Annotated in this window: 54 protein-coding genes (2 of these 54 running past the window's edge); 19 read left to right on the forward strand and 35 right to left on the reverse strand. The window is 63.8% G+C overall.

Features of this window, described 5'->3' with window-relative positions; translation table 11 throughout:
* The 6 genes from J0O65_RS20310 to J0O65_RS20335 all read right to left on the reverse strand — a co-directional run.
* Positions 1–3,542 carry the 5' portion of a hybrid sensor histidine kinase/response regulator gene (locus J0O65_RS20310; RefSeq protein ID WP_215409031.1) on the reverse strand. It extends 1,726 nt beyond the left edge of the window, so the window shows 3,542 of its 5,268 coding nt (coding positions 1–3,542); its start codon is at positions 3,540–3,542; the stop codon falls past the left edge of the window.
* Positions 3,543–3,582: 40 nt separating this feature from the next.
* A complete protein-coding gene (locus tag J0O65_RS20315) occupies positions 3,583–5,820 on the reverse strand; it encodes a methyl-accepting chemotaxis protein (protein ID WP_215409032.1) in 2,238 nt (745 codons plus the stop codon).
* The gene (locus J0O65_RS20320; RefSeq protein WP_251373867.1) at positions 5,820–6,449 is read right to left on the reverse strand and encodes a chemotaxis protein CheW; all 630 of its coding nucleotides are present in this window, start codon (positions 6,447–6,449) and stop codon (positions 5,820–5,822) included. Before J0O65_RS20320 ends, J0O65_RS20315 begins: the two co-directional genes overlap by 1 nt.
* 2 nt (positions 6,450–6,451) lie before the next feature.
* A complete protein-coding gene (locus J0O65_RS20325) occupies positions 6,452–6,817 on the reverse strand; it encodes a response regulator (protein ID WP_034780235.1) in 366 nt (121 codons plus the stop codon).
* A 36-nt stretch (positions 6,818–6,853) separates the two neighbouring features.
* Positions 6,854–7,276, reverse strand: coding sequence for a response regulator (locus J0O65_RS20330; RefSeq protein WP_215409033.1), 423 nt, complete (start codon positions 7,274–7,276; stop codon positions 6,854–6,856).
* A gap of 82 nt (positions 7,277–7,358) precedes the next feature.
* A complete protein-coding gene (locus tag J0O65_RS20335; protein WP_038488910.1) occupies positions 7,359–7,511 on the reverse strand; it encodes a rubredoxin in 153 nt (50 codons plus the stop codon).
* A 96-nt stretch (positions 7,512–7,607) separates the two neighbouring features.
* On the opposite strand from J0O65_RS20335, the gene thiD reads away from it, so the two are divergent.
* Together thiD and hemL are read left to right on the forward strand one after the other, a co-directional pair.
* On the forward strand, positions 7,608–8,465 hold the full coding sequence (gene thiD / locus J0O65_RS20340) for a bifunctional hydroxymethylpyrimidine kinase/phosphomethylpyrimidine kinase (RefSeq protein WP_215409034.1): 858 nt from the start codon (positions 7,608–7,610) through the stop codon (positions 8,463–8,465).
* 50 nt (positions 8,466–8,515) lie between these two features.
* The gene (gene hemL, locus J0O65_RS20345; protein ID WP_215409035.1) at positions 8,516–9,805 is read left to right on the forward strand and encodes a glutamate-1-semialdehyde 2,1-aminomutase; all 1,290 of its coding nucleotides are present in this window, start codon (positions 8,516–8,518) and stop codon (positions 9,803–9,805) included.
* 2 nt (positions 9,806–9,807) lie between these two features.
* On the opposite strand, the gene J0O65_RS20350 is transcribed toward hemL, so the two are convergent.
* The 9 genes from J0O65_RS20350 to mpl form a co-directional block, all read right to left on the reverse strand.
* Positions 9,808–10,524, reverse strand: coding sequence for an HAD-IA family hydrolase (locus J0O65_RS20350; RefSeq protein ID WP_215409036.1), 717 nt, complete (start codon positions 10,522–10,524; stop codon positions 9,808–9,810).
* A 292-nt stretch (positions 10,525–10,816) separates the two neighbouring features.
* Entirely contained in the window at positions 10,817–11,782 is a 966-nt protein-coding gene (corA, locus tag J0O65_RS20355) for a magnesium/cobalt transporter CorA (protein ID WP_077408488.1), read from the reverse strand.
* 221 nt (positions 11,783–12,003) lie between these two features.
* Positions 12,004–12,750 carry a monofunctional biosynthetic peptidoglycan transglycosylase gene (gene mtgA, locus J0O65_RS20360; protein ID WP_502793581.1) on the reverse strand — a complete coding sequence of 249 codons (747 nt, stop codon included), beginning with the start codon at positions 12,748–12,750 and terminating at the stop codon, positions 12,004–12,006.
* The gene (aroE, locus tag J0O65_RS20365) at positions 12,732–13,559 is read right to left on the reverse strand and encodes a shikimate dehydrogenase (RefSeq protein ID WP_215409037.1); all 828 of its coding nucleotides are present in this window, start codon (positions 13,557–13,559) and stop codon (positions 12,732–12,734) included. Before aroE ends, mtgA begins: the two co-directional genes overlap by 19 nt.
* 11 nt (positions 13,560–13,570) lie before the next feature.
* Positions 13,571–14,428 (reverse strand): energy transducer TonB family protein, encoded by an 858-nt coding sequence (locus J0O65_RS20370; RefSeq protein ID WP_215409087.1) that lies wholly within the window; start codon positions 14,426–14,428, stop codon positions 13,571–13,573.
* Between the two features lie 137 nt (positions 14,429–14,565).
* The gene (locus J0O65_RS20375) at positions 14,566–16,638 is read right to left on the reverse strand and encodes a ribonuclease catalytic domain-containing protein (protein ID WP_215409038.1); all 2,073 of its coding nucleotides are present in this window, start codon (positions 16,636–16,638) and stop codon (positions 14,566–14,568) included.
* Between the two features lie 2 nt (positions 16,639–16,640).
* Positions 16,641–17,255, reverse strand: a complete 615-nt coding sequence (locus tag J0O65_RS20380) for a chorismate--pyruvate lyase family protein (RefSeq protein ID WP_215409039.1) — start codon at positions 17,253–17,255, stop codon at positions 16,641–16,643.
* Complete coding sequence (locus J0O65_RS20385) at positions 17,252–17,836, reverse strand: YqiA/YcfP family alpha/beta fold hydrolase (RefSeq protein ID WP_215409040.1); 585 nt, start codon at positions 17,834–17,836, stop codon at positions 17,252–17,254. The genes J0O65_RS20380 and J0O65_RS20385 overlap by 4 nt, the downstream gene beginning before the upstream one ends.
* Positions 17,833–19,209: a UDP-N-acetylmuramate:L-alanyl-gamma-D-glutamyl-meso-diaminopimelate ligase gene (gene mpl / locus J0O65_RS20390; protein ID WP_215409041.1), complete on the reverse strand. Its 1,377-nt coding sequence runs from the start codon at positions 19,207–19,209 to the stop codon at positions 17,833–17,835. The genes J0O65_RS20385 and mpl overlap by 4 nt, the downstream gene beginning before the upstream one ends.
* Positions 19,210–19,323: 114 nt before the next feature.
* Between mpl and J0O65_RS20395 the strand changes: the two genes are divergently transcribed.
* The 8 genes from J0O65_RS20395 (at position 19,324) to J0O65_RS20430 (ending at position 26,281) form a co-directional block, all read left to right on the forward strand.
* Positions 19,324–19,962, forward strand: a complete 639-nt coding sequence (locus J0O65_RS20395) for a hypothetical protein (RefSeq protein ID WP_215409042.1) — start codon at positions 19,324–19,326, stop codon at positions 19,960–19,962.
* A gap of 19 nt (positions 19,963–19,981) precedes the next feature.
* Complete coding sequence (locus tag J0O65_RS20400; protein ID WP_215409043.1) at positions 19,982–20,536, forward strand: TlpA family protein disulfide reductase; 555 nt, start codon at positions 19,982–19,984, stop codon at positions 20,534–20,536.
* Positions 20,537–20,618: 82 nt separating this feature from the next.
* On the forward strand, positions 20,619–21,056 hold the full coding sequence (gene aroQ / locus J0O65_RS20405) for a type II 3-dehydroquinate dehydratase (protein WP_034746628.1): 438 nt from the start codon (positions 20,619–20,621) through the stop codon (positions 21,054–21,056).
* Positions 21,057–21,146: 90 nt separating this feature from the next.
* Positions 21,147–21,614, forward strand: a complete 468-nt coding sequence (accB, locus tag J0O65_RS20410) for an acetyl-CoA carboxylase biotin carboxyl carrier protein (RefSeq protein WP_215409044.1) — start codon at positions 21,147–21,149, stop codon at positions 21,612–21,614.
* A 101-nt stretch (positions 21,615–21,715) separates the two neighbouring features.
* Positions 21,716–23,131, forward strand: coding sequence for an acetyl-CoA carboxylase biotin carboxylase subunit (gene accC / locus J0O65_RS20415; RefSeq protein ID WP_086137069.1), 1,416 nt, complete (start codon positions 21,716–21,718; stop codon positions 23,129–23,131).
* Entirely contained in the window at positions 23,128–24,072 is a 945-nt protein-coding gene (prmA, locus tag J0O65_RS20420) for a 50S ribosomal protein L11 methyltransferase (RefSeq protein WP_215409045.1), read from the forward strand. The genes accC and prmA overlap by 4 nt, the downstream gene beginning before the upstream one ends.
* Positions 24,073–24,080: 8 nt before the next feature.
* On the forward strand, positions 24,081–25,331 hold the full coding sequence (locus J0O65_RS20425; protein WP_215409046.1) for a DUF3426 domain-containing protein: 1,251 nt from the start codon (positions 24,081–24,083) through the stop codon (positions 25,329–25,331).
* 11 nt (positions 25,332–25,342) lie between these two features.
* Complete coding sequence (locus J0O65_RS20430) at positions 25,343–26,281, forward strand: carbohydrate kinase family protein (RefSeq protein WP_034780255.1); 939 nt, start codon at positions 25,343–25,345, stop codon at positions 26,279–26,281.
* A gap of 49 nt (positions 26,282–26,330) precedes the next feature.
* On the opposite strand, the gene J0O65_RS20435 is transcribed toward J0O65_RS20430, so the two are convergent.
* On the reverse strand, positions 26,331–26,864 hold the full coding sequence (locus J0O65_RS20435; protein WP_034780256.1) for a YggT family protein: 534 nt from the start codon (positions 26,862–26,864) through the stop codon (positions 26,331–26,333).
* A 253-nt stretch (positions 26,865–27,117) separates the two neighbouring features.
* Between J0O65_RS20435 and J0O65_RS20440 the strand changes: the two genes are divergently transcribed.
* Positions 27,118–27,960: a hypothetical protein gene (locus J0O65_RS20440; protein WP_215409047.1), complete on the forward strand. Its 843-nt coding sequence runs from the start codon at positions 27,118–27,120 to the stop codon at positions 27,958–27,960.
* Complete coding sequence (locus tag J0O65_RS20445) at positions 27,957–28,196, forward strand: hypothetical protein (protein WP_215409048.1); 240 nt, start codon at positions 27,957–27,959, stop codon at positions 28,194–28,196. The genes J0O65_RS20440 and J0O65_RS20445 overlap by 4 nt, the downstream gene beginning before the upstream one ends.
* Positions 28,197–28,924: 728 nt before the next feature.
* Here J0O65_RS20445 and J0O65_RS20450 read toward each other — a convergent pair.
* Positions 28,925–29,845 carry a LysR family transcriptional regulator gene (locus tag J0O65_RS20450; RefSeq protein ID WP_215409049.1) on the reverse strand — a complete coding sequence of 307 codons (921 nt, stop codon included), beginning with the start codon at positions 29,843–29,845 and terminating at the stop codon, positions 28,925–28,927.
* Positions 29,846–29,965: 120 nt separating this feature from the next.
* Between J0O65_RS20450 and J0O65_RS20455 the strand changes: the two genes are divergently transcribed.
* Both J0O65_RS20455 and J0O65_RS20460 read left to right on the forward strand, forming a co-directional pair.
* Positions 29,966–30,295 (forward strand): nuclear transport factor 2 family protein, encoded by a 330-nt coding sequence (locus J0O65_RS20455; protein ID WP_215409050.1) that lies wholly within the window; start codon positions 29,966–29,968, stop codon positions 30,293–30,295.
* On the forward strand, positions 30,292–31,068 hold the full coding sequence (locus J0O65_RS20460) for an SDR family oxidoreductase (RefSeq protein ID WP_215409051.1): 777 nt from the start codon (positions 30,292–30,294) through the stop codon (positions 31,066–31,068). The genes J0O65_RS20455 and J0O65_RS20460 overlap by 4 nt, the downstream gene beginning before the upstream one ends.
* 88 nt (positions 31,069–31,156) lie before the next feature.
* On the opposite strand, the gene J0O65_RS20465 is transcribed toward J0O65_RS20460, so the two are convergent.
* From J0O65_RS20465 to J0O65_RS20490, 6 genes are all read right to left on the reverse strand, one after another.
* A complete protein-coding gene (locus tag J0O65_RS20465) occupies positions 31,157–32,308 on the reverse strand; it encodes a ribonucleotide-diphosphate reductase subunit beta (protein ID WP_070218582.1) in 1,152 nt (383 codons plus the stop codon).
* 147 nt (positions 32,309–32,455) lie between these two features.
* Positions 32,456–35,407 (reverse strand): ribonucleoside-diphosphate reductase subunit alpha, encoded by a 2,952-nt coding sequence (locus tag J0O65_RS20470; RefSeq protein WP_215409052.1) that lies wholly within the window; start codon positions 35,405–35,407, stop codon positions 32,456–32,458.
* A 392-nt stretch (positions 35,408–35,799) separates the two neighbouring features.
* A complete protein-coding gene (ampD, locus tag J0O65_RS20475) occupies positions 35,800–36,411 on the reverse strand; it encodes a 1,6-anhydro-N-acetylmuramyl-L-alanine amidase AmpD (RefSeq protein ID WP_215409053.1) in 612 nt (203 codons plus the stop codon).
* Positions 36,389–37,468, reverse strand: a complete 1,080-nt coding sequence (locus J0O65_RS20480; RefSeq protein WP_215409054.1) for a sigma 54-interacting transcriptional regulator — start codon at positions 37,466–37,468, stop codon at positions 36,389–36,391. The genes ampD and J0O65_RS20480 overlap by 23 nt, the downstream gene beginning before the upstream one ends.
* A gap of 111 nt (positions 37,469–37,579) precedes the next feature.
* Positions 37,580–37,834 carry a PP0621 family protein gene (locus J0O65_RS20485; protein WP_152253137.1) on the reverse strand — a complete coding sequence of 85 codons (255 nt, stop codon included), beginning with the start codon at positions 37,832–37,834 and terminating at the stop codon, positions 37,580–37,582.
* Positions 37,831–38,634, reverse strand: coding sequence for a cytochrome C assembly family protein (locus J0O65_RS20490; protein ID WP_215409055.1), 804 nt, complete (start codon positions 38,632–38,634; stop codon positions 37,831–37,833). The genes J0O65_RS20485 and J0O65_RS20490 overlap by 4 nt, the downstream gene beginning before the upstream one ends.
* 326 nt (positions 38,635–38,960) lie before the next feature.
* On the opposite strand from J0O65_RS20490, the gene J0O65_RS20495 reads away from it, so the two are divergent.
* A complete protein-coding gene (locus tag J0O65_RS20495) occupies positions 38,961–39,500 on the forward strand; it encodes a hypothetical protein (protein WP_215409056.1) in 540 nt (179 codons plus the stop codon).
* 63 nt (positions 39,501–39,563) lie between these two features.
* On the opposite strand, the gene J0O65_RS20500 is transcribed toward J0O65_RS20495, so the two are convergent.
* The 8 genes from J0O65_RS20500 to J0O65_RS20535 form a co-directional block, all read right to left on the reverse strand.
* Positions 39,564–40,493, reverse strand: coding sequence for an ABC transporter substrate-binding protein (locus tag J0O65_RS20500; protein ID WP_502793582.1), 930 nt, complete (start codon positions 40,491–40,493; stop codon positions 39,564–39,566).
* A 252-nt stretch (positions 40,494–40,745) separates the two neighbouring features.
* The gene (locus J0O65_RS20505; RefSeq protein ID WP_215409058.1) at positions 40,746–42,740 is read right to left on the reverse strand and encodes a MacB family efflux pump subunit; all 1,995 of its coding nucleotides are present in this window, start codon (positions 42,738–42,740) and stop codon (positions 40,746–40,748) included.
* A gap of 5 nt (positions 42,741–42,745) precedes the next feature.
* Positions 42,746–43,933, reverse strand: coding sequence for an efflux RND transporter periplasmic adaptor subunit (locus J0O65_RS20510; protein ID WP_215409059.1), 1,188 nt, complete (start codon positions 43,931–43,933; stop codon positions 42,746–42,748).
* A gap of 91 nt (positions 43,934–44,024) precedes the next feature.
* A complete protein-coding gene (locus tag J0O65_RS20515; protein ID WP_215409060.1) occupies positions 44,025–44,366 on the reverse strand; it encodes a DUF3325 domain-containing protein in 342 nt (113 codons plus the stop codon).
* Complete coding sequence (locus tag J0O65_RS20520; RefSeq protein ID WP_215409061.1) at positions 44,363–46,066, reverse strand: PepSY-associated TM helix domain-containing protein; 1,704 nt, start codon at positions 46,064–46,066, stop codon at positions 44,363–44,365. The genes J0O65_RS20515 and J0O65_RS20520 overlap by 4 nt, the downstream gene beginning before the upstream one ends.
* On the reverse strand, positions 46,063–46,344 hold the full coding sequence (locus tag J0O65_RS20525; RefSeq protein ID WP_215409062.1) for a hypothetical protein: 282 nt from the start codon (positions 46,342–46,344) through the stop codon (positions 46,063–46,065). Before J0O65_RS20525 ends, J0O65_RS20520 begins: the two co-directional genes overlap by 4 nt.
* Before the next feature lie 222 nt (positions 46,345–46,566).
* Entirely contained in the window at positions 46,567–47,559 is a 993-nt protein-coding gene (locus tag J0O65_RS20530) for a FecR domain-containing protein (RefSeq protein ID WP_215409063.1), read from the reverse strand.
* Positions 47,556–48,065, reverse strand: a complete 510-nt coding sequence (locus J0O65_RS20535) for a sigma-70 family RNA polymerase sigma factor (protein WP_215409064.1) — start codon at positions 48,063–48,065, stop codon at positions 47,556–47,558. The genes J0O65_RS20530 and J0O65_RS20535 overlap by 4 nt, the downstream gene beginning before the upstream one ends.
* Before the next feature lie 238 nt (positions 48,066–48,303).
* Between J0O65_RS20535 and ffh the strand changes: the two genes are divergently transcribed.
* Both ffh and J0O65_RS20545 read left to right on the forward strand, forming a co-directional pair.
* Positions 48,304–49,671 carry a signal recognition particle protein gene (gene ffh / locus J0O65_RS20540; RefSeq protein WP_215409065.1) on the forward strand — a complete coding sequence of 456 codons (1,368 nt, stop codon included), beginning with the start codon at positions 48,304–48,306 and terminating at the stop codon, positions 49,669–49,671.
* 436 nt (positions 49,672–50,107) lie between these two features.
* Positions 50,108–50,503 carry an SWIB/MDM2 domain-containing protein gene (locus J0O65_RS20545; protein ID WP_071653383.1) on the forward strand — a complete coding sequence of 132 codons (396 nt, stop codon included), beginning with the start codon at positions 50,108–50,110 and terminating at the stop codon, positions 50,501–50,503.
* Positions 50,504–50,662: 159 nt separating this feature from the next.
* On the opposite strand, the gene J0O65_RS20550 is transcribed toward J0O65_RS20545, so the two are convergent.
* Positions 50,663–51,289: a lytic transglycosylase domain-containing protein gene (locus J0O65_RS20550; protein ID WP_215409066.1), complete on the reverse strand. Its 627-nt coding sequence runs from the start codon at positions 51,287–51,289 to the stop codon at positions 50,663–50,665.
* The gene (locus J0O65_RS20555) at positions 51,286–53,025 is read right to left on the reverse strand and encodes a proline--tRNA ligase (RefSeq protein WP_215409067.1); all 1,740 of its coding nucleotides are present in this window, start codon (positions 53,023–53,025) and stop codon (positions 51,286–51,288) included. The genes J0O65_RS20550 and J0O65_RS20555 overlap by 4 nt, the downstream gene beginning before the upstream one ends.
* 204 nt (positions 53,026–53,229) lie before the next feature.
* On the opposite strand from J0O65_RS20555, the gene J0O65_RS20560 reads away from it, so the two are divergent.
* Positions 53,230–53,862 (forward strand): RNA pyrophosphohydrolase, encoded by a 633-nt coding sequence (locus tag J0O65_RS20560; protein ID WP_076566319.1) that lies wholly within the window; start codon positions 53,230–53,232, stop codon positions 53,860–53,862.
* A 100-nt stretch (positions 53,863–53,962) separates the two neighbouring features.
* Here the strand turns inward: J0O65_RS20560 and mqo are convergent, their stop codons facing one another.
* Positions 53,963–55,561: a malate dehydrogenase (quinone) gene (gene mqo / locus J0O65_RS20565; RefSeq protein ID WP_215409068.1), complete on the reverse strand. Its 1,599-nt coding sequence runs from the start codon at positions 55,559–55,561 to the stop codon at positions 53,963–53,965.
* Complete coding sequence (locus J0O65_RS20570) at positions 55,554–55,700, reverse strand: hypothetical protein (RefSeq protein ID WP_215409069.1); 147 nt, start codon at positions 55,698–55,700, stop codon at positions 55,554–55,556. The genes mqo and J0O65_RS20570 overlap by 8 nt, the downstream gene beginning before the upstream one ends.
* A gap of 304 nt (positions 55,701–56,004) precedes the next feature.
* Here J0O65_RS20570 and J0O65_RS20575 point away from each other — a divergent pair, with 304 nt between their 5' ends.
* On the forward strand, positions 56,005–56,355 hold the 5' portion of the coding sequence (locus tag J0O65_RS20575; protein ID WP_071321999.1) for a DUF1841 family protein. Its footprint extends 72 nt past the window's final position; only the first 351 of its 423 coding nucleotides appear in the window; it begins with the start codon at positions 56,005–56,007; its stop codon lies off the right edge, out of view.

Below are 56,355 nucleotides of genomic sequence, written 5' to 3' on the forward strand. Positions count from 1 at the left end.
CCCAGCACACCGACTTCATTTTCCATCTTGGAGCGCGTGATCGACACTTCACCGGCCTGGTTCACCAGGCGGTCGAGGATATCGGCGCGCACGCGCACCAGCGCCGCCTTCGGTTCGGCGACCGGCGTGTCTTCCATCCCAGGCAAGGGCAGCAAGGGCTGCTGCAACTGCTCGAACAGGTGCAGCGCATGGTCGTAATGGGCCAGCAATTCCTCGAAGGCCTGCGGCGTGGCGGTACCGGCGTGCAGCATGTTTTCGATATGCGTCTCGATTTCATGCGCATGCTGGCCCAGGCGCATGGCGCCGGCCATGCGCGCGCTGCCCTTGACCGTATGCAGGGTGCGCAGCAGCATCTGCGCCTGGCCGCTGTCGTGCGGCTGCTGCTGCCAGCTGCGCAGCGCCTCGCCGATCTGCGGCAGCAGGTCGGCGCCCTCCTCCAGGAAGACGGACAACAGATCGAGGTCGAGTTCATCGCTGATGCCGGCGCTGGCCGCCAGCAGCGCGGCCGCGTCGGCCGGCATGATGGCGGGCGCGGGTGCTTCCGGCGCCGCATGCTCCAGCGGCGGCGCGTGCTCGAAGCCCGCGTCGAACAGATCGTCGCTGGCGCCGCCGTCGTACACCGGCGCCGGTACGGGTGCTTCGGCAGGCTCCGGCTGCAGCGCATCGGCGACGATGCTCGCATACGTCGCCTCGAACAGGGCCTCGAGCTGCGGCGCAGGAACCTGGGCCAGCGGCTCGGCGGGCTGCGCCGGCGCGCCGACGATGCTGGCGTAAGCTGCCGCGAACAGGGCGTCGAGCCGCTCTTCCTGGCTTTCGCCGGGCGGCGCCGTCAGGGCGCGCCACAGGGTATTGAGCGCTTCGATCATGTCCGGCTGCGCTGGCGCCAGGTCGCCCAGCGCGAACGCCTGCAGCATGTGCCCGATGCGCTGCGTGGCCTGTTCCAGCACGTCGTGCTGTCCGGCGCGCAGGCCGGCCAGCGGCGGCACCACCGTCTCGATCACCGTCTCGAGCGCGTGCGCCAGGTCGCGCAGCGACTGGAAGCCGACCGTGCCCGACGTACCCGCCAGGGTATGCACGGCTTGCAGCGCCTCCGCGCTGACGGCGCGCTGTTCATGGCGCCACTCGCCGAAGTCGCGCGTGAGCACGCGCAGCAATTCATCCGTCTCGGCCAGGTAGATGTTGTACAAGGGAAGGCTGATGCGCAGCTCGCCCACGTGCTTCAGGTGATCGTCGGGCGCCTCGTGCGCGACGGGCGCCGTGGCCAAAGGAAGTCCGATCACATTGCCATTGCTGGCCACCGGCACGGCCGATGCCGGGCGAGGCTTGCGCAGTTCGAACGGTCCGCCATCGCGCACGCGCTCGGCCGCCATCAGCAGCATGCCGGCCTCGCGCTCGCGCCCCGCCCCGCCTTCCAGTTCGGCCACCCATTCGCTGAGCTGGTACCAGCCGTAATTCAGCAAGGTAAACAGATCGTCGCTGACGGGGCGCGCTTCGGCCAGCCAGGTATTCATGACGCGCTCGATGGCGCCGGCCGCTTCGGCAAACTGCGCCAGGCCGATCATGCGGCTACTGCCTTTCAGGGTATGGAACGAACGGCGCAGCATGGCCAGGTGATCGCCGCTGGCGGCTTGTTCGCGCGGCAGAGCCAGCGTGGTGTCGACAAAGGCCAGCACTTCGCGCGCTTCGGCGATGAAGATGTCGAGCATCTCGGCATCGACATCGCTCACTGCCGGCGCGGCCTCCATGCCGGCAGGCGCGGCGGGCGCCAGCGCCTGGTCGAGCAAGGGCACGGGCACGGCGCCGGCGGCCGCGACTTTTTCAAAGGGCAGGGCGCGGAAGGCGCCGGCGGCCGCATCGAAATGGAAACGCCCGCTGGCCGCCTGCGCGTTACGGCCCAGCATATCAATAAAAAAGCCCAGCGCGCTGACGTTTTGCGCGATCTCGTCGAGCGCCTCGGCCTTGGCCTCCGCCTTGGCGTCGCCACCGGCCAGCTGCCGCACGGCCGCATCGACCTGCAGCACGGCGGCGCGCGCGTCTTCCTGTCCCAGCCCGGCCAGTTGCCGCTGCAACTGCGCCAGCACGGGCGCGACGCCATCGAGTGCCCCCGTCCCCGCTGTATCCGCGTAGTAAGAATTGAGCACCTTTTCCACCTGGCGCAGCCCCGTCTTCATGTCCTCGGCCAGCGCCGCCACGGTCTGGCCCTGCTCGATCTGGCGCGACAGCTCGCCCGCCGTGATGGGCGGCGGCGCTTCGCCGGCCAGCAGCGCCTGCAGGCGCGCGACGATGGTTTCCGCATTGCCGGCGAAATCGTCGGGCAGGCGGCGCAGCTGTTCCAGGCCCGTGTCGGCAAACAGCAGCGCCATGCCGATTTCATTCTCCAGGGCCGCACTGCGTCCGCTGGCCACGGCTTGCCGCGCCACGGCCGCGCATTCGCGCAGCAGGCTGGCCAGGGCCGGCTGCTTGAGGGACTCCACATGCGCCGCCACCTGTTGCAGCGACTCGTCGAAATCCGTGCCCAGGGCTGGATCGAGGTCGGCCTGCGCCAGGCGGTTCCAGCTGGCGCGCGCCTGCGCCAGGGCCACGCGGGCGCCTTGCAAGGCATCCTGATCGACCTGGCCATAGCGCCGCGCTTCCACGTCGGCGGGCAGCATGTCTTCCAGCGCGAAGGCGGCGCGCAGCTGGCGCGCCTGCGGCGTCGGCTCGCGCGCCGCGGCGACGAAGAACAGGGCGTCGCGCAGCATCGCTTCGGGCAGGCTGGCCGTGCCCTGCGCCAGGCGGCGCAATTGCAGGTTGATCAGGCCAAACAGCTGTTTGACGTTGCGCGTGCCCATGCCCTCGCCGCTGGCCGCCAGCCCCGCAAACACCTGCATGGCGAACCAGAAGGTGCGCGCCGGCGCCTCCTGCTGCGCGTCGGCCACCAGGGTCAAGGTGGCGTGCAGCTCGCCCGCGTGCTGGCGCCGCGCCGCGTCATCCTGCGCCTTCAGGAAAGGCAGCAGGGATTTTTCAAAGCGCCCGCGCCAGGCCGGATAATCGGCCGCCGGCGGCGCCTCCGCCAGCGCGATGGCATGCCCTTCCAGCATCGACGCTGGCGGAAAAAACAGGTCGGCCGGGTGGATGCGCTCGGCGCCCAGCATGGTTTGCAGGTCGCGGTAATAGGGGAACAAACGCGTCGGCTGCGGCGGCGTGCCGGCCACCAGATCTTCCAGGTATTCGGTCAGTGCCTGATACAGGTCGGCGACGACTTGCGCATGGTCGAGCGTATATTCCAGGCTGCCGTCGCGCAAGCGCGCCAGCGCCTGTTCCGCGCCGTCCGTCAGCAGGCTGGCGCCAGCCACGTCCACCATTACCAGCGCGCCATGCGCCTGGTGCAGGTGCGAGCGCGCATGCTGCAGGGCCGTGGCGCGTTCCTCGCGCTCGCGGCCACCCGCCTCGAACAGGGCCGTTTTCGAGCGCCCCAGCGCCTCACGGATCTCCACCATCACCCACGACAGAGGTTCGCTGTCGAACGGCTTGGACTGCTGTGGACTATCAGGTGTGCTCATGCATGCCTCGGTAAGGAAATCGCCTGGACTGGCGCGGCGTTCAGGCGGCGACGCGGAAGCGCGACACCGAATTTTTCAGTTCCTGCGCCAGCATCGACAGTTTATGGATCGATTGCGCCGTTTGCTGCGTGCCATCCTGGGTCTGTTCCGTGACGCTCAGGATATGCTGGATATTCAAGGCCACGCCGCTGGCCGAACCGGCCTGCGTGCCGGTGGCGAACGAGATGCCCTGGATCAGTTCGGCCAGGTGTTTCGACACCTGGCTGATGTCGCTCAAGGCGGCGCCGGCCGCGTCCGACAGGCGCGCGCCTTCGACCACGCCCTGCGTGGAGGTTTCCATCGCCCGCGTCGCATCCTGGGTATCGGCCTGGATGGTGCGCACCAGCGCGCCGATCTGCTTGGCGGCGGCGGCCGAACGTTCGGCCAGGCGCTGCACTTCCTCGGCGACGACCGAGAAGCCGCGCCCCGCCTCGCCGGCCGAAGCGGCCTGGATGGCGGCGTTCAGCGCCAGCACATTGGTCTGCTCGGTGATGTCGGAAATGAGCTCGGTGATTTCGCCGATTTCCTGCGACGATTCGCCCAGGCGCTTGATGCGCTTGGAGGTATCCTGGATCTGCTCGCGGATTTCATGCATGCCCTTGATGGCGTTTTCCACCGCCGTCGAACCCTGCTGCGCCGCCGCCACCGACTGGCGCGCCACGTCGGCCGAGACGCTGGCCGACTTCGACACGTCGGTAATCGCATTGGCCATCTTGACCACGGTGGCGCTGACGCCCTGGATTTCGCGCGACTGCTGCTGCGATGCGATCAGCAGCTTGCTCGAGATGCTTTGCGCCTGCGTCGAGGCGCGGTTGACCTGTTCGGCCGTCGCCGTCACCCTGCCCACCAGGCCGCGCAATTCCTCGACCGTGTAGTTGACGGAATCGGCGATGGCGCCCGTGATGTCCTCGGACACGGTGGCCTGTACCGTCAGGTCGCCGTCGGCGACCTTCTGCAATTCGTTCATCAGGCGCAGGATGGCCGCCTGGTTCTGTTCATTCTTGGCCTTGGCCTGCTCCTCCTGTTCCTGCGACAGCAGGCGCAGGATTTCCGCTTCCTGGCGCCGCCGCTCGGCGTCGCGCGTGCGGTTGACGGAGTCCTGCAGCAGCACCCTGCCGATGCCGGCCGCCGCGATCAGGGTCAGCAGCACGCCGCCGACCATCATCCAGAAGGCGACGCCCAGGCTTTCCTGGTTCACGTGGTACATCTGCTGCAGCAGGGTCAAACGCTGGCGCAGGTCTTCATTTTCGTTGAAGATCAGCTGTTCGGCGCTTTTCGCCGAACTGAATTTGTCGAGCCGGTCGAGTATCGACGAGACCAGCTTCTGGTACGTGTCGAAACTGGCCTTCAGCGCGACGAGCCGGTCGCGCAGTTCGGCGTCGCGCGTGGGCGCCAATTGCAGCGACACGCTGCCATTGAGCAAGCCTTCGACGGCCGTGCGGAAATACGTCGTGTCGCGCCCCAGCGAAAACGCCGTTTCCGAGCTGATGCTGCCCGACGAGAGGAACTCGCTGGCGCTGCGGCTCATGCGCTGGCTCAGCATCATCAGGCGGCCGATGACGGCCAGGTCGCGCGCAGTGCCGCCGCGCTGCACCTTCAGGGCCGCGACTTCCTCGGCCTGCGCCAGCAGCGCCGGCGACAGCGCATTCAATTGCTGCAAGGTCTTGTCGAATTCGCCCAGCTCCGGTTTCAGGCGCAGGATGGTGCTGGCCGCGCGGTCGCTGCTGGCCCACTTCTTGCGCGCGTCAGCCACCGCCGCCAGCAAGGCGGAGCGCGACTCGCCGATATCGCGCCCGTGATACGTCCCGCCGCGCAGCATCAGGCGGAAATCCTGGTTCAGTTCATTGCGGCTTTCCTCGAGCTGGCGGAAGGCTTCCGGATTGCCTTGCACGGCGTTCGGCGCGGCCTTGCCGATGCGCTGCGAATGCATCAGCGCGTCGCTGGCCAGTTGCGTCTGCGCCGAGGCGATATTGCCGCTGCGCGTATTGAGGCCGACGAACAGCAGGCTGGCGGCCAGGCTCAGGGCCATCACCGTCGACAGGATGCTCAATTGTTTTTGCAGCGGCAAATGGCCGATCAGCGGCAGCTTCCAGTCCCCGGCCGGCGCGCTGGCCAGCGACTTGCGCCGTCCCAGCGCGTCGCGCAGGCGCAGCGGCAGGTCGGCCGCCGATGCCGGCGCGTCTGGAGCGTGCTGCGCTTCGGGCATGCCGGCCGCCAGGATCGGAGAATTGGCGCCCATCAGCAAATATCCTTGTGGTCAGGCAGGCCGCCAAAGCCGGCGTCGAGGAAGCGCTCCGCTTGCGCCAGCTGCGCCAGGTCCAGGCGCAGCCACTGCTGCCCTTCACCGTCGCGCAGCGCCTGCGCCGCCCACGCTGGGAACCCGCCCTGCGCCGCATCCCGCACGGGCTGCATCGCGCGCAACTGGCGCAAGCCCAGCACGCGTTCGACCAGCAAGGCGCAATTGAGGCCGAGGCGCGGAGAAAAGGTGATGATGCGGCTGTGATGGCCCGGTACGCAAGCCGCTTCGCCCATGTAGCGGGCCAGGTCGACGACCGCCGTCAGGCGTCCGCGCATGGCCGCCAGGCCCAGGTACCAGTCCTGCGCCAGCGGCACGCCCTGGATCTGCACGCCGGCGGCAATGACGATTTCGCCGAGCTGCGTCAGGTCGAGCAGGCACGGCCGGCCACCGAGCATCACGCCCAGCTCCTTGCGCGCCGCCAGCGCGCCGCTGCGCGCGGCCTGTATCCGCTCGATCAATTGCAGCTGATACTGGCGCAAGCGCCCCTGCCGCGCGCCCGTCTCGAAGGATGGCATGGCGGCGGACGGGTAAGCCGCGGTGGGCACGCCGGGACCTGGCATCGTCGGCATGTTCAGGAAATCGCGGCGATCTTGGCCAGCAGCTCGGCTTCCACCACCGGCTTGACCAGGTAATCGCGCGCCCCCTGGCGCAAGCCCCAGATGCGATCCGTTTCCTGGCTCTTGCTGGAGCAGATAATCACCGGCACGTCCTGCAGCTCGGGATCGCGCGCGATGGCGCGCGTGATCTGGAAGCCATTCGCACCGGGCATCACCACGTCCATCAGGATCAGGTCGGGCCTGGCCTGCTTGAGTTGCGCCAGCGCGTCGGCGCCGTCCTGCGCCGTGAGGACGGCATAACCGGCACGCACCAGCATCTCGCTCAGGTAGTAGCGTTCTGTCGGCGAGTCATCGACGATCAGAATTGTGTGTATGGCCATCTGCTTCCTTGCTGCGTTGTCAATCAATAAAACTACTTATTCAAAATGCCCGGCCAGGTGCAAGCGCACGGCCGCCAGCAGCGCCTCGCGCGCCAGCGGCTTGGCCAGGCAGGCGCTGGCGCCAGCCATGGCGCCGCGCGCGCGGTCGAACAAGCCTTCCTTCGACGACAGCATCAGCACCGGCGTGGTGTGATACGCCGCGCTGGCCTTGATCAGCGCACAGGTGCGGTAGCCGTCCAGGCGCGGCATCACGATATCGCACACGATCAGCGCCGGCTGGCAGTCGGCGATCTTGGCCAGGGCCTCGAAGCCGTTTTCCGCCACCACCACGCGATAACCGGCCTCGCCCAGGATCTTCGCGGCCGCGCTGCGTATCGTCGCGCTGTCGTCGATGACGAGTATGGTGGCGCTGGCGCGCTCGGCATCGGACGGTGCCTCGGGCAAAAAGGGACGCGTCATGTAATTATTCGACAATCTTTCATACCATAGCACAGGCAGCCGCGATACCTGCGTGCGGCGCCATCCCATGCACCTTGATTGATTAAATCGCCACCATCTCGAAATCATCCTTGCGCGCACCGCATTCAGGACAGGTCCAGTTCATCGGAACATCGGCCCAACGCGTGCCCGGAGCGATGTCTTCGTCGGGCAGACCGGCCGCTTCATCATAAACCCAGCCGCAAATAAGACACATCCACGTTTGGAATTGCTGCGTTGTTTCGTTGCTACTCACGTTCTGCCACCCTTCAATCAAGTAAAATGCTGAATTAGGTATCTTAATCTACCCGCCGTGCAAAACCAAACTTCTCCCCTCATATTAAGCTTCGGCGTGTCCGATCCGGTCGGCGCGATCGGCATCCAGGCCGACCTGGCCACCTTTTCAGCCTTCGGCTGCCATGGCCTGTCCGTCACCACGGGCCTCTTGATCAGCGATACGGCGCGCGTGGAAGACCTGCAGGCGGTCGACCCGGACTGGGTTTCCGACCAGGCGCGCGTGCTGCTGGAAGACATGTCCGTCGCCGCCATCAAGATCGGCGCGCTGGGCAGCGTGGAAAACGTCACGGCCATCGCCGAAATCGTCTCCGACTATCCCGAGGTGCCGCTGATCCTCGATCCCTTCATTTCGGCGCTGCCGGAACAGGGCATGGACGACGAAGACATCCTCACGGCCGTGCGCCAGCTCTTGATCCCGCAAACGACCCTGCTGGTGCTCTCGCCGGTGGAACTGGAGCGCCTGGCCGAAACCTGGCGCGACGCCGATCCGGACGACACGCTGCAGAACGACGTCGATTACCTGGTGGCGCTGGGCTGCGAGTACGTGCTCGTCACCGGCATGCCGGCCGACGCCAGCAAGTCCGGCACGGCCGAAGGCAAGCTGCGCGCCAATACCCTGTTCGGCGAGGACGGCGTGGTGCGCCACGACGAATGGCAGCACCTGCCCGGCATCTTCAACGGCGCCGGCAGCACCCTGTCGGCGGCGGCCACCGCCCTGCTGGCCCTGGCTGAAAAGGAAGACGATGTGCCGCAGGTGGTGGTGGCGGCGCAGGAATTCACGGCCGGCGCGCTGTCCCACGCGCAGCGCCACGGCATGGGCAAGCTGGTGCCGAACCGGCTGTTCCGGCAACAGCGCCAGCGCGGCGCCCAATAGACACCGACCAGACGACACAGACAACGATCCACTTTCAAGGCACGATTATCATGACGACGACTTCACAGAACGACATCCTGTTTGCCCGCGCACAAAAAACCACGCCAGGCGGCGTCAATTCACCCGTGCGCGCCTTCCGCTCCGTGGGCGGCACGCCGCGTTTCATCACGCGCGCCGAAGGCCCCTACTTCTGGGACGCGGACGGCAAGCGCTATATCGACTACATCGGCTCGTGGGGCCCGGCCATCGTCGGCCACGCGCACCCGGAAGTGGTCAAGGCGGTACAGGATGCGGCCGCGCTGGGCCTGTCGTTCGGCGCGCCGACCGAAGGCGAAGTGCTGATGGCCGAGGAAATCACGCGCCTGGTGCCGTCGATCGAGCAGGTGCGCCTGGTCTCGTCGGGCACGGAAGCGACCATGAGCGCCCTGCGCCTGGCGCGCGGCGCCACGGGACGCGACAAGATCGTCAAGTTCGAGGGCTGCTACCACGGCCACGCCGATTCGCTGCTGGTGAAAGCGGGCAGCGGCCTGCTCACCTTCGGCAACCCGACGTCGGCCGGCGTGCCGGAAGATTTCGTCAAGCACACCCTGGTGCTCGACTATAACAACGTGGAACAGCTGAAGGACGCCTTCGACAGCTTCGGCGCGGAAATCGCCTGCGTCATCGTCGAACCCGTGGCCGGCAACATGAACCTGGTGAAAGCCACGCCGGCATTCCTGCAGGCGATGCGCGAACTGTGCACGCAGCACGGCGCCCTGCTCATTTTCGATGAAGTCATGTGCGGCTTGCGCGTGGCCCTGGGCGGCGCGCAGGCGCTGTACGGCATCCAGCCCGACCTCACGGCGCTGGGCAAGGTGATCGGCGGCGGCATGCCGGTGGCGGCCTTCGGCGGCAGCGCGGCGCTGATGCACCACATGGCGCCGCTGGGCGCCGTCTACCAGGCCGGTACGTTGTCGGGCAACCCGGTCGCCGTGGCGGCAGGCATGGCCACCTTGAAACTGATCCAGCAGCCCGGCTTCTACGCGCAGCTGGGCGCCACGGCCAAGCGCCTGGCCGAAGGCCTGAGCGCCGCCGCACAGGAGGCCGGCGTGGTCTTCTGCGCCGATTCCATCGGCGGCATGTTCGGCATCTATTTCAGCGCAACGCCACCGACCAGCTATGCGGAAATGATGGCGGGCGACCGCAGCAAGTTCAACGCCTTCTTCCACGCCATGCTGGACGAAGGCGTGTATTTCGCGCCCGCCGCCTTCGAGGCGGGCTTCGTCTCGGCGCAGCACGGCGATGCCGTCATCGACGCCACCATCGCCGCCGCGCGCAAGGTGTTTGCCAAGCTCGCGTAAAGTTACACCGCCGCGGTGTCCATCACCGCGGCCACCAGCGCCGGCAGGCTGGCCATGTCGCTGAACACGACGTGCGCGCCGGCCGCTTTCAACCTGTCTTCCTGGCCGGCGGCGATATGCCCGCCGCCGATGAATCCCAATACCGTCATGCCCGCCGCCACGGCGGCCGTCACGCCCGTGACGCTGTCTTCCAGCACCAGGCACTGGCCCGGCGGCACGTCAAACGCGGCCGCCGCCGCCAGGTAGACGCCCGGATGCGGCTTGGCATGGCCGACCAGGTCCGGCGTGAAGACGCGGCTGTCGAACAGCGGCGCCATGCTAGTCCGCTCGAGCGCCGACAGCACGCGCGCGCTGACGCTGTTCGAGGCCACGGCCTTGGGCAGGGGAATGGCGGCCAGCGCCTGCGCCACGCCGGGCACGGCGCGCAATTGCGCGTCGCAGGCCGCATCGACGGCGTTGCCGATGGACATGATCTCGTCGGCCGGCAATTGCGGCAAGCCCAGTTCCTTGTAGATATCCTGCATCAGCGGCACCAGGCGCTGGCCCAGGCGCGGCTCGATCAAACCTTGCAGGGTGACGCCTTCGGGCAGGTTCGGCAGGCGCGGCGCCAGCAGTTCCAGCAGCGCTTGCAGGGCCACGGCTTCGCTGTCGATCAGCACGCCATCGCAATCGCTGATCAAATGGGTAAAGCGCAGTGGGGGGGCGACGGTATCAGGCATGGACTCTCCAGAAGGCAACGGTGACGGGAAATGCGGCGGCCAGCCGGCCAAGGCTGGCATCGCAACGAGCATAGATGGAACAGGCGGACGCTACCACGCAGAAAACGTCCGAATGACGATACTTTTCTGCAAACAGCAGACTGCGGGGGAAGAATCGGGCGCCAGGCTAGCGTTGACGCGTAAATACCAATTCAATACCACGCAATACCAGTGATTATCGCCGATTTTTGAAATTGCTGCGCTCGCCTGGAAAGCGGGACGCGGAAGCGTCCCGGCGATGCGGCGAGATGGTTTATTTCAGCCAGCCGCGGTGGCGGAAGTACAGGAAGGGCGCGATGGCGCTGGTGACCATCAGGCCCCAGGCCCACGGATAGCCGAACGACCATTCCAGTTCCGGCATCAGCTTGAAGTTCATGCCGTACACGCTGGCGATCAGGGTGGGCGGCAGGAAGGCCACGCTGGCCACCGAGAAGATCTTGATGATCTTGTTCTGGTTGATGTTGATGAAGCCGACGGTGGCATCCATCAGGAAGTTGATCTTATCGAACAGGAAAGACGTGTGGCCATCGAGCGATTCGATGTCGCGCAAAATCTGCCGCGCTTCCTCGAACTGCTCGGAATTGAGCAGCCGGCCGCGCATCAGAAAGCTGACGGCGCGGCGCGTATCCATCATGTTGCGGCGGATACGGCCATTCAAATCTTCCTCGTGGGCAATCGCGTTCAGCGCTTCGGCCGCGTGCGCATCGGTAAATTCCTTTTGCAGCACGCGCGTGCTGACTTCTTCCAGGTTCTGGTAGATACCTTCGAGCACGTCGGCCGAATATTCGGCATCGGTGGCGTACAGGTCGAGCAGCACGTCCATGTAGTCGGCGATCGAGCCGGGCCGCGAACGGGCGCGCATGCGCACCAGGCGGAACACGGGCAAGTCGTCCGTATGCATGGAAAACAAAATCTTGCGGGCCAGGATGAAGGCCACGGTGATGACGCGCGAGGGGCCGTCGTCCTCTTCGCGCAAGAAGTCCGTGCGCAAGTGCAAGTCGCCGTTTTCCGCTTCGTAATAGCGAGCCGATGCTTCAATATCCTTGACTTCGTCTTCGCCCGGCAGGGTGACGTTGTAGATGGCCTTGACCCAGGCCCGTTCATCATCGGTGGGGTCGGTCAGGTCGACCCACACCGGTTCGGCATTTTCGAGGTCTGCGCGGCTGTCGATCGGCACCTGGTTGAGCCGGCCATTCTGTAATACAAAGACATTGATCATGCGCGCTCTCAGCCGGATGTTGGGTTATCGTGATGTGCTGGCGCTGGCGCCAAAAATGAAAACAGCGCAAGTGTACCCGCAAAGGCCTTTTCACGACCACCCCCGGCACCGCTTTTTCACGGAAAAAGTGCGGCGTTGCACCAACGGAGCCGATTAAGATGCTGCGCCGCAATAGTGCCAATCAGGCAGCTTTTATTTTATGCCAAGAAAGCCGGCCGCCATCAAGGCAATTCCGCCGCCCCCATGCGGCGCAGGATGACACTGGTGCGCCGGTTCAGGTAGCCCGTATCGCGGTGACGGTCGTAAAAGCGGGGATTCGGCAGCATCACGGCCAGTTTCGCCGCCTGCGCCGCGCTCAGGGACGCCGCGCTGACATGATAATAGTGGCGCGCGGCCGCCTCGGCGCCGAAGATGCCCGTGCCAAATTCCACCACGTTCAGGTAAATCTCGAAAATACGCTGCTTTTCCATCAGGCTTTCCAGCATGTACGTGATGATCAGCTCCTGGCCCTTGCGCACGTAACTGCGCGAACCGGACAGGAACAGATTCTTCGCCAGCTGCTGCGTGATGGTGGAGCCGCCCGCCACGACCTTTTGCTTCTTGCTGTTTTTTTCATATGCCTTTTGCAAGGCTTCCCAGTCCACGCCTTCATGTTCGGAGAAATTCGCGTCTTCCGAAGCGATGATGGCCCGTTTCAGATTGTTCGAGATGCGGTTGTACGGCACCCACGTCTGCTGGATCGTGGCGTTGGGATTCTTGTCCTGCAAGACGGACAATTGTTCGCGCATGAACGCCGTGCTGGACGGATTATGGTCGACCCACCACCAGATTTGCAGGAAGAAATACAATTGCACGACGATAAAGGCCAGCACGGGCACGATGAACAGCCACTTGATCCAGCCGTAGCGGCCGCCGCTGCCGCCCTTGCGCGCGCCCTTCTTGCCGGCGCTCACAGGGCACCGCGCAATTGCGCCAGCAAGTCCTGCGTTTGCGGCCGCACGCCGCGCCACACCTCAAATGCTTCGGCCGCCTGCTCCACCAGCATGCCCAGGCCGTCGCGCACCTGCGCGCCATGTTGCGCGGCAAAGTCCATGAAGACGGTGGGCCGGGCGCCGTACATCATGTCCAGCGCCAGCGTGTGGCTGCCGAAGATACCCGGCGGCACGGGCGGCAAGTCGCCCGCCAGGCTGGCCGAGGTGGCATTGATGACGATATCGAAGACGCCGCCGGGCTGCGTGTAGCCGCCGGCGCGCAGCTGACCGGGGTGCGCCAGCGCGTCGGCAAACTGCGCCACCAGCGCCTCGGCCGTGGCCACGGTGCGGTTGGCAATGAAGATTTCCTGCGGCCCCTGTTCCAGCAAGGGCAGCACGACGCCGCGCGCCGCGCCGCCCGCGCCCAGCAGCAGGATGCGCTTGCCGGCGATGGCCACGCCCGCGTTGCGCACGATGTCGGCCACCAGGCCCGCGCCATCGGTATTGTCGCCAAGAATAGTGTCGCCATCGAAACGCAGGGTATTGACGGCGCCGGCGGCCCTGGCCCGCGGCGTCAGGACGGTGGCCAGCGCGCACGCATCCAGTTTGAAGGGCACCGTCACGTTCGCGCCCTTGCCGCCCTCGGCGGCAAACGTGCGGGCCGCCAGGGCAAAGCCGTCCAGCGGCGCCAGCCGGCGCTCATACACGATGGGCTCGCCCGTCTGCAAGGCAAACGCGGCGTGGATCAGGGGGGACTTGCTGTGGGCGATGGGATTGCCGAAGACGCAATATTGATCTGGATTCATTTCACTCTTGTTCAATTGCTGCCGCCAGTCAGGTTAGCTTCCATTTTTTCTTCGCGCGTAAATTTGAAGCGGGTGATGACGACCCACAGGTCATCCTTGTCACTCGATAACATGTTCGGTGGGAAACGGCCGAAGGGCGCCGCGCGGCGCACGATGGCCAGGGCCGCCGCGTCCAGCGCGGGGTTGCCCGAGCTTTTCTCGACGCGCACGCCGCCTTCCTTCTGGTAAATCGTGCCGTCCTGGAAGATGGGGATGTAGACAACCAGTTCGCCATACATCTTGCGGCCATTCTTTTGCGGGAAATTCAGGGTGCCGATTTCCTCGATGCGCTTTTGCAGGGTCTTGTAATACATGGCATAGCCGACCTCCTGCGTGCTGGGCGTAATGAAAGTCTTGCGCGGACGTTTATTCTGGTCTTCCACGGTCTGGCTGATCTCGGCCGCCATGCGCGCGATGGCCTTGCTGCTTTCCATCAAGTCCGAACCGGACGCGAGCGGATTGGGCTTGTCCTTTTCCGTGACGGGCGCGGCGCTGTAGGGCGTCGGCCTGGCCGCCTGGGTCAGCAATTCCTGCTGCTTCTGCTCCAGCTCGGCAATGCGCCGGGCGCTGGCCTTGACGCTGTCGCCCTCCTCCACCTTGCGCATGTCCGGCAAGGGCGACTTGGCGCGGCCCTTGTCGGCCTGTCCACCGCCGTCGAGGTTGGCTTGCGCCAGGGCATCGGCCTTCAGCGGCTTGTTCGCATGCTTGGCGTTGACCAGGATCACTTCCAGGCCGGGATCGGTGGCGATGGCCCGCTGCGGTGCCGGGGCGACAAAATGCGTCGCCAGCAAGGCGCCGTGCGCCAGCAGCGATACCGCCACGGCTATCATCAGGAAACGATTCTCTCGGAAAGACTTCACGCGCAACCCAGTTCGCTACAAGCACACCATACAAGATGGCTGAATTCTACGTCAAAGGGCGGCGCCGGCAACAGTTTTCGGCGCCGCCCTGCGGCCTTGCTGGCGCCTTACTTGACTTCGGGTTCGCTGACCACGTCTTCGCTGGCCAGTTCCGCCACTTCCGCCTCGGCGTCGCCGACCTGGTTGGCCGCTTCCGGCGATGCTTCCGCCGCGCCTACTTCGCCCGCGTCTTCTTCGTAGTCCAGCTCGGCATCGTCGGCCGCTGCCTCCGGCACGGCGGCGATTTCCAGCAGGCGCGCTTCGATGCTCAGGTCGACCTCATCCCAGCGCAAGAGATCCAGCTTGACCTGCGCACCGCGCGCCACGGACGGCATGCCCGGCAGCTTGATGACCAGCGGAATGTCGACCAGGCGCAGGATTTCATCTTTCAGCACGACGGCATCGACCTGGCGCGCGTTTTCCTGGTGCAGCCAGCGCAAGCACCAGTAGCGTTCCATGTTCGACTGGAAATCGCCATACGCGGCATACGCGGCGTCGAAGGCCGAGACGATGGCGAACAGGTTCGCGTCGCGCGGCTTGAACGGCGCCACCAGCGGCGCCGTCACGCCATGCTCGGCGCAAGCGATGATTTGCCACTGGTTCACCAGATCCGTGTAGCGGCGCAGGGGCGACGTGCTCCACGCGTATTGATCCACGCCCAGGCCCTGGTGCGGCGCCGCATGGGTGACCATGCGCACCTGCATCTTTGCCGCCCAGCTATTGCCGCTGCCGCCGCCCTGGCTGCGGTAGATGCCCGGCACGCCATGGTCGTGCAGCATCTTGCCCCACGTGCTGTTGGCAAAAATCATCAGTTCGGCGACGATCTTGTCCAGCGGCGCGCCACGCTTGCGGCGCGCCACGGTGACGATGTCATTTTCCACATAGAAATTGAAATCGACGCGGTTATTCTGTTCCGGCTTCAGGCCGAACGCTTCGCGCTTCTTCATGCGACCCTGTTCCAGCTGCTGCGCCCATTGCCACAGCACGGCAAAGTCCGCCTTGTGCGGATACTCGCCTTCGCCGCTGGCCAGGGTTTCCTCGTTGACCACGTCGTCGAGCTGGTTATGCCGCAAGTTGCTGGCGATCGGCACCAGTTCGGCGCGCGTCTGCGTGCTGACCACGGCCCAGTCGGCTTTCGGGTCCAGGGTCGCGTACAGCGACAGGGCCGGGCACGTCGTGCCTTCCGCGAGCGTGAAAGCATTCACGATTTCGTCCGGCAGCATGGTGATCTTGTCGCCCGGCATGTAGACGGTCGACATGCGCTGGCGCGCCATCTTGTCGATCACGTCTTCCGGGCGGATGCCCAGGCCCGGCGCGGCAATGTGAATACCTACTTTCACGGTGCCGTCCGGCAGCGGCTGCACGGAGAAGGCGTCGTCGATCTCGGTGGTGGTCACGTCGTCGATCGAGAAGGCGGCCACGTCGGCCAGCGGCAGCTTGGCCGTCACGGATGGCACCGGCACGTTGGGGAAGCCGGCGCCTTTCGGGAAGTTTTCAAAGAGGAATTTCGACAGGTGCAGGTCTTTCGGCGAAGCAATACCGCCGACGGCCAGCATCAAACGCGGCGGCGTCGTGTGCAATTCCGTGCACGCCGCTTCCAGCGCCTTGTATTCGATGGTGTTCTTGTCCGGCTTGAACAGCAGTTGCAGCACCATGGGCTGCATCGGGGCGGGCAAGCGGTTCTGTTTCAGCTCTTCCACGTAAGCGGCCTGCACCAGCGCCTGCTGCTTTTTCTTTTCGATGCCGGCCAGGGCCGCCTTCAGCGACGCTTCCGGCGCCGCCTTGTAGCGGCCACGGCCTTTCTTGTAGAAATACACGGGCGCCGAATGCAGAGCCAGGATCAGGCCGGCCGCTTCCGGCGGCAACGGTGCGTGGCCGAAATACTCGGCGCCCAGCTCGGCAAAGCCGAACTCGTCTTCGCCCGCCACTTCCCACAGGAAATCGAGATCGATCTCGGCAGCAACAACCTTGGCATGCTCGAGCAGCTCGGCCGGGGCCGGCTTTTCATACTGCAGCAGCACGTCCTTGATCTTGACCTTGGTGCGCTTGCCGCTGGCCATTTCGACCTGATACGCTTCACCCGCTTGCGACAGGACCGTGCCGACCTTGAAATCGCCGGATTCTTCAAAAAATAGATTCATTGTTATGCTTTGTTTATTAATGTGTCGGTTGCAACGGTGCGAGTGACGGACGTCAACTCCAGCACCGCCGGCAAAAATACTTCTGTTACCAGCAGCAATCCCTGGTGACGCTGATACAGGCAGCGGCGGGCAAAAAACAAGGCCTTGTCGCTGGCGCGCGCCCCTTCCAGGGCCAGCGCCGCCTGCGCCCGCTGCACCAGCGGGTGCCCGGCGCGCAGACGGGCAAATTCAAGGGTGCCACGCCGCACCATGCGGTCGCCAAACAGGGTCGTGCCCAGCGAACGCTCGCCCAGCGCGGAAAACAGGGGCCAGTCCGTGGCCGTCGCCTGCATGGGCACGGCGGTATGGCCAAACACGGCCGGTTTGTTATCACAACGCAACAGCACTTCGCGTTCCCACACCCGGCCCGCGCGGTGCAAACCGATGATGGCCGCCTCGTCCGTCAAACAGCGCGCCGTTTCCTGATGCAAACATTGCACGCGAAATGCGCTGCTATGCGCTTTCAGCTTGGCCGTCAGCGAACCGCCGCCCGTCAGCCAGTGGCGCAAGGCCGGCGGCGCATTGACGGCGTTCACGTGCGCATGCCATCGCGCCTGGCGCAGCGAACCCGGCCTCACCGGGCAGCGTCCGCATCGATGCCGCAAAAGGCCAGCACGTGCGCCACGTAATCGGCAAATTCGCTGATGCCATGGTCGCTGCCATCGATGACCAGTTGCCGCGCCCCCTGATAATGCGCCACCATGTCGCGGTAGTCGAGCACTTCATCGCCGGTGGCGGCAATCAGGAAATAACGTTGCGGCTGCGTAATTTTCTCTACGGCAAACGTGCGCAGCTCGGCTATGTATTCGCGCTTGAACTCGAATGGCTTGTCCGAATGGAACTCGGTCGTCACGCCCACATGCTGTTCCAGGTCGATCAAGGGCACGATCGCGGGATTGAGCAGCACGGCGCGGCAACCGAGCCGTTCGGCCAGCCAGGTGGCGTAATAGCCGCCCAAGGACGAGCCGATGATGGTCAGGCCGGCCGGCGCCACGTCGTTCACCAGCGACAGCGCCAGTGCGATGGCCAGCTTGGGCGAGGCCGGCAATTGCGGGCACAGCCACTCCGCCTCGCGGCCCAGCGCCTGCATCTGCGCGGCCAGCAGGCGCGACTTCATCGACAGGGGCGACGAGCGGAATCCATGCAGGTACAGAATCATCGGCCCAGCGCCTCCAGCAATTTCTGGTGCACGCCGCCAAAGCCGCCATTGCTCATGACCACGATCTGGTCGCCGGGACGGGCGCTTGCCGCCACGGCCGCCACCAGCGCGTCGATGTCTTCGTAGGCGCTGGCAATCTTGCCCAGCGGCGCCAGCGCGTCGCCCAGGCTCCAGCCCAGCGCTTGCTGGCTGCCGAAACCGAAGACCAGGTCGGCATCCTTGAGGCTGCCAGGCAGCGCATCTTTCATGGCGCCCAGCTTCATGGTGTTCGAACGCGGTTCCAGCACGGCCAGGATGCGGGCGCTGGCACCGATTTTTTGCCGCAAGCCGCCCACGGTGGTGGCAATGGCCGTCGGGTGATGCGCGAAATCGTCGTACACGGTAATGTGGTTGACCACGCCGCGCACTTCCATGCGGCGCTTGACGCTCTCGAAGGTGGCCAGCGCGGCGCACGCCTGGGCAATGGGCACGCCCACGTGGCGCGCGGCGGCGATGGCCGCCAGCGCATTGCTGCGGTTGTGCTTGCCAGTCAGGTTCCACGCCACATGGCCTTCCTGCTGGCCATTGAAATATACGTCGAAGCTGCCATCGGCCTGCTCTTGCAGTTGCCAGTTGGCATCCTGACCAAAACTTTCCTTTTCACTCCAGCAACCGCGCGCCAGCACGCGCTGCAGCGATGCTTCATCGCCGTTGAAAACGAGGCGGCCGATGCCGGGCACCGTGCGTACCAGATGGTGGAATTGCGTCTCGATCGCGTGCAGATCGGGGAAGATGTCGGCGTGATCATATTCCAGGTTATTCATGATCGCCGTCTTCGCGTGGTAATGCACGAACTTGCTGCGCTTGTCGAAGAAAGCCGTGTCGTATTCATCGGCTTCGATGACGAAGAAGTCCGACTCGGCGCTCTTGCCGTCGATCTTGCCGGACAGGCGCGCGGAAATGCCAAAGTTCATCGGCACGCCGCCGATCAGGAAGCCCGGCGCGTAGCCCGCGTCTTCGAGTATCCAGGCCAGCATGGCCGAGGTGGTCGTCTTGCCATGCGTGCCGGCCACGGCCAGCACCCACCGATTACGCAAGATGTGTTCGCCGATCCACTGCGGGCCGGACACGTAGGGCAGGCTGCGGTTGAGGATTTCTTCCACCAGCGGGTTGCCGCGCGAGACCACATTGCCAATCACATACAAATCCGGGTTCAGCTTGGTTTGTTCCGGATCAAAGCCCTGGATCAGTTCGATTCCCTGCGATTCCAGCTGGGTGCTCATCGGCGGATACACGTTGGCATCGCAACCAGTGACTTTATGGCCGGCTTCCTTGGCCAGGACAGCCAGGCCGCCCATGAAGGTACCGCAAATGCCGAGAATATGAATATGCATGTGATCAGTGCGAAAGGTGCTCGGTTAGTAAGTAAGACGGTGAGATAAAAAAGTGCAAGTGCAGGATTTTACCTGACGCCATGACTTTTTCCGCTTCGGAGTATCATCTCGCTCATGACGAACGATGCATTTGACGATAGCGCGCAGTTGCGCCTGGAAATCGCCGCCGCTGCCGCGCGCCTCGTGGCGCAGGATGGCGCCGACTATGGCAGCGCCAAGCGCAAGGCGGCGCGGCAAGTCCTGGGCGACGCGCCGAACCGGCCGAATATACTGCCCGACAACGACATGATCGAGGAGCAGGTGCGGCAATACAATGCCCTGTTCCTGGCCGACAGCCAGCCGGCGCGGCTGTTCCAGCTGCGCACGATCGCGCTGCAGGTGATGGAAGCGTTGCAACAATTTCATCCTCTGCTCAGCGGCCCCGTACTCAATGGCACGGCCGGTCCCCATGACGAGATCTATTTGCAGCTGTTTGCCGAGAGCGCCAAGGATATCCACCTCTTCCTGCTGAATAAAAATGTCGTGCTCGACATGTCGGAAAGCCCGCATTTCAAGGGAGCGCGTTATGATGCGGTCGAGACGGCCAGTTTTTTGTGGAAAAACGAAGGCGTGCACGCGGCCATGTATGAGCTCGACGATATGCGCGGCGCGCTGAAAACCAAGGCGGACGGCAAGGTGCTGCGCACCGACATCGCCGGGCTGCGCAGCCTGCTCGCCGCCAGCCTCGCCGATGGCGTGCCGGCTGCCGACTAACATTGATATAGATAAAGTTATGACAAAAAAGAATTGGATCGCCTGCGCCATCGTGGCGCTGATGTTTGGCGGCATGGGCGCCTACGTCGGTTTGAGCAAGGAAAAAGCGAAAGCAGCGGGACCGCTGACGACGACCATCGCGCCGGGCGCGACGGGGCCCGTCAACGAGCTGTATGCGCTGTCCTTGCCGGACGCGGCGGGCACCACGCAAGCCTTGTCGCAATGGAAAGGCAAGAATGTGCTGGTGAATTTCTGGGCGCCGTGGTGCCCGCCTTGCGTGGAAGAAATGCCGGAGTTATCCGAAGTACAAGGCCATTATGCGGCGAAAAACCTGCAGGTGATCGGCATCGGCATCGATTCGGCCAGCAATATTGCCACCTTTGCCAGCAAGTTCAAGATCGCCTATCCCGTGTATGTGTCCGGCATGAGCGGCACCGACCTGTCGCGTCATTTTGGCAATGCCACGGGCGGTTTGCCCTTTACGGTGCTGATCGGCGCCGATGGCGAAGTCAAAAAGACCTATCTGGGCCGCTTGAAATTTGATCAGTTGCGCGCCGATCTGGATAAATTGTAAATTCGGAGCGTGCTTTTTTCTCTTGCCAATGCGTATCTTTGGCGGCAAAATGCGGAACTTTCGCTAAAACGGTCTTCCATACATGGCAAAAAACCTCCTTCTGCTCAACGGTCCCAACCTGAATTTGCTGGGAACGCGCGAGCCTGAGGTCTACGGCGCCAGCACCTTGGCCGATATCGAGCAGGCAGCAATGGCGCAAGCCATGGCGGCCGGCGCCGACCTGGTTTGCTTTCAAAGCAACCACGAAGGCGCGCTGATCGACCGCATCCATGCCGCGCGAGCGGAAGGGATCGATGCCATCGTCATCAATCCGGGCGGCCTGACCCATACCAGCGTCGCCTTGCGCGATGCGCTGGCCGGGGTCGCCATCCCGTTCGTGGAAGTCCATATCTCGAATATTTATCAACGCGAAACGTTTCGACATCACTCATTTCTCAGCGCGATCGCGCAGGGGACGATCTGCGGGCTGGGTATCGATGGATATCGGTTTGCCATCGACTTTGCGCTTAAAAAACGTTAATCTACGCGATCTGCACGCATTTAGCGCGGCGATAGGTTCTGGACATCACCGCATCACTCATAAAACAAACTACATTCCTAGGGGTTTTACATGGATCTACGAAAACTCAAGACCTTGATCGACCTGGTCGCCGAATCGGATATCGCAGAGCTGGAAGTTACCGAAGGCGAAAGCAAGGTTCGCATCGTCAAATCGTCGGCCATGCCGCAAAACCAGATGGTCATGATGCAGCCGCAAGGCATGCCAGCCCAATACCAGCCAGCCGCGCCAGCCGCCGCACCGACACCAGCTGCCGCCGCCGTCGTGGTCGCCGCCGAGCCAACGGGCTATGTGGTCAAGTCGCCGATGGTCGGCACCTTCTACCGCTCCTCCGCTCCTGGCAGCGCCGCCTATGTTGAAGTGGGCTCGACCGTCAAGGAAGGTGATACCCTGTGCATCATCGAAGCGATGAAGCTCCTGAATGAAATCGACTCCGACAAAGCCGGTGTCGTGACCCAGATCCTGGTCGAAAACGGCCAACCGGTCGAATTCGGTCAACCCTTGTTTGTGATCGGCTAAAACCCAGTCCACACGGCCGGCAACGGCCGTTTGCAGTTTTAGCCCCTCACACTTGTTGTTTCGCCGGCTCGCCGGCTCTCACAGACATACGCGAACCTACCATGTTTGAAAAAATCCTGATTGCCAACCGTGGTGAAATTGCCCTCCGTATTCAGCGCGCCTGCCGCGAAATGGGCATTAAAACGGTTGTAGTCCACTCCGAAGCCGACAAGGACGCGAAATACGTCAAGCTGGCCGACGAATCCGTTTGTATCGGCCCGGCACAGTCCGCACTGAGCTACCTGAACATGCCCGCCATCATCAGCGCCGCGGAAGTGACGGATGCGCAAGCGATTCACCCAGGCTATGGCTTCCTGTCGGAAAATGCCGACTTTGCCGAACGCGTCGAGAAATCCGGCTTCGTCTTCATCGGCCCCCGTTCCGAATCGATCCGCTTGATGGGCGACAAAGTGTCGGCCAAGCAAACCATGATCAAGGCTGGCGTACCGTGCGTGCCCGGCTCGGAAGGCGCCTTGCCGGACGATCCGAAAGCGATCGTGCAAATTGCCCGCAAGATCGGCTACCCGGTCATCATCAAGGCCGCCGGTGGCGGTGGCGGACGCGGCATGCGCGTGGTGCACACGGAAGCGGCCCTGATCAACGCCGTGGCGATGACCAAGACGGAAGCCGGCACGGCCTTCGGCAACCCTGAAGTGTATATGGAGAAGTACCTGGAAAATCCGCGCCACGTGGAAATCCAGATCCTCGCCGACGAACACAAGAACGCCGTCTGGCTGGGCGAGCGCGACTGCTCCATGCAGCGCCGCCACCAGAAGGTGATCGAAGAAGCACCGGCGCCGGGCATCCCGCGCAAGCTCATCGAGAAAATTGGCGACCGTTGCGCCGAAGCGTGCCGCAAGATCGGCTACCGCGGCGCCGGCACGTTTGAATTCCTGTACGAAAACGGCGAGTTCTATTTCATTGAAATGAATACCCGCGTGCAAGTGGAACATCCGGTCACCGAGATGATCACCGGCATCGACATCGTGCAAGAACAGATCCGCATCGCCGCCGGCGAGAAACTGCGCTACCGCCAGCGCGACGTCATGCTGTCGGGCCACGCCGTCGAGTGCCGCATCAACGCGGAAGATCCGTTCAAGTTCACGCCGTCGCCCGGCAAGATCGTGTCGTGGCATGCGCCGGGCGGTCCAGGCATCCGCGTCGACTCGCACGCCTACGCCGGCTACTACGTGCCGCCCCACTACGACTCGATGATCGGCAAAGTGATCGCTTACGGCGCCACGCGCGAGCAAGCGATCCGCCGCATGCAGATCGCCCTGTCCGAAATGGTGGTCGAAGGCATCAACACGAATATCGCCCTGCACCGCGAACTGATGATCGACGCGCGCTTCATCGAAGGCGGCACCAACATTCACTATCTGGAACAGAAGCTGGCCGACATGCCGGACCTGGGCAAGAACCTGAATGGCGGCAGCCCCAGCATCGCCAAGAAATCCGAAATCAAGGCGGGCGCATGAGCTGGACGGAAATCGTCATCGAAATCGCCCGTGACAACGCCGAGGCCATGTCCGACGCGTTGATGGAAGCGGGCGCCCTGTCGGTCTCGGTGGAAGACGCCGATGAAGGCACGGATGCCGAGCAACCGCTGTTTGGCGAACCCGGCATGGAACCGAAGGAAGCGGCGTGGGAACGCAGCCGCGTGGTGGCGCTGACCGACGTCGACGCCGACCAGGCCGCCATCGTGGCCGCCGCCGCCCAGGCCGTCGGCATGACGGAAGTACCCGCCTTTGCCATGCGCCCCGTGGAAGAGCAGGACTGGGTGCGTTTGACGCAGTCGCAATTCGCGCCGATTCACATCGGCAAGAATATCTGGGTCGTACCCAGCTGGCACGAGGCACCGGACCCGGACGGCCTGATCCTGGAACTGGACCCGGGCCTGGCCTTCGGCACGGGCAGCCATCCGACCACGCGCCTGTGCATGGAATGGCTGGAAGCGAACCCTGCTCCCGGCAAGACCGTGCTCGACTACGGTTGCGGTTCCGGCATCCTGGCCATGGTGGCCAAGAAACTCGGTGCGCACGCCGTGGCCGGCGTCGACATCGACCCGCAGGCGATCGAATCGGCGCGCGACAATGCCGAACGCAACCAATGCGAGATCGAATATTTCTTGCCAGACACGTTTGCCACCTCGGCACACGCCACGGCCAAGTTTGACATCGTCGTCGCCAACATCCTGTCGAGCCCATTGAAGCTGATGGCGCCGATGCTCTCTAGCCGCGTTGCCGACGGCGGCGCCCTGATCCTGTCCGGCGTGCTGGCGCGCCAGGCGGAAGAAGTGGCCGCCGCCTATGCGCCGTTCATCCAGTTGGGTGTGTGGGCCGAGCAAGACGGCTGGGTGGCCCTGCATGGCCGCCTGGGCAGCACGCAAGCGCCTGCGCCCCGCGCGGAAGGTGCATAAGCACAGCAATGGCCCTCGCCACCAAATGCCCCCATTGCAACACGATATTTCGGGTCGCTGCTGACCAGTTGAAGTTACGTGGGGGCATCGTGCGCTGTGGCACGTGCAGGGAAGTGTTTGACGGCAATGCCGCGCTGGTCGATCCGGCCGCGGCATCGCCGTTTTTAAGCTCCGCTCCCGGCGCCGCCACGCCGCTGTCGAGCAGTTACCCGGCCGACAACATCCTGCCGTCCGCCACGGACGACGAACCCATCTATTCCCTCGATTTCGACACCTCGTTCGACCCGTTCGGCATCTTGCCGGAAACGGCGCAGCTCAAGGACGATGCAGACGATGGCGAACACATCGAACTGGACCTCGACGTCAGCCTGCCGGCCGAGGCGCCGGCCGACACACCGATCGAAGCGCCTGCGGCCATTGCGCCAGAGGCGCCCGAACCACCGTTGCCCCAGCCGATGGCGCCCTTCAAGCGCCGCCAGGTCGATGACGCGCCCGCCTTCGCCACGTATCTGCGCGACAGCCGCCGCGAACCGAACCTGGAAACCGGCGCCGCGCCGGCATCGCCTGCCTCCGAAAAAGTCAGCCTGGACAAGCTCTTGCCGGCTGCACCTGCCGCAGCCAGCTTTGCGCGCCGGGAACCGACCCTGGCCGACCATTCCTTCACGCCACTGCCCGCCGCCATCATCGCAGCGGATCTGGCCGAGGAGCAGGAGGAGCCCGTCCTGCCGCCGGCCGACGACGAGCCGGCCTTTGTGACCTTGGGCCGGCGCCGCGAACAGAGCGGCAAGGCCTTGCGCGTGGCCATGGCCGCCGGTTCGGTGGTGCTGCTGTTTTTGTTATTCCTGCAAGTGATGACCACCTTCCGCAATCCGCTGGCGGCGCAATTTCCGCAGTGGAAGCCTACCCTGGTCGCGCTGTGCAAGCTCAGCGGCTGCAAGGTCGACTTGCCGGCGCAGATCGAGGCGCTGGCCATCGAGCAAGGCGAGTTGCAGACCTTGAAGGAGCAAACTTTCTCCTACGTCTCGCTGCTGCGCAACCAGAGCCGCAGCGTGCAAGCCTGGCCCAGCATCGAACTGACCCTCAACGACGCCAACGACAAGCCGGTGCTGCGCCGCGTGATCGCGCCGCGCGACTACCTGCCGGCCACGATCGACGTGAGCCAGGGCTTTGCGCCGCGCTCGGAACAAACCATCAAACTGTACTTCGCATTAGACCAGCTCACGGCGTCTGGCTACCATATCGCCATCTTTTACCCCTAACAGACACTATCATGACAAAAACATCGCTGATCTGCGGCTCGCTTGCCACCGACACCATCATGCAATTCCCCGGCCGCTTCGGCGAATCCCTGCTTGCCGACCAGTTGCACAAGGTGAATGTCTCCTTCCTCGTGCCCACCATGCGCACGGAGTTCGGCGGCTGCTCGGGCAACATCGCCTACAGCCTGAAAATGCTGGGCGGCGATCCGCGCATCGTCGGCGTCATGGGGCAAGATAGCGCCGCCTACCTGGAGCGCCTGCAAAAGCTGGGCATTTCCACCGCCAACATCCTGATCAAGGCCGACAGCTACAACGCGCAGTGCTTCGTCACGGCCGATGCGGACAATAACCAGATCAATGCCTTCCACCCGGGCGCCATGTCGTTTGCGCATGAAAACCCGATCGCCAATGCGGGCCCGGCCAAGGTCGCCATCATTTCGCCGGACGGCGACCAGGGCATGCTCAAGCACGCCGCCGACCTGGCCGAGCTGGGCATCCCCTTCATGTTCGACCCGGGCCAGCAGTTGCCACGTTTTAATGGCGAACAGTTGATCGACTTCATCAACAAGGCCACGTATGTGTCGGCCAACGACTATGAAATGGAAATGTTGATGGAGCGCACGGGCTTGACCCTGCCGGACATCGCCAGCCGCCTGGAAGCGCTGATCGTCACGCGTGGCGAAAAGGGTTCGGAAATCTATACGGACGGCAAGCGCATCGACATTCCAGTCGTGACCGCCAAGGAAGTGCTGGACCCGACCGGTTGTGGCGACGCCTACCGTGCCGGCTTGTTGTTCGGCATCACCAACGACCTGGGCTGGGAAACCAGCGGCCGCCTGGCCAGCCTGCTGGGCGCCATCAAGATCGCCACCCAGGGCGCGCAAAACCACGTGTTTACGCCGGAGAGCATCGCCGAGCAGTTCGAAGCGGCGTTCGGCTACCGCTATTAATAGGTAGTCCGGTCGGCTTGCGCCCAGGCGCCAAGCCGACCTTCTCGTTTTACCTCACCACAATAATCATCCCCACCAGCACCTGCGCGATCTGCAGCAGGATCAGCGCCACCAGCAGCGACAAGTCCAGGCTGCCGACCAGCGGCACCACCTTGCGGATCGGACGCAGCAGCGGCTCGTTCAGGGCCCGTACGAACGGCGCCAGCGGCGCATGCGGGTTGACCCAGCTGAAGATGGCTTCGATGATCAGCAAGGCCATGAAACCGTAGAGTATCCATTGCAGGAAGCGTTGCAGCGACTTGAGCAGCACCACCTCGACGGGATAACCGGAAATAAACAGCACCGAGCTGGCCAGCAGCACGATCAGGAAGGCGCCGATCAGGCTGGCCCAGTCATACCCGCCCACGCCCGGCACCACGCGGCGCAGGGGGCGCACCAGCCAGTCGGACAATTGAAACGTGAATTGCGCCACCGACGAGGGCGGCCGCACGCGCACCGCCTGCATCCAGAAGCGCAGCAGCAACACGCCGCCCAGCAAGGTGGCGATGGTATCAACGATCAATGTAAGGATAACGATCAGCACGACTAATTCTCCAAAAAAAAACCGCTGTGTGATTGAGTCACACAGCGGCGTGTTGCCTCATCCAGGCACCCGTATCGTAGAAATTACGATGGGCGGGTGCTGGTTGGGAATGGCCAGGCTGCAGCCGGCGCCAACACGGTTTTTGCTACAGGTGCGATAGGTGCCGATGGCTTGGCGACAGGAGCTGCCTTCTTCGGCGCGGCCTTTTTAGGCGCGGCCTTCTTGGCGGCTGGCTTGGCGGCCACGGCGGCTGGTGCCGCTGGAGCTGCTGCCGGCGCTGCTGCTGGTGCGGCTGCCACGACTGGCGCCGCGGCTGGCTTGGCGGCAGGTTTCGCTGCCGCTTTGGCTGCCGGCTTCGCTGCTACCTTGGCCGCTGGCTTCGCTGCTGGCTTGGCTGCAGGTTTCGCTGCTGCTTTCGCCGCCGGCTTGGCTGCTGGTTTCGCTGCGACTTTGGCCGCTGGCTTGGCTGCTGGCTTGGCTGCCGCTTTGGCTGCCGGCTTCGCTGCTACCTTGGCTGCTGGCTTGGCTGCCGCTTTGGCTGCTGGCTTCGCTGCTGCCTTGGCTGCAGGTTTCGCTGCGGCTTTTTTCACTGCTGGCTTGGCTGCTGCTTTGGCCGCTGGCTTGGCTGCCGCTTTGGCTGCTGGCTTCGCTGCTGCCTTGGCGACGACTTTTTTCGCTGCTGGCTTGGCTGCCGCTTTGGCGGCCGGTTTCGCTGCTGCCTTGGCTGCAGGTTTCGCTGCGGCTTTTTTCACTGCTGGCTTGGCTGCTGCCTTGGCGGCAGGTTTTGCTGCCGCTTTTGCTGCTGGCTTCGCTGCTGCCTTGGCGACGACTTTTTTCGCTGCTGGCTTGGCTGCCGCTTTGGCGGCTGGTTTCGCTGCCGCCTTGGCTGCAGGTTTCGCTGCGGCTTTTTTCACTGCTGGCTTGGCTGCTGCCTTGGCGGCCGGTTTGGCTGCGGCTTTTGCTGCTGGCTTGGCTGCCGCCTTGGCAGCCGGTTTGGCTGCGGCTTTTTTCGCGACAGGCTTGGCTGCAGGTTTCGCTGCGGCTTTCGCTGCCGGCTTGGCTGCCGCCTTGGCGGCCGGTTTGGCTGCTGCCTTGACCGCAGGTTTCGCTGCGGCTTTCGCTACTGGCTTGGCAGCCGCTTTTGCCGCAGGCTTGGCTGCGGCTTTGGCGGCTGGTTTGGCGGCTGGTTTCGCTGCGGCTTTGGCAGCGGGTTTAGCGGCAACCGTCTTGGCTGCGGCTGCCGGCTTCTTCGCGGCAGGAGCAGCCTTGGCGGCTGGTTTCTTTACTTCTGATTTCTTAGCGGCTGTTGCCATTTGTCTCTCCTTCATCTGAGATGAGAAATTTAAGCTACAAGATTTAAACCCGTCCGACCCACCACAGGGATAGGCCAGGCGAATTATTCATCGGCACAAACGGTCGTTTGCGCTAATGAATTCGGCACCAGCTGAACTGCTGCAACTCCTCACGTTTGCAGCACTTCAGCCATCGTCGGTGCCACCCTGCTTTATCTCGCAGCTGGTGGCAAAGTCTGAATTCGGTCATTCGTTTTCGATGCCGTGCGTTTTTTCGCTCCTCGCATCGCGCTCGCCACAACACCCATGCGTCAAATAAAAAACCGCCATGCCTGAAAAAATTCGGGCACGGCGGCAGACGAAAACGGTGTGGTTTTGTGCATATCCGTGTAAATCTGTATCCCTGTTTTGCGAGGTTTTTTCGCTACCGCGCTGGTTAAAAAACCCCGCATTCTAACGCTCGCATTTGCAATCTCATAAAGTACACGAAAACCTTGTCAATGCGCAACCGGCACGACACGTTTTCGCCCGCTTTTTTGCACGTTACGCGTGCTATCGCACAATCGCATGCCAAATGCCGCCGCCAGCGTGTCCGGAAACGATATTTACTCCCCGCCTCGCACGCATTCGCGCCATCAAAAAATGGCCGCACTTTTCTGTGCCGCCGCGCCGCTGCGCGGCATCAAAAAACGGCGCGCAAAAGCGCGGCAAGCGATGCCGCAAGCCGTCCGCATGACGATGGCGGCAGGCCGAAAAAAACCGGCGAGGCTAGCGCGTGTCGGCGGAAGACGCCGGCCGGGAGAGCGCCAGCGCCGTATCGATGAAGGCGCGCAGTTTTGGCTGGCTCTGGGTACGCGCAGGAAAATACAGGAACAATCCGCTCGTCGGCGGCACGTCGTTTTCCAGCACCCGCAGCAAGCTGCCGCTTGCCAGATCAGCTTCGATTTCCACGTCCGGCAGATACGCCAGACCCAGACCTGCGCGGGCGAAATCGGCGATCAGCGTGGTATCGTTGACGACCAGGGGTGCGCCGGTTTCCACCAGCAATTCTTCGCCATCGCGCACGAAGCGCCAGCGGTGCACGGCGCCGGAAGTATGAAAGCGGTAGGCCAAGGCGTCGTGGCGCGTCAGCTCTTCCGGGATCAGCGGCCGCCCTCTGCGCTCGAAGTAGACGGGCGCGCCAACCACGGACCAGCGCAGCTCTCCCGTCAGGCGCACCGCCACCATCTCCGGCTCCACGGACTGTCCCAGGCGGATGCCGGCGTCGTAACCGTGCGCCAGCAGATCGACCGCGCCATCGTCGAGCGACAGGTCGATGGTCACGTCAGGATAGCTGTTGCGAAAACGCGGTATCAAAGCGCGCATGACCAGCGCGCCCAGCGCGCGCGGCACCGTCAGCCGCAGATGGCCGGCGGGCCGGTCGCGAAACATGGTCAGCGCGGCGAAAGCGTCATCGATCTGCCGGGTAGCGCCGGCCAGGCTGGCGTATAAGCCCGCGCCGGCCTCGGTGAAGGCGACATTGCGCGTATTGCGCTTGAAAAGCAGCACGCCATGCTGCCGTTCCATCACCTTGATCGCCTTGCTGACAGCCGTCACCGTCACGCCGAGCTGCAGTGCCGCCGCGCTGAAACTTTTGCGCTCGGCCACCGCGAGAAAGGTACGGATGCCATCGAGAGAGTTATTTTTCATATGGGATCATGCGCCAATAATGAACCTGAAGTTTAAAGCCTATCACCCTGACCGTACTATTTCTCTGCAATTGAACGCCATATGATGGTCGCTCCCTATCTCTCCCTGAAAGGACGCACCATGTCTCTCCTCATGCCGGCAATCGTCGGCGACTACTTTAGCGCCGAAAACCATCACGATGGCGACGCCGTGGCGCAGTGCTTCTCAGCCGATGGCGTCGTGCATGACGACGGCCATACGCACGTTGGCCACGCAGCCATCAAGGCCTGGAAAGAAGCTGGCAGCAAGCAGTACGGCGCCAGCGTCAGCCCCATCTCGGCCGACATGCAGGGCACGCGCTGTCTGGTCATCGGCAGCGTCAGCGGCAGGTTTCCCGGCAGCCCGCTGGCGCTGCGCTTTGCCTTCACTCTCGCCGGCAACCGCATCGAGACCCTGGAGATCAGCGCATGAATGCCGATTTCAAGGACAAGCGCGTGCTGATCACGGGCGGCACGAAGGGCATGGGCGCGGCGACGCTGCAACTGATGCTCGAACGCGGCGCCCGCGTGGCGACCACGGCGCGCGCCGCCGCCAGCAGCTTGCCGGCTGGCGTGCATTTCATCGCGGCCGACCTGCGCACCCGCGCGGGAACCGACACGGTGATCCGGGAGGCGCTGGCCAGCCTGGGCGGGGTCGATATCCTGATCAATAACGTGGGCGGCTCGACGGCCGCCGGGGGCGGCGCGCTGGCCCTGGACGACGACGCCTGGGAAGACGCGCTCAATGGCAACCTGCTTGCCGCCGTGCGCCTCGACCGCGCCCTGCTGCCGGCGATGGTGGCCCGCCGATACGGCGTGATCATCCACATCTCGTCGATCCAGCGCAGCCTGCCGCTGTACGATTCGACGCTGGCGTATGCGGCCGCCAAGGCTGCGCTGAGCAACTACAGCAAGGGACTGTCGAAGGAATTCGGTCCGCAGGGCGTCCGCATCAATACCGTCTCGCCGGGCTTCATCGAAACCACGGCGGCCCAGGCGATGATACGGCGCTGGGCCGGCCACGCCGGCATCAGCGACGACGACGCGCGCCAGAAGCTGATGCAGACGCTGGGCGGCATTCCCATCGGCCGCCCCGGCAAGCCGGAAGAAGTGGCCGAACTGGTCGCCTTTCTGGCCTCGGACCGCGCCGCGTCGATCCACGGCGCCGAGTATGTGATCGATGGCGGCACCATCCCGACCGTGTGAGCCCGGTGCAATAAGCTTTCCACATAGCAAAAGGCCCCGCATCCGCGAGGCCTTTGTTACATGATGACTTGTGACGCCATCGGCTGGCTTATTCCCAGTTCAGCGCGCCGCCGGTCTGGTATTCCGTCACGCGCGTCTCGAAGAAGTTGCGTTCCTTCTTCATGTCGATCATCTCGCTCATCCACGGGAACGGGTTTTCTTCCTGGGCGAACAGCGGTTCGATGCCGATCTGCTGCGCGCGGCGGTTGGCGATGAAGCGCAGGTAGCCCTTGAACATCGGCGCGTTCAGACCCAGCACGCCGCGCGGCATGGTGTCTTCCGCGTACGCGTATTCCAGTTCCACGGCCTTCATGAACAGGTCCTTGATCTCTTCGCGGAAGGCGGCCGTCCACAGCTGCGGGTTTTCCATCTTGATCGTGTTGATCAAGTCGATGCCGAAGTTGCAATGCATCGATTCGTCGCGCAGGATGTACTGATACTGCTCGGCAGCACCCATCATCTTGTTCTGGCGGCCCAGCGCCAGGATCTGCGTGAAGCCGACGTAGAAGAACAGGCCTTCCATCAGGCAGGCAAACACGATCAGGGACTTGAGCAGCTTCTGGTCGTTTTCCACCGTGCCGGTGACGAACGCCGGGTCGGTCAGGGTGTTGATGAACGGGATCAGGAATTCATCCTTGTCGCGGATCGACTTGACTTCGTTGTAGGCGTTGAAGATCTCGCCTTCGTCCAGGCCCAGCGATTCGACGATGTACTGGTAGGCGTGCGTGTGGATCGCTTCCTCGAACGCCTGGCGCAGCAGGTACTGGCGGCACTCGGGCGCCGTGATGTGGCGGTAGGTGCCCAGCACGATGTTGTTGGCGGCCAGCGAGTCGGCCGTCACGAAGAAGCCCAGGTTGCGCTTGACCAGGCGGCGCTCGTCGTCCGTCAGGCCGTTCGGGTTTTTCCACAGCTCGATATCGCGCTGCATGTTCACTTCCTGCGGCATCCAGTGGTTGGCGCAGCCGGCCAGGTATTTGTCCCATGCCCACTTGTACTTGAACGGCACCAGCTGGTTGACGTCCGTCTTGCCGTTGATGATGCGCTTGTCGTCGGCATTCACGCGGCGCGCCACTTGCTCGGCGTTCGCTTCGGACGGCTCGGCGCCGGCCGGCAGGTTCAAATCGGTATTACCCAGCGGCGCTTGCTGCGCCGGACGCGGCACAGCTGCCGACGTGGTTTCATCATCCCAAGACAACGACATATTCTTCTTCCTTTCCATGCCGGCGAGCCGGCGATCCGCAACAGGCCCGTTGAATCGGACAATGCGGACATTGACAACATTGAATCAGCCCAGAAGTTCTGGGCTGACAACTTTAAATTCTTTAAAAACCTGCTGCGCAGCAGGTTTTTACTGGCAGGCTTCGCATTCCTCGAAACCGTCATCACCCGGGCGCAGGTAGCAGGCTTCGCCATCGGCGTCGTCCGCTGCCGCTGCCACGACCGGCGCCACGGCGACAGCCGCTGCCGCCACGACCGCCGCCTGGGCGCTCTGCGCGCTGGCCGACATGCCGCCGTCGACTGCCACGGCGTTCAGGGCGCCGGTACGCGAGGTCGATTTCTCCATGTGGGTGGCGGCGATGGTACGCAGGTAGTAGGTGGTTTTCAGGCCACGCAGCCATGCCAGCTTGTAGGTCTCGTCGAGTTTCTTGCCCGATGCGCCAGCCATGTAGATGTTCAGCGACTGGGCCTGGTCGATCCACTTCTGGCGACGCGAAGCCGCTTCCACCAGCCAGCTTGGCGACACTTCGAAGGCGGTGGCGTAGATGTCGCGCAGGTCTTGCGGGATGCGGTCGATCTTCACCAGCGAGCCGTCGAAGTACTTCAGGTCGGAGATCATGACTTCATCCCACAGGTCGCGCGCCTTCAGGTCGCGCACCAGGTAGCCGTTGATCTCGGTGAATTCGCCCGACAGGTTCGATTTCACGTACAGGTTCTGGAACGTCGGCTCGATACAGGCCGACACGCCAATGATGTTCGAAATCGTCGCCGTCGGGGCGATCGCCACGCAATTCGAGTTGCGCATGCCGAACCTGGCGATGCGTTCGCGCACCGGGGTCCAGTCCATGGCCGACGAGGAATCGACTTCCAGGTAGCCGCCGCGCTCCTCAGCCAGCAGTTTCACCGAGTCTTGCGGCAGGATGCCACGGTCCCACAGCGAACCGGCATACGATTCATAGCGGCCGCGCTCCTCGGCCAGTTCCGTCGACGCCAGGTAGGCGTAGTAGCACACGGCTTCCATCGAGGTATCGGCGAACGACACGGCGGCGTCCGAGGCGAACGGCACGCGCATCATGTGCAGGCAGTCCTGGAAGCCCATCACGCCCATGCCGACCGGACGGTGGCGCATGTTCGAATTGCGCGCCTTGTCGACGGCGTAGTAATTGATGTCGATGACGTTGTCGAGCATGCGCATGGCGGTGCGGATGGTCTTGGCCAGCTTGACGTGATCGAGCTTGCCTTCCTTCATGTGCGCCGGCAGGTTCACGGAACCGAGGTTGCAGACGGCGATTTCGTCAGGGCCCGTGTTCAGGGTGATTTCCGTGCACAGGTTCGAGCTGTGGACGACGCCGACGTGCGACTGCGGGCTGCGGATGTTGCAAGGATCCTTGAACGTGATCCATGGGTGGCCCGTTTCAAACAGCATCGACAGCATCTTGCGCCACAGGTCCAGCGCGGCGATTTTCTTGAAGACGCGGATTTCGCCGGCGGCGGCCTTGGCTTCGTAGCCCAGGTAAGCCTGTTCAAAGGCCTTGCCGACCTTGTCGTGCAGGTCTGGCGTGTCCGACGGCGAGAACAGGGTCCACTCGCCTTTTTCCATGACGCGCTTCATGAACATGTCGGGAATCCAGTTCGCCGTGTTCATGTCGTGCGTGCGGCGGCGGTCGTCGCCCGTGTTCTTGCGCAGATCGAGGAATTCCTCGATATCCATGTGCCAGGTTTCCAGGTAGGCGCAGACGGCGCCCTTGCGCTTGCCGCCCTGGTTGACTGCCACGGCCGTGTCGTTCACCACTTTCAGGAACGGCACCACGCCTTGCGACTTGCCGTTGGTGCCCTTGATGTGGGCGCCCAGGGCGCGCACCGGCGTCCAGTCGTTGCCCAGGCCGCCGGCGAACTTGGCCAGCAGCGCATTGTCCTTGATGGCGTCGTAGATGCCTTCCAGGTCATCCGAGACGGTGCTCAGGTAGCACGACGACAGCTGCGAGCGCAGGGTGCCCGAGTTGAACAGGGTCGGGGTCGAGCTCATGAAGTCGAACGAGGACAGCAGGCTGTAGAACTCGATGGCGCGCGCTTCGCGGTCCGCCTCGTTCAGCGCCAGGCCCATGGCCACGCGCATGTAGAACGCCTGCGGCATTTCGATGCGCACGTCCTGGATGTGCAGGAAGTAGCGGTCGTACAGGGTTTGCAGGCCGATGTAGCCGAATTGCAAGTCGCGGTCGGCCACGATGGCTTTCGCCAGGCGCTCCAGGTCGAAGCTGGCGAGTACCGGGTTCAGCAGCTCGGCGGCGATACCCTTGGCAATGTATTGCGGGAAATACGTCAGGTATTCGGCGGCAGCGGCCGCTTGCGGCACTTCCTTGCCGAACACTTCCTTGCGCACCGTATGCAGCAGGATGCGGGCCGTGACCTGGCTGTAGGCCGGGTCTTTTTCCATCAGCGCGCGCGCCGCCAGGATGGCCGACTTGTGCAGCTCTTCGACGGGCACGCCGTCATACAGGTTTTTCACCGTTTCAGCCAGGATGGCGTCGGCATCGACGTGCTTTTCCAGGCCGGCGCAGGCGGCGTTGATCAGGTCGCGCACTTCCTGCATGTCCAGCAGGCGGCGCACGCCGTTGTCCAGCACGTTCAATTGCGGTGCGGTCACTTGCGCGGAGGCGCCTTGCGCCTCCTTCTGCAGGCGGCGCTCTTCCATGTGCTTGGCGCGGTACAGCACGTAGGCACGCGCCACGTCGTGCTCGCCCGAACGCATCAGCGACAGTTCCACCTGGTCTTGCACGTCTTCAATATGGAAGGTGCCGCCGCCCGGGTGGCGGCGCACCAGCGCGGCGACCACGCCGTCGGTCAATTGTTCCACCAGTTCGCGGATGCGTGCCGAGGCTGCGCCCTGACCGCCGTTAACGGCCAAAAACGCCTTGGTCATGGCGATGGCGATCTTCGAAGGCTCAAATGCCACCACCGCGCCGTTGCGGCGGATGATGCGATAGTCGCCCAATGCCGCGCCCGTGCTCGCCACGCTGTTGGCCGCGCCTGGCGCTGGCGATACTGGCGTTGGATGGATGGAAATATCTTGTGGTGATTGCATTGAAGCTCCCGTTGTCAGCTAAAGTCAGCCTGCAGTTTTGCTGCCGCGTGTGTTGTTGAATAGAACGCCCGATGGTCAGGGTTTCTTCAGGTATTTGTTGCTAAATAGTAAATTTATAATGCATAAAACAGCTCAGTATCCAGATCGCCACACCGCACTGCCCGGCTGGCGCGAAACACGATCAAGGGTGATGAACCGCCAGTTCCAGTGCTTTATCAGCAATCCGGGTAGCTTTTGACAATAATTCTGAAAACGTCTGTGATGGCACTACATATAGTCTTTACATCCAACTTCTTCACTAATTGTAGTGCCCATCGGAGGGGGATGCAATAGTTTTCCGGCATCCGTCAGCGTAATTTTTTGTCTTTTCTTATACGATTTCGGTTGACTTTTCAGGGCATGGATGGAAAGCCCAATCCCCGCGAAGTAAGCGCTAACACAGCCTGTCCGCGCAGGGTTTCCAGCCAGCATTCTTGATAAAAATGCCAGTCAAAAAACGGCCCCGGATCCGTCTTCCTTCCCGGTGCGATATGCTCGTGGCCGCGCACCTGCGACAGCCCGTGGCGCGCCACCAGCGCCGCCGTCAGTGCCGCCAGCACATGGTATTGCCGCCGCTGGAAAGGCACATCGTCCGCGCCTTCCATTTCGATACCGATGGAATAGCCATTGCACTGCGGGCGTCCTTCGAAAGTGGACGCGCCCGCATGCCAGGCACGTTGATCAGTAGAAACATACTGCACCAGCGCGCCATCGCGCCGCACAAAAAAGTGCGCCGACACCTGCAAGCCACGCAGGTCGGCGAAAGAAGGATCGGCATTATAATCTACCCGGCCGGTAAACAAGTCCGACACATGCGGCCCGCCGAAGTGGCCGCCCGGCAAGCTGATGTTATGGATCACCAGCAAATCGACTTGCGCACCGTCCGGGCGCGCATCGCAGTACGGCGAGTCATAGCGCAGCGCGCCGTCGCACCAGCCGTCTTCATCTATCGTCCATGTGCTCATCAGGCAAGGCTTCCTGTATCGTCAATTTCTGCATGCGGTAACGCAACTGGCGCACGCTCAGGCCCAGCTGCCGCGCGGCCCGCGCGCGGTGGTAGCGCGCCTGCACCAGCGCCAGCATGATCATGTCGCGCTCGGCCTGGCGCAAATACGCGTCCAGCGGCACGACGGCGGCCACGCCATGCGCCGCCATGCCGGGCAGGCTCAATTGCCGCTGCGGCAAAGCCGGCAGCGCCGGCGCCGGCCGCAAGGGCACGGCGCCCGCCGTGGACGGCAAGGCCAGCCCGTCGAGCGCGATCACGCCGCCGTCGGCAAAGGCCAGCGCCCGCTCCAGCACGTTTTCCAGTTCGCGCACATTGCCGGGAAACGCATACGCGGCCAGGGCCGCCAGCACCGGCGGCGCCAGGCTCACGGTCCGGCGTGGCGACAGGCGCGCGAGGATCACCTCACATAATACCTGCAGATCGCCGCGTCGCTCGCGCAGCGGCGGCAACGCCAGCTCGATCACATGGAGGCGGTAAAACAGGTCCTGGCGAAACGTCCCGGCGGCCACGCCGCGCGCCAGGCCATGCTGGCTGGCGCACAGGATGCGCACGTCGATGGCTTCGTCAGTACTGCCGCCCAGCTTGCGCACGCGGCGCTCCTGCAGCACGCGCAACAGCTTCACCTGCATGGCCAGCGGCAGATCATCGACTTCGTCGAGCAGCAAACTGCCGCCGTGGGCCGCCTGGAACAGGCCCTGGCGCTCGTGCAGCGCGCCCGTATAGGCGCCCGGGCGGCAGCCGAAGAATTCCGCTTCCATCAGCGCTTCGGGTATGGCGCCGCAGTTGACGGCGATAAACGGGAAGCTGGCGCGCGCGCCCTGCGCATGGATGGCGCGCGCCGCCAGTTCCTTGCCCGTGCCCGATTCGCCGCGGATGGCCACCGGCGCGCCGCAGCGGGCGATGCGGCCGATCTGCGCGCGCAGCGCCTGCATGGGCAGCGAGTTGCCGCTCAGTTGCGGCGCCGGCGGCATGCCGGCGCCGGTGGCGCTATGCGGGCTGAGGCTGGGACTGGACATGGGACGCGCCTTTCTGCAAGGGCGGTGGCGAACCGCCTGCTGCAGATGCTACGCCGGACGGCTGCCGCAGGACGTTACGATACGGCTGAGCAACGCGGCGCGGGCCCGTCCTTACAGCGTGGCGTGCGCGTGGCTGCAGTAATCGTGACCCTTGGCCTGCACGTTTTCCGAGGCCGGGTAGTACACGCCGCAGTGGGCGCAGCACAGCATCAGCTCGGCATCCGGCAATTCCTGCGGCCGCGCCGGCGGCGCATACGGATTCGGCTGCTGCTGCGCGCGGGCCCGTTGCTGCATGCCACGGATTTTGCTGCGGATAGCAAACAGCACCAGGAAAACCAGCGCCAGCCAGAATAAAACACGTGTCATGCGTATCCTCGGTGTAAAACCACTTCCAGTACAAAACGGCTGCCGACATAGGCCAGCAGCAAGGTGGCGAAACCGGCCAGGGTAAAACTCAGGGCCGTCTTGCCGCGCCAGCCGCGAAAGCGGCGGCCTGCCAGCAGCGCGGCAAACAGCAGCCACGACAGCATGGTAAACACGGACTTGTGATCCCAGTTGAGGGCCTTGCCAAATAATTGCTCGGAAAACACGATGCCCGACAGCACGGTCAGGCTGAGCAAAATGAAACCCAGGCCGATCATGCGGAACAGCAGCTTTTCCATCGTCAGCAGGGCTGGCAGCTGATCAAGCGCCGTGCCGATGAAGCCGCGGCTTTCGCTACGCGTGTGCAAGCGCGATTCCTGCAGCGCCATCAGCACGGCGTGAAAGGCGGCGATCGTCAAGGTGCTGTAGGCGAGCACGGCCACGGCAATATGCCAGCCGAACACGGCCGACTTGCCTTCCATGCTGACCTGGCTGCCAGGAAAGGCCCAGGCCAGGCCGATGGCGAGGACGGCGCTGGGCATGACCATGCGGCGCAGTCCGTCCAGGCTGAAATTGCGGTTCTCTATCCAGTAGGCGCCCACCGAGACCCACAGCGCGGCCGACAGCATGGCGGAAAAGCCGAAGCGCAAGGTGCCCGGCGCCATCAGGTCGAACCACAGGGTGGCGGCATGCGCCAGCCAGGCGACGCCGGTCAGGCCGGCAATGAGCCGGGCACGGGACGAGGGAAGCACCGCGCACGCCGCATACAACAGGGCGGCGATGAAAAAGAAATAGATCTGCATAGTTTAAGTTTACACCATAGCCGGCAAGCGAGATTCAGGCGACAGACCGGGTGGCAGGCACGACGCCGCCATCGAATGCCGCAAGCCTGCCATGATATCGCGCCTGAGGCATGACGGGGTGGCGCACCCTCAAGATTTCGGCAATCTTTCCTGCGAGGCACGGTCGTCACGCCGCAGGCACGTTGCCATCCTGATTAGCCAGTCCTATAATTATGTCCACAGAGCAACAGCCATCCACCCTGACGCCACCGCCCCTCGCCATGTCCTTTCGAAAATTCTGCTGGACCTCTCTCCTGCTGGCCGCCTGCACTGTCTTAAGCGGCTGCATGAAAGATACGCCTTCTCAATCCACGTACGAAGAGTACTTCCGCACCTCCATCCAAAGCTATGACCTGTACAAGCAGTACTTCGACATCGCGAAGCTGGAAAAGCTGAACGGCTGGAAAGAGAACGAACAGTATGAAATCAAGGGCTCGGCCGTGCTGCGCGCCAAGGTGGGCTACCTGGAATTGCTGGCCGACGTGGCCGACAAGCTCGAGGCGGAGGCGAAGACGGACGGCTCCGTGGGCATGACCATGGGCCTGGGCCTGATGGCGCGCGGCATGGGCGGCGAAAACAAGGTGTTCCGCGAATTCTGGGCGCAGCAGCAGGAAAAGAAGGCGATTCCCGCGCCGCTGCTGGCGCGCCAGGCGGCGATGACGGCCGAGCGCTTCGAGAACCTGCTGCAATGGTCGGACCAGCTGGTGCAAGACAATTACGGCGCCATCATCAGCCGCCAGCTCAAGAAAGGCGATGAGCTGACCCGCATCTACACCTTGAGCTTCCGGCAGACGGAGAAGGGCTGGATGGGTTTCAACGCCCGCTAAGGCCGCCCCGCCACCACCTCCGCACCGGCACCGGCGCGGAGGTTTTTTTCATGCTTTCCTGATTTACTTCACGTTCAGGCTCTTTTTCGCCTGCTCCAGCAAGTCCGTCTTGACCCAGTCCTTGGCTACGGGCGGCTTCGTCATGCGGCCCACGCCCGTTTTCACCATCACATCCGTGGTCACCTGGATATGCTCGGGCGTGATGTCGTACGAATACGGCGAATTGCTGATCGCGTCGTCGAAGTCATCCTTCGTGATCTGGCCGCGGAACACGACTTCGCGCACATACTTTTCCGCCGTCGCCTTGTTGTCGATAAAGGTTTTCGTCGCTTCGACGAAGCAGCGCATGAACTTCTCCGCCACGGGACGGCGTTCCTTGTAGAACTTTTCCGTCATCACCATGGTACGCACGGGTTCGCCGATCGGCGTGTCGTACGGCTTGATGACTTCGCTCCCGAAGCCCTTGTTGATGGCCTGCGATGATTGCGGTTCCGACTGCATCATGGCGTCGATATTCTTGCCCATCAGAGCCTGGTTCAAGTCGGCGTAGGCCAGAAACACCAGTTGCACATCCTTGCCCTTGGTTTCGGAATACGTCAGGCCCGCCTGCGCCAGCTCGGCCAGCAGCAGCACTTCCTGGATGCCGCCGCGCGTCACGCCCACGCGCTTGCCCTTGAGCTCCTTGACGCTGGCAATCTTTTGCCCGGCGCCCGCCACCAGGCGCGCGCCGCCCTTGGCAAAGCCGGCCACCACATAGATGGGCGCGCCGCCCGCGCGGCCGGAAATGGCCGCCTCGGACGCCGTCGCCCCCACGTCCAGCTCGCCCGCGATAATCGCCTGCATCACGTCGAGGCCCTTGGCGAAGACATGCTCTTCGACCTTGATGCCGCACTTGGGCGCGATTTCCTTGATGTACGACACGGCGCCGTAATGGGCGAATTTCAAGTTACCCAGGCGCACAACTTCCTGCGCCTGAGCCTGGACGGCGCCCATGCCGAACGCCAGCACGAGGGCGGCGGCGATACCGGTCTTCACGATTGATTTTTGCTGCATCGGGTTCTCCTGTGGTGGTTGACGTGTGCCCGCCAGGGCACAGCTATGCGAAACACGGCTTCTTATTATGAGGAGATAGTACCGTGTGTTAAGCCGGGAGCAATCTTTTTTATGGACCGCCTGCCTTGGCGCTGTTGCTACAACGCAAAGGCAGGCAATCATGGAAACCGGATGCCCGGCCGCCGATGAGCATTACTGACCAGCCAGCGCCACCACCGGATCGAGCCCCGACGCCTTGCGCGCCGGCATGAAGCCAAACACCAGCCCCGTCACCACGGCGCAGGCAAACGCGCCGCCGACGGCGCTGAGCGAAAAGATCACCGGCACGTCCCACGCCAGCAGCAAGCCGGCCACCGTCACGCCGACCACGATGCCGGCCACGCCGCCCACCACCGACACCAGCACGGCTTCGGTGAGGAACTGGCGAAGGATGTCGCGCCGGCGCGCGCCCGTCGCCATGCGGATGCCGATTTCGCGCGTGCGTTCGCGCACCGTCATCAGCATCACGTTCATGACGCCGATGCCGCCCACCACCAGCGAGACGGCGGCGATCAGGCTGAGCATCATGGTCATGTTGTCCTGCGTCTTCGCTTCGGCAGCGATCGACGCGGCCGCGTTGCTGATGCCATAGTCGCGGATGCGGTGACGCTCGAACATGGTGGCGTCGACCGCCGCCTCCACCTCGGTCACGCGCTTGACGTCGGCCACCGCCAGCACCGTGTAAGTCGGCTCGCGCTGGCCGAAGACGCGGATGCCGGCCGTGGAAAACGGCAGCAGCAGCACGTCGTCCTCATCCTTCTCGCCCGTCAGCGCGCCCTTCGCGCTCATCACGCCGATCACCTGGAACGGCACGTTGCCGATCAGGATGCTCTGCCCCACGGGGTTGGCCACGTCGGGCATCAGCTTTTCCGCCAGGTGCGCGCCCAGCACGGCCACGGTGGCCATTTCGCGCTCGTCTTCCTCCGTGAAGAAGCCGCCCTTGGCCACCGGCCAGGTCTGGATCCGCGGCAGGGCCGGCCCCGTGCCGCGCACATACGTCTGCACGTCGAGGTTGCCGTGGCGTATCACCTTGTTGCCCGTGACATTCGGCAGCACGTGGGAAATGCCCGGCACGTCCTTGAGCGCATCGAGGTCGGCCAGGGTGATGCTGCGCCCGGGGATGCGCGAACTTTCGCCGCGCGAGGCCATGTACAGCAGATTCGAGCCGAAGGCGCCCAATTGCGCCATCACCTGCTGGCGCGTGCCCAGGCCGATGGCCAGCATGACGATCACGGAAGCGACGCCGATGACGATGCCGAGCAGGGTCAGGCCCGTGCGGAAGCGGTTGATCCACAGCACGCGCCAGGCCGCGCGCGCCGCGTCGAGCAATTCCGTGCCCAGCGACGCGCCCCCGTCATGCGCACCGTGGGCGGCGCGCGACATGTCCAGCGGCGGCAGGGCCGTCGCCGTGGCGGGGATGGCGACGGCGCCCGAGTCGGCGACGATTTCGCCGTCGCTGATCTCGATCACACGGCGCGCCTGGGCCGCCACCTTGCGATCGTGCGTAATGAGGATGATGGTGTGGCCCGCGTCGGCCAGTTCGCCCAGCAGGGCCATGACTTCGGCGCCGCTGCTGCTGTCTAACGCCCCCGTCGGCTCATCGGCGAGGATGATGCGCCCGCCATTCATCAGGGCGCGCGCGATGGACACCCTCTGCTGCTGCCCGCCCGACAACTGGTTCGGCCGGTGATCGAGCCGCTCGCCCAGGCCCAGGCGCTTGAGCAGCGCTGCCGAGCGGGCGTGGCGGGCCGCGGCCGGCATGCCCGCGTACAGGGCCGGCACTTCGACGTTCTCGCGCGCCGATTCGGTGGCGATCAGGTGATAGCCCTGGAAGACGAAACCGAACGCTTCGCGCCGCAGCCACGCCAGTGCATCGGGATTCAGGCTGGCCACGTCCTGGCCGGCGAAGCGGTAGCTGCCGTCGCTGGGCCGGTCCAGACACCCAAGCAAGTGCATCAGGGTCGACTTGCCGGAACCGGACGCGCCGACGATGGCGACGAATTCGCCGGCGCCGATCGCCAAGGTCAGGCCGCGCAGCACTTCCACGGCCGGCGCGCCGTCATGGCCGCCGTAGCGCTTGCGGATGCCGGCAAGTTCAATCAGGGGTGGTGGCGGCTCCGGCTGCCCCAGCGACCTGGCCTCGCTCATGGCGTTCACAGCTGGAACCTGCTGCTGCCGCTGCCGGCCGGCTGCTCGCCCGTCACCAGCAGTTCGCCTTCGCGCAAGCCTTGCAGCACTTCCGCATTCAGGCGGTTGCGCACGCCCACGGTGACGGCACGCGTCCCCACATTACCGTCGGCATCCATCACGCGGGCCGTGAACTGCCCCGGCTTGGCGCCTTCTTGCGTCGATGGCGTCAAGGCCGGCAAGGGCACGGCCAGCACATTGGTCGCCGCCGCCGTGACGAACACCACTTGCGCCGTCATCTGCGGCATCAGTTCGCCATCCGCGTTATCCACGTCGAACAGCACTGTATACAAGATCACCTTGCTGGTCGACGGCGCCAGGGCCGTGCCGGCGGCGGCACCGCCGGGCACGGGCGGCGCCGGCAGCACTTGCCGCACCTTGCCGCTCCAGCGCCGCTGGTCGCCGCCCAGGGTGGTGAAGTACACGGGCATGTCCGGGCGCACGCGGCGCACGTCCGCCTCCGACACCTCCGTCCACACCGTCATGGCCGACAGGTCGGCGATGCGCAGGATGTTCGGCGTCTGGTAGGTGGCGTTCAGGGTTTGTCCCTCTTTCGCGTCCAGGCCCACGACCTTGCCGGCCATGGGCGCGTAGATGCGCGTGTAGCCGAGGCGCGCCTCGTCCGCCTTCAGGCTGGCCTGGGTCTGGGCTATCTGCGCCTTCAGGTGGTCGATCTTGGCGCCGGCCGAGGCCAGCGTGGCTTCGGCCGTTTCCAGGTCGGCCAGCGGCGTCGAGTCGAACTTGGCCATCTGCTGCTGGCGCACGTGCTGCCGGCCCGCCAGGCGGTGCTGCGCCTGCTGGTCGGCCAGCTGCGCGCGCAAGCCCGCCAGGGCGGCGCGGCCCGCGTCGACCGTGGCTTGCTGCACGCTGGGGTCGATCTCGGCCAGCAACTGGCCTTTTTCCACGGCGCTGCCCGGCTGCACGTGCAGGCGCGTGATCTGGCCCGACACCTGCGCGCCCACGTCGACATAGGTTTGCGGCTGCAGGGTGCCGATGGCCGTGACGCTCGCTTCGATGTTGCCGCGCTTGACGGGCGCCGTGTCGAACACGGTGGCCGGGCCGCGCGTGGCCCACAGGGCGCCGGCGCCGAACAGCGCCAGCAAGACCGCGCCGCCGAGGATGCGGGCGCGGCGGGAAGGCAGACGGGCCGCCATCAGGAAACCACTTTCAATACAGTCAAAACATCAATCGGTGTCGCCAGGCGTAAAAAATACATCGGTCCATCCTTGAAAATGGCGGTGAACATCACCGCAGGTACATCACAAGACCTGCCAGCGCGGCGACGGCTGCCAGCAGGGCACTACGCAACAGCAAGCGGGGGGCGTACGGCAGCAGCAGGGCTACCAGCAGCGCGCCCACCCCGATGAATCCGAGCCAGGCGACCACGCCGACGCTGGCGCTCCAGCCGGCCACGCAGGGCCAGATGGCCAGCGCCAGCAGGACGGTACCGGCCAGTTGCAGCGCGCGCCGCACGTGCGGCGCCGCATCGCGCCCCCAGACCTGGCCGTGATGGCGGTCCATCGCCAATGAAAGGCTGGCCATGCCCGCATACGCCAGGCCCAGCGCGCACAGAATGGTGTTGATCATGACTGTCCTTCCGCAGTGACGTGCAGGCTGGCCGTGGGCGCGGCGCCTTCCCTGGCGGCGGCTTTTTTTAGCGGCTTTTCCTTGCGCTTGTGGACTTTCCACGCGCCCCAGGCGGCCAGCAGGCCGAAGGCCATGCTGCCCAGTTCCACGCCGGCGCTTTCCCAGTCGCCGCGCGCGAGCTGCGCCGCCAGGTTATCGCCCGTGCTCAGCACATTCAATACGGGCAGCAGCAGGCACAGGGCGGCCAGCAAGCCCAATTGCTCGATCCACGCGCGCTTTTCCGCCCGCAGGCAGGCGTGCAGCAGCATCAAAAACCACACGCCAAAGAAGGCGCGCACTTCCCAGCCGGCGCGCTGCTCGATGCCGACGGGGATCAGGCGGTTGGCCCACAGGAAGCCCGCGCAGGCGATGGCCAGGCCGGCGATGGCCGCCACGTTCAGGCAGGCGATGACGCGGTACACGCGCTGCGTATAGGCACCGAACTCGCCGCCCGACTTCTGCCGCCGCTTGACCAGGAACAGGATGGCGCCCGTGCCCATCATGGCCGTGCCGGCCAGGCCGCAGAAGAAGTACAGCCAGCGCATGGGCGTGCCGCCGAAACCCACCATGTGCAGGTTCGACATGACGGAGCGCGTCAGGCCGGCGCCGCCCGTGTCCGACTCTCCCGGCAGGCGCACGGCGACCTGCTCGCCCGTCGCCAGCGCATAGCAGGCCCTGCCCGTATTGGCGCTCAGGCGTTCGAGCAGTTCCGCATCCTCGTTCCAGCCGTACATGCACACGCGCATGGAGGCGTCGTTCGGATTGTCCAGCACCACGGCGCGGATTTCCTGGCCGATGGCCTGTTCGGCGCGCAGCGCGAACGGTTCCAGCGCGGGAATGGCCAGCGGCTGGCCCGACTTCACGGGCTTGCCCACATCGTTCCAGTCGGCCAGGAAGGCCTTCTTGGGATTGTCCATGCCGTATTGCGCCGCCACGGGGGCCGGTACATAGTCGTCGCTGAAAAATGCCAGGCCCGTGTAGGCGATCATGAACTGGAACGGCAAGGTCAGCACGGCCACCGCGTTGTGCGCGTCGAGCCACGAACGCTGGCCCTTGGCCGGGCGGAAGGTAAAGAAATCCTTGAAGATGCGCTTGTGCGTGATGACGCCGCTCACCAGCGCCACCAGCATGATCATGGTGGTGATGGCGACGATCCACACGCCGATGCGTCCCGCGTGCAGCTCGTAGTGGAAATCGACGAAATGGTGGCCGCCGATCGTCTCGCGTTCCGTCGCCTCGCGCGCATGTTCGACGATGGCGCCCGTCAGCGGATCGAGGTCCGCCGAGCCATAGCCGCCGCCGGGCTGGAACCAGTAGGCGGACAGGCCGTGGCCGGGCCGCTGCACGGGCCAGATTTCCCACATGTCCGCCTTCGGGTGTTCCTTCGCCATGAAGTCGAGCGCCAGTTCCAGGCGCTGCGCGCGGTCCGTGACATTCGGCAGCGGCGGATCGTTCGCGTGCGCCGCCTCGGCCAAAGCGTGTTCGGGCGTCATCCAGTGGCCGATCGGATCGTCGAAGACGGCCAGGGTGCCGGTCAGGAAAATGGCGAACAGCAACCAGGAAATCCACAGGCCGCTCCACGTATGCAGCCAGGCCATGGCCTGGCGCAAGCCGCCCTGCTGCGGCGTTTTCACCACTTTGTCGACCTTGACGGCGTTCATGCGGTACCTCGCGACAGCAGCAGGCCGATGCCGCCGCATAGAATCGCCGGCAGCAGCATGCCGAGCCAGGCGCGGCGCAGGTCTTGCACGGCAAAGACCCAGATCACGGCGCAGGTGTACACGACGAAGGCGCTCAGGGTGGCCGTCAGCACGGCTTCGGCGCGCGACAGCGGCAGCACGGCCGACAGCAGCACGGCCACGCCGGACGTGAGCGCATAGCCGCCAAAGACGGCGGCGAGCACGCGCGAGAACAACATCATGCGGGCCGATTTCATCATCGCGGCACTCCCGGGTATGGCTGTTGTGCCGGGCGGCAGACCTTGTACATCAGATGCATCACACTACGTCCTTCCATCAAAATTGATCGTGGCGGCGCGGCAGCCCCGGATCAAACGGGCCACACGCCTTGTCTTCATGATTGAAACTGCGTCTCTCAACTACAGGTGCCGCGAGAATCGAAAACGGGCAGCCTGATTGAACAATATTTTTTATTGCAAGGGCTACGGAGCTGGTTCGACCGTCACCCAATACCGCGTGCGGCTGCGCACCTGCACGGGCAGCGAGTTGGGCAGCATGTTCAGGATGCGCTGGGTATCGGCCAGCGGGAACACGCCCGACAGGCGCAGCCGGGCCACTTCCGGCGCGCAGTCGATCACGCCGGGGCGGTAGCGGGCCAGGTCGGCCAGGAAATCGCCCAGACTCACGTCGTCGACGATCAGCTGCCCGCGCGACCAGGCGTGCGCATGCGCATCAATGGCGTGCGGCGCGGCCGGCGCGTGGCGGGAAAATGCCGCGCCGCGCCCGGCCGCCAGCAGCAAAGGCGCGCCGGTGCCGTCGCGGGGGCGGATTTCAACGGCGCTTTCAAACACGTCCACTGTGCTGTAGTCATCCTGCTGGCGCACGGCAAAGCGCGTGCCCAGCGCGCGTACCCGGCCTTCGCGCGTGGCCACCACCAAAGGCGCGTCGCTGCCAGCGCCATGGCCGCTGGTGACGAGGATCTCGCCGGCCAGCAACTCGATCAGGCGGCGGCTGGCGTCGAAACGCACGTTCACGGCCGAGTCAGTATTCATGCTGAGCACGCTGCCATCGTCCAGCACCACCTCGCGCCGCTCGCCCGTCGCCGTGCGGTAGTCGGCACGCAGGGCGCGCACGCCGTCCCAGGCGCCCGTCTGCGCGGCCAGCACGCCGCCGCCGGCCGCCACGCCCAGCCACGCCAGCAACTGGCGCCGCTTGCCGTTGACGGCTTTCTGCTGCGTGCCGGCCAGCGCCTGCGCGGCCGCACTGCGGTGCAAGCCGCTGAAGCGCCGCGACACCGCCTCGATATGCCGCCAGGCCCGTTCATGTTCCGGGTCGGCCTCGCGCCAGCGCTGCCAGGCCGCATGTTCCGCTTCGCCGGACTCGCTCGACATCAGCACGGTCAGCCACTCGGCCGCCTGCTGCTGCACCTCCTCGCGGATGGCCGCCGGAGCTGCGGGGTCTGCCGCCGCGCTCATGCCGGCAGCGAGAAAAACACCTGGCGGTTGGCCCGCGTCAGGTATTGCTTGACCGAGCTGGACGACACGTTCAGGCGCGCGGCGATCTCGGCATAGCTGAGGCCCTCCAGCTGCGCCAGCAAGAACGCCGTGCGCACGGGCGCGGGCAAGCCGTCGAGGGCCTGGTCGATTTCCTGCAAGGCTTCCAGCGCCAGCAGCCGTTCTTCGGGCGCGGGCGCCACCTCGGGCGGCAGGCAAGCCAGCGCTTCCAGATACGCGTCTTCCAGCACTTGCCGGCGGTAGCGGTGCGCCACCAGGCGCCGTGCGATGGTGGCGAGAAAAGGCCGCGCTTCGCGGATCCGCGGCGCGGCATCGGCCGTCAGCACGCTGATGAAGGTGTCTTGCGCCAGGTCCGCCGCCTCGCCCGCGTTACCCAGCTTATGCCGCAACCAGCCCTGCAGCCAGCCGTGATGAATGCTGTAGAGCGCGTGCAGGTCTTGTTGCTGTGCAAAATCGGCGGCCGGCATGGCATCCCTTTCCGCTCAGGCGTGCATCACCCGAGAATGTAAATAAGAATTATTCTCATTCTAACCGCGCAATGCCTTTCATGCAATCGCGGTATTAGCAGAAATACCAAGTAATTCAAAAGCCGGCCAACCGCCAGGCGCTGCAGCGCAGGACCGCCAGCCACCCGCGATGGGGTAAAATGACGGCCATCGTCCGGCTTGCGCCGCCCACTCCCAAGCTTTTCATTGCAGGTTCATCATGCTAGATAATCTCACCCAACGGCTTGCCAAAGTCGTCAAGACCATGCGCGGCGAGGCGCGCCTGACCGAAGCGAACACCGCCGACATGCTGCGCGAAGTACGCCTGGCGCTGCTCGAAGCCGACGTCGCCCTGCCCGCCGTGCGCGAATTCATCGCCAAAGTCAAAGAAAAAGCCATGGGCGAGGATGTCATTTCCTCGCTCACGCCAGGCCAGGCCCTGGTTGGCGTGGTGCAGCGCGAGCTGGCCGCCCTGATGGGCGCCGACCTGGGGCCGGAAGCGTCGCAGATCAGCTTTGCGCAGCAGCCGCCCGCCATCATCCTGATGGCCGGTCTGCAGGGTGTGGGTAAGACCACCACCGTCGGCAAGCTGGCGAAATACCTGAAGGAAGAAAAGAAGAAGAAAGTGCTGACCGTCTCGGCCGACGTGTATCGTCCCGCCGCGATCGCCCAGCTGCAATCGGTCACCGCCCAGGTGGGCGCCGACTTCTTCCCGTCCACCAGCACGGACAAGCCGGTCGATATCGCCCTGGCCGCACTGGACTGGGCGAAAAAGCATTACCACGACGTGCTGATCATCGATACGGCGGGTCGCCTCGGTATTGACGACGAGATGATGCGCGAAATCGCCGCCGTGCACGGCGCCGTGAAACCGATCGAAACCCTGTTTGTCGTCGACGCCATGCTGGGCCAGGACGCCATCAACACGGCCAAGGCCTTCAACGATGCGCTGCCGCTGACCGGTATCGTGCTGACCAAGCTCGACGGTGACGCGCGCGGCGGTGCGGCCCTGTCCGTGCGCCACATCACGGGTAAACCGATCAAGTTTGCCGGTGTCTCGGAAAAACTCGACGGCCTGGAAGCGTTCGACCCGACCCGCATGGCCAACCGCATCCTGGGCATGGGCGACATCCTCGCGCTGGTGGAAGAAGCGCGCAAGGGCGTCGACAGCAAGGCGGCGGCCGATCTGGCGCAAAAGATCAAGGTCGGCGGCAAGTTCGACATGAACGACTTCAAGGCGCAACTGGGCCAGATGAAGAAAATGGGCGGCATGGCCAACCTGATGGACAAGCTGCCGGCCCAGTTCCAGCAGGCGGCAGGCGGCAAGAACATGGATCAGGCGGATAAACAGGTGCGCCGCATGTGCGGCATCATCGACTCGATGACGCCGCAGGAACGCGCCAAGCCTGAATTGATCAAGGCCACGCGCAAGCGCCGCATCGCCGCCGGCGCCGGCGTGCAGGTGCAGGAAGTGAACCGCATGCTGACGCAATTCGAGCAAATGCAGACGATGATGAAGAAATTGTCGGGCGGCGGCATGATGAAGATGATGCGCAGTATGAAGGGCATGATGCCTGGGATGAGGTAGTGGAAGGCTTCAAAATCCGCTGCGCGGGGCGCTTTGCGGCCGGCGATGCTCACCGTACTAAAGTACGGTTGCGCTTCTCGGCCACAAATCATCCCCGCTCGCTGTGATTTTGAAGGCCTTATTTAGGCCAGGTATCCACCTTCAACACCCCGAAAAACATCGTTCTAAATAATGCCGGATTGCATTTTCATGTGTCCGGCATCACTCTTCCCTCCCCCTGCAGTACCCCTCCCCGCATAGCCAGCAAGCATGCCATTTACGGGCAAAAACGCCGTTCTGCGCCCGCAAGCGGTGCGCCCGGGAGACAGGCGCGTCATTTCCCTGCTTTTTCCTCGTGAAAACGTGAAAAACACTTGCATACAAGGTAAATCCACACCAATATTAGCCGTGCGATTAATTGCGCAATTTCCCATGTGTTTGTTAAGGAGGCTCGAAGATGGCAACAGCCAAAAAAACCCCAGTAGCAGCGCCAGCCAAAGCAGCAGCAGCCAAGCCTGCAGCCGCCAAGAAAGCAGCACCCGCAGCCAAGGCAGCAGCCAAACCGGCAGCGGCGAAGAAAGCGGCAGCACCGGCAACACCACGCAAGCCAAACGCAGCATTCATGAAAGCAATGACGCCATCGAAAGAGCTGGCCGCCGTTGTTGGCGCAGCACCACTGCCGCGCACGGAAGTGACCAAAAAGGTATGGGATTACATCAAAAAACTCGATCTGCAAGATCCGGCCAACCGCCGCATGATCAATGCGGACGACAAGCTGAAAGCAGTTTTCGGCGGCAAAGCCCAAGTCTCCATGTTTGAAATGACGAAACTGATCTCCGATCATTTGAAATGATCAGATACGCACAGGGCGTTTTGCGCCGTGTGAGTGCCCCGCCGCATCACTGCGAGCGGGGCATTTTTTTGGCTGCCATTTGCCGGGGTCAACCCCTCAACACCGTTGACACAGAGCTTTGCGCCAACGCTGCCGGGGGTCTGACCCCAGCATTCCGGCCTACCCACCCGGCCTGAATTCCCACTGCCGCCACGCCGCCCGCACGGCATTCGGATACTCGGCCCGTCCACGGCTGCCGTTGTAGCGGCCCAGCGCCAGATACAAATCGCCGCGTTCCATATCCAGGTACATGCGCAAAATCGCGCAGCCATAGCGCAAATTCGTCTGCATGTGGAACAGCTTGCTGCGGTCGCTGTCGCCGATGACGCCCGTCCAGAACGGCATCACCTGCATGTAGCCGCGCGCGCCGGCCAGCGAGACGGCATATTTGCGGTAAGCCGACTCGACCTGGATCAGGCCCAGCACCAGGGCCGGCTCCAGGCCAGCGCGGCGCGCTTCGTACCATACGGTTTCCAGGAATTCCGTGCGCAGCTGCGCGTCCGGCAGCTTGCGCTGCAGGCGTTGCGACATCTGCGCCAGCCATTGCTGGTAGCGCTGCAAGTCGGCGGGGGTGGAAAATCTGGGTTGCGGCGGGCGTTCGTCGCGGATCGCGTGCGACAGGGCCAGACGGACGGAGTCGGCCAGCGCCTCCTCCTTCTGGTTGCCGGCCCGCGCCACGGGAGCGCAGGCCAGGCAGGCGGCCAGCGCGAGCGCGCCAGCCGTTTTACTTGCTGATAGGCGCTTCACTGCGCCATTTTGCCCTGGATGAAGGCGACGATCTCGTCCGGCGCCACGCCGGTCGCTTCCGTATCGCGGCGGCCCTGATATTCCAGCTTGCCTTCTTTCAAGCCGCGCTCGCCGATGACGATGCGGTGCGGCACGCCAATCAGTTCCCAGTCAGCAAACATGGCGCCAGGACGCAAGCCGCGGTCGTCGACGATGGCGTCGACGCCGGCGCCTTGCAGTGCCGCGTACAGCTTCTCCGTCTCTTCCTTGACCAGTTCGCTGCGGTCCATGCCCATCGGGCACAGCACGACCTCGAATGGCGCGATCGACGCGGGCCAGATGATGCCCTTGTCATCGAAGTTCTGTTCGATGGCGGCGCCCAGGATGCGCGTCACGCCGATGCCGTAGCAGCCCATCTGCAGCGGCGCAGGCTTGCCGTTTTCGTCGAGGAAGGTGGCTTTCATGCTTTCCGAGTACGCCGTACCCAGCTGGAACACGTGGCCCACTTCAATGCCGCGCTCGATGGCGAGCGTGCCTTGGCCGTCCGGCGAGGCGTCGCCGGCGACGACATTGCGCAAGTCGGCCACGATGGCAGGCTCGGCCATGTCACGGCCCCAGTTGGCGCCCGTGTAGTGGAAGCCGGCGTCATTCGCGCCGCAAACGAAGTCGCTCATGTGGGCGACCGTGCGGTCCGCCACCACGGTGACGGGCGCGCGGGTGCCGATCGGGCCCAGGTAGCCGGGAATGGTGCCGTAGACTTCCAGGATTTCCGCTTCCGTCGAGAAACGGTGACCGGCCAGGCCGGCAAGCTTGCCCACCTTGATCTCGTTCAATTCATGGTCGCCGCGCAGCAGCAGCATGAAATGCTGTTTCGTGACTTTCTCGTCCTTGCCCGTCGTTTCCACCGTCAGGGCGATGGTTTTCACGGTCTGCGACAGATCGATACCCAGCAAGGTGGCCACGGTTTCGCATTTGACGGTGTCCGGCGTGGCCGTTTTCGTCAGCGCCTGGCTTGCTGCTGGACGCTCGCCGGCTGGCGGCAGCGCTTCGGCCGCTTCCATGTTGGCCGCGTAATCGGACGTCGGGCAGTACACGAGCGCGTCTTCGCCCGTGTGGGCGATGACGTGGAATTCGTGCGAACCGGAACCGCCGATGGCGCCGTTGTCGGCGGCCACGGCGCGGAATTGCAGGCCGAAGCGCGTGAAGATGCGCGTGTAGGCGTCAAACATGACCTTGTACGACGCTTGCATGCCGGCCAGGTCGCGGTCGAACGAGTAGGCGTCCTTCATGGTGAATTCGCGGCCGCGCATCAGGCCGAAGCGTGGGCGGCGCTCGTCGCGGAACTTGGTCTGGATGTGATAAAAGTTCAACGGCAACTGGCGGTAGGATTTGATTTCCGTGCGCACGACGTCCGTGATGACTTCTTCCGATGTCGGCTGGATCGCGTATTCGCGGCCGTGGCGGTCTTTCACGCGCATCAGTTCGTCGCCCATCTTGGTCCAGCGGCCCGTCTCCTGCCACAGTTCGGCCGGCTGCACGAGCGGCATCAGCAGTTCGATCGCGGCGGCTTTGTTCATCTCGTCACGGATGATGGCTTCCACCTTGCGGATCACGCGCAAGCCCATCGGCATGTAGGTATAGATGCCGGAACCGAGGCGTTTGATCATGCCTGCACGCATCATCAATTGGTGGCTGACGATTTCCGCGTCAGAAGGTGCATCTTTAAGTGTGGAAATAAAAAAACGGGAGGCGCGCATAACGGTGAATTCTTTTTAAAAAGAGAGGGTTATAATCAACCTAATTTTAAAGGATTAGCTGGCTGATGCGTCCATACTTTACACAAATGCGCTCAATTGGTGCGATTCCGGCGCTTTTCGCACCCCGAAAAGGTCACCGGCTTGCGAAGTTGTGGGTAATTATGTAAAAAAGGACGCTCTGTCGCAGAAAGTTTGAGGTGCATTATGCTCGACCGTGAAGGGTTTCGGCCCAACGTCGGCATCATCCTGCTAAACGCCCAGAACGAGGTGTGGTGGGGCAAGCGGGTGCGCGAGCACTCATGGCAGTTTCCGCAAGGCGGTATCAAATATGGCGAAACACCGGAACAAGCCATGTTTCGCGAACTTGAAGAGGAAATCGGACTCAGACAGGAACACGTCAAAATTGTCGGCCGCACCCGCGACTGGCTGCGCTATGAAGTGCCAGACCACTTCATCAAGCGCGAGATTCGCGGCCATTACCGTGGCCAGAAGCAGATTTGGTTTCTGCTGAGGATGTGCGCGCGCGACAACGACGTCAATCTGCGCCTGACCGACCATCCGGAGTTCGACGCCTGGCGCTGGCATGAGTACTGGGTCCCGCTCGATGTCGTCATTGAATTTAAACGCGATGTCTACCAGCGCGCCTTGCAGGAGCTGTCCCGCTTCCTGACCTGGCCCGTGCATGGCAACGCACAGCAAGCGCACCGCCACACGTCGCGCTACCTGCGCCAGCCCCATGCGCCAAGGGCACAGGATGGCGCGGCACTGGCCAAGCCTTGCGACGGCATCGCCGCCGAAGGGTGTACGCCGGAGCTGATCTTGCCGGGCAAGGGGTAGTCCACCGCAATGAACGCACTCTCCCACGCAAAAGGGGCAGCCTGAACAGGCTGCCCCTTTTTTCATGCCGACAAGAAACTTCCCTGCCGGTCAGGCCGGCTTAGTTTGCCGCCGGCGCCGGCGCGGCGCTTGGCACGTCGAGCGTGATCGCCTTCAAGCCCAGGATATTGCTGCTGTAATGGCGGATCTTGTTGGCCAGGGCCGGGTCGTTGTTCAGCTTTTGACCGTACGACGGCACCATTTCCACCATCTTCGCTTGCCATTCCGGCGTGGCCAGGCGGCCCTTGAATGCCGTTTGCAGCACCTTGATCATGATCGGCGGCGCGGTCGAGGCGCCTGGCGAGGCGCCCAGCAGGGCGACGATGCTGCCATCGGCGGCGCCGACGACTTCCGTGCCGAACTGCAGCAAGCCGCCTTTGACAGGGTCATCCTTGACGATCTGCACGCGCTGGCCCGCGTTTTGCAAGGTCCAGTCTTCCATCTTGGCGTTCGGCAAGTATTCGCGCAACGTCTTCAGGCGGTCTTCCGGCGTGTTCATGACCTGTTCGACCAGGTATTTCGTCAGCGGAATATTGTCGTAACCGGCTTGCAGCATCGGTTTCACGTTGCCCGTGCCGATCGAGGCCGGCAAGTCGATCCACGAACCATTTTTCAGGAACTTGGTCGAGAAGGTGGCGAATGGGCCAAACAGCAGGGCCTTCTTGCCATCGATGATGCGCGTGTCCAGGTGCGGCACGGACATCGGCGGCGAACCGACGGATGCCTTGCCGTAGACCTTGGCCGCATGCGCCGCCACCAGTTCCGGATTGGTGGTGACCAGCCATTGGCCGCCCACCGGCACGCCGCCGTAGCCCTTGGCTTCAGGAATGCCCGATTTTTCCAGCAGCGGCAGCGAACCGCCGCCGGCGCCGATGAAGACGAACTTGGCGCGCATGGTCTTTTCCTTGCCGGCGGCCAGGTCTTTCACCGTCACGTTCCACACGCCATCGGCGCCGCGCTGGATGTCTTCCACCTGGTGGCGCAGGTGCAGGACCATGCCATGGCTGTCCGTCAGGTAGCTCACCAGGCCGCGCGTGAGGTTGCCGAAATTGACGTCGGTACCGATTTCCATGCGCGTCGCCGCCACTTTCTGGCCCTTGTCGCGGCCTTGCATGACCAGCGGCGCCCATTGTTCGATCTGCGCCTGGTCTTCCGAGTACAGCATGCCCTTGAACAGGTTTTCCTTTTGCAGCGCGGCGTAGCGCTTCTTCAAGAAGGCAATATTGTCGTCGCCCCACACAAAGGCCATGTGCGGCACATTGTTGATGAAGGTTTGCGGCGCGCCCAGGTGCTTGTTGGCCACCTGATAAGCCCAGAATTGCTTGGAAATTTCGAATTGCTCGTTGATGGCAACGGCTTTCTTGGTCTCGATGCTGCCATCGGCCGCTTCCGGCGTGTAGTTCAGTTCGGCGAATGCCGAGTGGCCCGTGCCCGCGTTGTTCATCGCGTCCGAGCTTTCGGCGGCCACGGAATCGAGGCGCTCGACCATTTCCATCGTCAGCGAGGGATCGAGTTCCTTGAGCATGCTGCCCAGGGTGGCGCTCATGGTGCCGGCGCCGATCAGCAGCACGTCGACCGGTTTTTCGGACGAGGCCGGCGGGGTCTTGTCACATGCCGCCAGGATCAGGCACGACATCAAAAGTAATAGCGATTTACGCATACGTAACTCCGTTTATGAATACTGAAGGATGATTCTTGCGCGCCACCGTGGCGGCACCATCGCTGTAGTGAATGAAAAACAGCCGGCCGGCCGGAACGCCAGGGCGGCCGGACAGGTCGATATCGATGGTGATAGGCATGCTGCCGCGCTCCGGAATAAGCCGGGAGCAATATCTGGTGGCAAAGGTGCGGGCAATGGAAGCACGGAGTGGCAACAAAATCACCATCGTGTCCAGAGCAAATATCAAGAGCGGCGATTTTATCACCGTTATTTGGCGCCGCCGGGCCGTGGCGGTAGTGGATAATACTTACTGCAGGGTATTAAATGACGGTGACTATCGGGTCATGCAAGCGGACGCCAGACGGCAAAAAGGGCATCCCCGATGCCCTTCGTTGACGTACGCGGTACAATGCCGGCTGCCCTTTAGCCATAGTCATCCAGCCATGTTCAACCCCTCTTCCGACGACGTGCGCCGCTTCTTTTGCGACACCTTGCGCAAGCACCGCGCCCATGACATCCTCACGCCGATGGAAGCCATCGCGCTGGACTGGATCCTGGAACACCCCGAGTATGAAAACGAATTGAGCGACGTCGAGGCGGCGCTGGCGCGCGACTATTCCGTCGAGGGCGGACAAGCCAATCCATTCCTGCACCTGTCCATGCATCTGTCGATCACGGAGCAGGTCCAGGTGGACCAGCCGCGCGGCATCCGCCCGGCCGTCCAGCAACTGACCCAGCGCCTCGATTCGGCCCATGCCGCCCAGCACGAAGTGATGGAATGCCTGGGCCAGATG

This window comes from Janthinobacterium sp. JC611 (assembly GCF_018682595.1).
Taxonomy (GTDB): domain Bacteria; phylum Pseudomonadota; class Gammaproteobacteria; order Burkholderiales; family Burkholderiaceae_D; genus Janthinobacterium.

Excerpts from the sequence above, each read along its gene's own strand:
- J0O65_RS20315 (WP_215409032.1), bottom strand. The coding sequence starts at position 5,820 with ATGGGCGCCAATTCTCCGATCCTGGCGGCCGGCATGCCCGAAGCGCAG.
- J0O65_RS20320 (WP_251373867.1), bottom strand. The coding sequence starts at position 6,449 with ATGCCGACGATGCCAGGTCCCGGCGTGCCCACCGCGGCTTACCCGTCC.
- J0O65_RS20325 (WP_034780235.1), bottom strand. The coding sequence starts at position 6,817 with ATGGCCATACACACAATTCTGATCGTCGATGACTCGCCGACAGAACGC.
- J0O65_RS20330 (WP_215409033.1), bottom strand. The coding sequence starts at position 7,276 with ATGACGCGTCCCTTTTTGCCCGAGGCACCGTCCGATGCCGAGCGCGCC.
- J0O65_RS20335 (WP_038488910.1), bottom strand. The coding sequence starts at position 7,511 with ATGTGTCTTATTTGCGGCTGGGTTTATGATGAAGCGGCCGGTCTGCCC.
- hemL (WP_215409035.1), top strand. The coding sequence starts at position 8,516 with ATGACGACGACTTCACAGAACGACATCCTGTTTGCCCGCGCACAAAAA.
- J0O65_RS20350 (WP_215409036.1), bottom strand. The coding sequence starts at position 10,524 with ATGCCTGATACCGTCGCCCCCCCACTGCGCTTTACCCATTTGATCAGC.
- corA (WP_077408488.1), bottom strand. The coding sequence starts at position 11,782 with ATGATCAATGTCTTTGTATTACAGAATGGCCGGCTCAACCAGGTGCCG.
- aroE (WP_215409037.1), bottom strand. The coding sequence starts at position 13,559 with ATGAATCCAGATCAATATTGCGTCTTCGGCAATCCCATCGCCCACAGC.
- J0O65_RS20370 (WP_215409087.1), bottom strand. The coding sequence starts at position 14,428 with ATGATAGCCGTGGCGGTATCGCTGCTGGCGCACGGCGCCTTGCTGGCG.
- J0O65_RS20375 (WP_215409038.1), bottom strand. The coding sequence starts at position 16,638 with ATGAATCTATTTTTTGAAGAATCCGGCGATTTCAAGGTCGGCACGGTC.
- J0O65_RS20385 (WP_215409040.1), bottom strand. The coding sequence starts at position 17,836 with ATGATTCTGTACCTGCATGGATTCCGCTCGTCGCCCCTGTCGATGAAG.
- mpl (WP_215409041.1), bottom strand. The coding sequence starts at position 19,209 with ATGCATATTCATATTCTCGGCATTTGCGGTACCTTCATGGGCGGCCTG.
- J0O65_RS20395 (WP_215409042.1), top strand. The coding sequence starts at position 19,324 with ATGACGAACGATGCATTTGACGATAGCGCGCAGTTGCGCCTGGAAATC.
- J0O65_RS20400 (WP_215409043.1), top strand. The coding sequence starts at position 19,982 with ATGACAAAAAAGAATTGGATCGCCTGCGCCATCGTGGCGCTGATGTTT.
- aroQ (WP_034746628.1), top strand. The coding sequence starts at position 20,619 with ATGGCAAAAAACCTCCTTCTGCTCAACGGTCCCAACCTGAATTTGCTG.
- accB (WP_215409044.1), top strand. The coding sequence starts at position 21,147 with ATGGATCTACGAAAACTCAAGACCTTGATCGACCTGGTCGCCGAATCG.
- accC (WP_086137069.1), top strand. The coding sequence starts at position 21,716 with ATGTTTGAAAAAATCCTGATTGCCAACCGTGGTGAAATTGCCCTCCGT.
- prmA (WP_215409045.1), top strand. The coding sequence starts at position 23,128 with ATGAGCTGGACGGAAATCGTCATCGAAATCGCCCGTGACAACGCCGAG.
- J0O65_RS20425 (WP_215409046.1), top strand. The coding sequence starts at position 24,081 with ATGGCCCTCGCCACCAAATGCCCCCATTGCAACACGATATTTCGGGTC.
- J0O65_RS20430 (WP_034780255.1), top strand. The coding sequence starts at position 25,343 with ATGACAAAAACATCGCTGATCTGCGGCTCGCTTGCCACCGACACCATC.
- J0O65_RS20450 (WP_215409049.1), bottom strand. The coding sequence starts at position 29,845 with ATGAAAAATAACTCTCTCGATGGCATCCGTACCTTTCTCGCGGTGGCC.
- J0O65_RS20455 (WP_215409050.1), top strand. The coding sequence starts at position 29,966 with ATGTCTCTCCTCATGCCGGCAATCGTCGGCGACTACTTTAGCGCCGAA.
- J0O65_RS20460 (WP_215409051.1), top strand. The coding sequence starts at position 30,292 with ATGAATGCCGATTTCAAGGACAAGCGCGTGCTGATCACGGGCGGCACG.
- J0O65_RS20465 (WP_070218582.1), bottom strand. The coding sequence starts at position 32,308 with ATGTCGTTGTCTTGGGATGATGAAACCACGTCGGCAGCTGTGCCGCGT.
- J0O65_RS20470 (WP_215409052.1), bottom strand. The coding sequence starts at position 35,407 with ATGCAATCACCACAAGATATTTCCATCCATCCAACGCCAGTATCGCCA.
- ampD (WP_215409053.1), bottom strand. The coding sequence starts at position 36,411 with ATGAGCACATGGACGATAGATGAAGACGGCTGGTGCGACGGCGCGCTG.
- J0O65_RS20480 (WP_215409054.1), bottom strand. The coding sequence starts at position 37,468 with ATGTCCAGTCCCAGCCTCAGCCCGCATAGCGCCACCGGCGCCGGCATG.
- J0O65_RS20485 (WP_152253137.1), bottom strand. The coding sequence starts at position 37,834 with ATGACACGTGTTTTATTCTGGCTGGCGCTGGTTTTCCTGGTGCTGTTT.
- J0O65_RS20490 (WP_215409055.1), bottom strand. The coding sequence starts at position 38,634 with ATGCAGATCTATTTCTTTTTCATCGCCGCCCTGTTGTATGCGGCGTGC.
- J0O65_RS20495 (WP_215409056.1), top strand. The coding sequence starts at position 38,961 with ATGAAAGATACGCCTTCTCAATCCACGTACGAAGAGTACTTCCGCACC.
- J0O65_RS20500 (WP_502793582.1), bottom strand. The coding sequence starts at position 40,493 with ATGGGCGCCGTCCAGGCTCAGGCGCAGGAAGTTGTGCGCCTGGGTAAC.
- J0O65_RS20505 (WP_215409058.1), bottom strand. The coding sequence starts at position 42,740 with ATGAGCGAGGCCAGGTCGCTGGGGCAGCCGGAGCCGCCACCACCCCTG.
- J0O65_RS20510 (WP_215409059.1), bottom strand. The coding sequence starts at position 43,933 with ATGGCGGCCCGTCTGCCTTCCCGCCGCGCCCGCATCCTCGGCGGCGCG.
- J0O65_RS20515 (WP_215409060.1), bottom strand. The coding sequence starts at position 44,366 with ATGATCAACACCATTCTGTGCGCGCTGGGCCTGGCGTATGCGGGCATG.
- J0O65_RS20520 (WP_215409061.1), bottom strand. The coding sequence starts at position 46,066 with ATGAACGCCGTCAAGGTCGACAAAGTGGTGAAAACGCCGCAGCAGGGC.
- J0O65_RS20525 (WP_215409062.1), bottom strand. The coding sequence starts at position 46,344 with ATGATGAAATCGGCCCGCATGATGTTGTTCTCGCGCGTGCTCGCCGCC.
- J0O65_RS20530 (WP_215409063.1), bottom strand. The coding sequence starts at position 47,559 with ATGAGCGCGGCGGCAGACCCCGCAGCTCCGGCGGCCATCCGCGAGGAG.
- J0O65_RS20535 (WP_215409064.1), bottom strand. The coding sequence starts at position 48,065 with ATGCCGGCCGCCGATTTTGCACAGCAACAAGACCTGCACGCGCTCTAC.
- ffh (WP_215409065.1), top strand. The coding sequence starts at position 48,304 with ATGCTAGATAATCTCACCCAACGGCTTGCCAAAGTCGTCAAGACCATG.
- J0O65_RS20545 (WP_071653383.1), top strand. The coding sequence starts at position 50,108 with ATGGCAACAGCCAAAAAAACCCCAGTAGCAGCGCCAGCCAAAGCAGCA.
- J0O65_RS20555 (WP_215409067.1), bottom strand. The coding sequence starts at position 53,025 with ATGCGCGCCTCCCGTTTTTTTATTTCCACACTTAAAGATGCACCTTCT.
- J0O65_RS20560 (WP_076566319.1), top strand. The coding sequence starts at position 53,230 with ATGCTCGACCGTGAAGGGTTTCGGCCCAACGTCGGCATCATCCTGCTA.
- mqo (WP_215409068.1), bottom strand. The coding sequence starts at position 55,561 with ATGCGTAAATCGCTATTACTTTTGATGTCGTGCCTGATCCTGGCGGCA.
- J0O65_RS20570 (WP_215409069.1), bottom strand. The coding sequence starts at position 55,700 with ATGCCTATCACCATCGATATCGACCTGTCCGGCCGCCCTGGCGTTCCG.